Origin of the sequence: Gluconobacter sp. P5B12 (genome assembly GCF_018812035.1) — a bacterium.
GTDB lineage: Bacteria > Pseudomonadota > Alphaproteobacteria > Acetobacterales > Acetobacteraceae > Gluconobacter.
Genome location: NZ_JACRVV010000007.1, coordinates 1 through 54678, shown reverse-complemented (window position 1 = coordinate 54678; position 54678 = coordinate 1). Strand labels below are relative to the sequence as shown.

General features: G+C 57.0%; 61 protein-coding genes and 6 pseudogenes (1 of these 67 only partly in view). 22 read left to right on the top strand and 45 right to left on the bottom strand.

The annotated features are described in order from the left end of the window. A protein-coding gene (locus KP702_RS12285) for a hypothetical protein (protein ID WP_252348709.1) crosses the window boundary here: on the bottom strand, positions 1-7 show its 5' portion. The gene continues 809 nt to the left of window position 1, outside the view; 7 of the gene's 816 nt are visible here — the first part of the coding sequence; its start codon is at positions 5-7; the stop codon falls past the left edge of the window. Here KP702_RS12285 and KP702_RS12280 point away from each other — a divergent pair. Together KP702_RS12280 and KP702_RS12275 are read left to right on the top strand one after the other, a co-directional pair. Then, complete coding sequence (locus KP702_RS12280) at positions 6-320, top strand: hypothetical protein (RefSeq protein WP_215769047.1); 315 nt, start codon at positions 6-8, stop codon at positions 318-320. The genes KP702_RS12285 and KP702_RS12280 overlap by 2 nt on opposite strands. Positions 321-332: 12 nt before the next feature. Continuing rightward, entirely contained in the window at positions 333-1427 is a 1095-nt protein-coding gene (locus KP702_RS12275; protein WP_215769046.1) for a hypothetical protein, read from the top strand. Between the two features lie 55 nt (positions 1428-1482). On the opposite strand, the gene KP702_RS12270 is transcribed toward KP702_RS12275, so the two are convergent. The 19 genes from KP702_RS12270 to KP702_RS12180 all read right to left on the bottom strand — a co-directional run bounded on the left by KP702_RS12270 (position 1483) and on the right by KP702_RS12180 (position 12736). Next, positions 1483-1809, bottom strand: a complete 327-nt coding sequence (locus KP702_RS12270) for a type II toxin-antitoxin system PemK/MazF family toxin (RefSeq protein ID WP_215769045.1) — start codon at positions 1807-1809, stop codon at positions 1483-1485. Further along, positions 1806-2063 carry an AbrB/MazE/SpoVT family DNA-binding domain-containing protein gene (locus KP702_RS12265; RefSeq protein WP_215769044.1) on the bottom strand — a complete coding sequence of 86 codons (258 nt, stop codon included), beginning with the start codon at positions 2061-2063 and terminating at the stop codon, positions 1806-1808. Before KP702_RS12265 ends, KP702_RS12270 begins: the two co-directional genes overlap by 4 nt. Positions 2064-2211: 148 nt before the next feature. Then, positions 2212-2412 carry a hypothetical protein gene (locus KP702_RS12260; protein ID WP_215769043.1) on the bottom strand — a complete coding sequence of 67 codons (201 nt, stop codon included), beginning with the start codon at positions 2410-2412 and terminating at the stop codon, positions 2212-2214. Next, a complete protein-coding gene (locus tag KP702_RS12255) occupies positions 2409-3119 on the bottom strand; it encodes an HD-GYP domain-containing protein (RefSeq protein ID WP_215769042.1) in 711 nt (236 codons plus the stop codon). Before KP702_RS12255 ends, KP702_RS12260 begins: the two co-directional genes overlap by 4 nt. Before the next feature lie 54 nt (positions 3120-3173). Continuing rightward, positions 3174-3596, bottom strand: coding sequence for a hypothetical protein (locus KP702_RS12250; RefSeq protein WP_215769041.1), 423 nt, complete (start codon positions 3594-3596; stop codon positions 3174-3176). A 2-nt stretch (positions 3597-3598) separates the two neighbouring features. After that, on the bottom strand, positions 3599-3895 hold the full coding sequence (locus KP702_RS12245) for a hypothetical protein (protein WP_215769040.1): 297 nt from the start codon (positions 3893-3895) through the stop codon (positions 3599-3601). 4 nt (positions 3896-3899) lie between these two features. Next, the gene (locus KP702_RS12240; RefSeq protein WP_215769039.1) at positions 3900-4187 is read right to left on the bottom strand and encodes a DUF2312 domain-containing protein; all 288 of its coding nucleotides are present in this window, start codon (positions 4185-4187) and stop codon (positions 3900-3902) included. Between the two features lie 11 nt (positions 4188-4198). After that, a complete protein-coding gene (locus tag KP702_RS12235) occupies positions 4199-4675 on the bottom strand; it encodes a transcriptional regulator (RefSeq protein ID WP_215769038.1) in 477 nt (158 codons plus the stop codon). Between the two features lie 78 nt (positions 4676-4753). Next, positions 4754-5314 (bottom strand): hypothetical protein, encoded by a 561-nt coding sequence (locus tag KP702_RS12230; protein ID WP_373687848.1) that lies wholly within the window; start codon positions 5312-5314, stop codon positions 4754-4756. 40 nt (positions 5315-5354) lie between these two features. Next, positions 5355-5618, bottom strand: coding sequence for a hypothetical protein (locus tag KP702_RS12225; protein WP_215769037.1), 264 nt, complete (start codon positions 5616-5618; stop codon positions 5355-5357). A gap of 234 nt (positions 5619-5852) precedes the next feature. After that, entirely contained in the window at positions 5853-6014 is a 162-nt protein-coding gene (locus tag KP702_RS12220; RefSeq protein ID WP_215769036.1) for a hypothetical protein, read from the bottom strand. A gap of 147 nt (positions 6015-6161) precedes the next feature. Next, positions 6162-6584 carry a hypothetical protein gene (locus KP702_RS12215; RefSeq protein ID WP_215769035.1) on the bottom strand — a complete coding sequence of 141 codons (423 nt, stop codon included), beginning with the start codon at positions 6582-6584 and terminating at the stop codon, positions 6162-6164. A 287-nt stretch (positions 6585-6871) separates the two neighbouring features. Beyond that, positions 6872-8920, bottom strand: coding sequence for an ATP-dependent helicase (locus KP702_RS12210; protein WP_215769034.1), 2049 nt, complete (start codon positions 8918-8920; stop codon positions 6872-6874). After that, a complete protein-coding gene (locus KP702_RS12205) occupies positions 8886-9569 on the bottom strand; it encodes a hypothetical protein (protein ID WP_215769033.1) in 684 nt (227 codons plus the stop codon). The genes KP702_RS12210 and KP702_RS12205 overlap by 35 nt, the downstream gene beginning before the upstream one ends. Positions 9570-9579: 10 nt before the next feature. Next, positions 9580-10551, bottom strand: a complete 972-nt coding sequence (locus tag KP702_RS12200) for a DUF3991 and toprim domain-containing protein (protein ID WP_215769032.1) — start codon at positions 10549-10551, stop codon at positions 9580-9582. Between the two features lie 434 nt (positions 10552-10985). After that, a complete protein-coding gene (locus KP702_RS12195) occupies positions 10986-11252 on the bottom strand; it encodes a hypothetical protein (protein WP_194263260.1) in 267 nt (88 codons plus the stop codon). Then, positions 11249-12076, bottom strand: a complete 828-nt coding sequence (locus KP702_RS12190) for a DNA/RNA non-specific endonuclease (protein WP_252348708.1) — start codon at positions 12074-12076, stop codon at positions 11249-11251. The genes KP702_RS12195 and KP702_RS12190 overlap by 4 nt, the downstream gene beginning before the upstream one ends. 80 nt (positions 12077-12156) lie before the next feature. Continuing rightward, positions 12157-12402: a hypothetical protein gene (locus KP702_RS12185; RefSeq protein ID WP_215769030.1), complete on the bottom strand. Its 246-nt coding sequence runs from the start codon at positions 12400-12402 to the stop codon at positions 12157-12159. Between the two features lie 94 nt (positions 12403-12496). Beyond that, entirely contained in the window at positions 12497-12736 is a 240-nt protein-coding gene (locus KP702_RS12180) for a hypothetical protein (protein ID WP_062106941.1), read from the bottom strand. A gap of 283 nt (positions 12737-13019) precedes the next feature. Between KP702_RS12180 and KP702_RS12175 the strand changes: the two genes are divergently transcribed. Then, positions 13020-13538, top strand: coding sequence for a hypothetical protein (locus KP702_RS12175; RefSeq protein WP_215769029.1), 519 nt, complete (start codon positions 13020-13022; stop codon positions 13536-13538). Here the strand turns inward: KP702_RS12175 and KP702_RS12170 are convergent. The 6 genes from KP702_RS12170 to KP702_RS12145 form a co-directional block, all read right to left on the bottom strand. Continuing rightward, a complete protein-coding gene (locus KP702_RS12170) occupies positions 13520-14041 on the bottom strand; it encodes a hypothetical protein (RefSeq protein WP_252348707.1) in 522 nt (173 codons plus the stop codon). The two genes, KP702_RS12175 and KP702_RS12170, sit on opposite strands and share 19 nt — an antisense overlap. Positions 14042-14049: 8 nt before the next feature. Next, a complete protein-coding gene (locus KP702_RS12165) occupies positions 14050-14298 on the bottom strand; it encodes a hypothetical protein (protein ID WP_215769027.1) in 249 nt (82 codons plus the stop codon). 34 nt (positions 14299-14332) lie between these two features. Further along, the gene (locus KP702_RS12160; RefSeq protein WP_252348706.1) at positions 14333-14788 is read right to left on the bottom strand and encodes a DUF3085 domain-containing protein; all 456 of its coding nucleotides are present in this window, start codon (positions 14786-14788) and stop codon (positions 14333-14335) included. 78 nt (positions 14789-14866) lie between these two features. Continuing rightward, positions 14867-15043: a hypothetical protein gene (locus KP702_RS12155; protein WP_157774492.1), complete on the bottom strand. Its 177-nt coding sequence runs from the start codon at positions 15041-15043 to the stop codon at positions 14867-14869. 255 nt (positions 15044-15298) lie between these two features. Next, complete coding sequence (locus KP702_RS12150; RefSeq protein WP_215769026.1) at positions 15299-15721, bottom strand: hypothetical protein; 423 nt, start codon at positions 15719-15721, stop codon at positions 15299-15301. A 22-nt stretch (positions 15722-15743) separates the two neighbouring features. Next, positions 15744-16160 (bottom strand): hypothetical protein, encoded by a 417-nt coding sequence (locus tag KP702_RS12145; RefSeq protein ID WP_252348705.1) that lies wholly within the window; start codon positions 16158-16160, stop codon positions 15744-15746. 21 nt (positions 16161-16181) lie between these two features. Here KP702_RS12145 and KP702_RS16250 point away from each other — a divergent pair, with 21 nt between their 5' ends. After that, complete coding sequence (locus KP702_RS16250) at positions 16182-16376, top strand: hypothetical protein (RefSeq protein WP_252348704.1); 195 nt, start codon at positions 16182-16184, stop codon at positions 16374-16376. A gap of 51 nt (positions 16377-16427) precedes the next feature. On the opposite strand, the gene KP702_RS12140 is transcribed toward KP702_RS16250, so the two are convergent. The 9 genes from KP702_RS12140 to KP702_RS12105 all read right to left on the bottom strand — a co-directional run bounded on the left by KP702_RS12140 (position 16428) and on the right by KP702_RS12105 (position 27067). After that, positions 16428-17096, bottom strand: a complete 669-nt coding sequence (locus tag KP702_RS12140) for an LPD29 domain-containing protein (RefSeq protein ID WP_211506986.1) — start codon at positions 17094-17096, stop codon at positions 16428-16430. Between the two features lie 16 nt (positions 17097-17112). After that, positions 17113-17241, bottom strand: coding sequence for a hypothetical protein (locus KP702_RS16420; protein WP_256445525.1), 129 nt, complete (start codon positions 17239-17241; stop codon positions 17113-17115). Between the two features lie 42 nt (positions 17242-17283). After that, on the bottom strand, positions 17284-17892 hold the full coding sequence (locus KP702_RS12135) for a hypothetical protein (protein ID WP_211514230.1): 609 nt from the start codon (positions 17890-17892) through the stop codon (positions 17284-17286). 89 nt (positions 17893-17981) lie between these two features. Continuing rightward, complete coding sequence (locus KP702_RS12130) at positions 17982-19841, bottom strand: ParB N-terminal domain-containing protein (RefSeq protein WP_215769024.1); 1860 nt, start codon at positions 19839-19841, stop codon at positions 17982-17984. 56 nt (positions 19842-19897) lie between these two features. Continuing rightward, positions 19898-20323 (bottom strand): hypothetical protein, encoded by a 426-nt coding sequence (locus KP702_RS12125; RefSeq protein ID WP_215769023.1) that lies wholly within the window; start codon positions 20321-20323, stop codon positions 19898-19900. A gap of 188 nt (positions 20324-20511) precedes the next feature. Then, a complete protein-coding gene (locus KP702_RS12120; RefSeq protein WP_211506990.1) occupies positions 20512-20820 on the bottom strand; it encodes a hypothetical protein in 309 nt (102 codons plus the stop codon). Next, positions 20817-21158, bottom strand: a complete 342-nt coding sequence (locus tag KP702_RS12115) for a hypothetical protein (RefSeq protein WP_215769022.1) — start codon at positions 21156-21158, stop codon at positions 20817-20819. Before KP702_RS12115 ends, KP702_RS12120 begins: the two co-directional genes overlap by 4 nt. Then, entirely contained in the window at positions 21155-21790 is a 636-nt protein-coding gene (locus KP702_RS12110) for a hypothetical protein (RefSeq protein ID WP_215769021.1), read from the bottom strand. The genes KP702_RS12115 and KP702_RS12110 overlap by 4 nt, the downstream gene beginning before the upstream one ends. Before the next feature lie 135 nt (positions 21791-21925). Next, complete coding sequence (locus KP702_RS12105; protein WP_215769020.1) at positions 21926-27067, bottom strand: DEAD/DEAH box helicase family protein; 5142 nt, start codon at positions 27065-27067, stop codon at positions 21926-21928. Between KP702_RS12105 and KP702_RS12100 the strand changes: the two genes are divergently transcribed. Both KP702_RS12100 and KP702_RS12095 read left to right on the top strand, forming a co-directional pair. Further along, the gene (locus tag KP702_RS12100) at positions 27066-27464 is read left to right on the top strand and encodes a hypothetical protein (protein ID WP_215769019.1); all 399 of its coding nucleotides are present in this window, start codon (positions 27066-27068) and stop codon (positions 27462-27464) included. The genes KP702_RS12105 and KP702_RS12100 overlap by 2 nt on opposite strands. A 340-nt stretch (positions 27465-27804) precedes the next feature. Further along, positions 27805-28317 carry a MucR family transcriptional regulator gene (locus KP702_RS12095; protein ID WP_215769018.1) on the top strand — a complete coding sequence of 171 codons (513 nt, stop codon included), beginning with the start codon at positions 27805-27807 and terminating at the stop codon, positions 28315-28317. Between the two features lie 58 nt (positions 28318-28375). Here the strand turns inward: KP702_RS12095 and KP702_RS12090 are convergent, their stop codons facing one another. After that, positions 28376-29275, bottom strand: coding sequence for a phosphoadenosine phosphosulfate reductase family protein (locus tag KP702_RS12090; protein ID WP_252348703.1), 900 nt, complete (start codon positions 29273-29275; stop codon positions 28376-28378). Further along, entirely contained in the window at positions 29272-29649 is a 378-nt protein-coding gene (locus KP702_RS12085; RefSeq protein ID WP_215769134.1) for a hypothetical protein, read from the bottom strand. The genes KP702_RS12090 and KP702_RS12085 overlap by 4 nt, the downstream gene beginning before the upstream one ends. Between KP702_RS12085 and KP702_RS12080 the strand changes: the two genes are divergently transcribed. The 3 genes from KP702_RS12080 to KP702_RS12070 all read left to right on the top strand — a co-directional run bounded on the left by KP702_RS12080 (position 29648) and on the right by KP702_RS12070 (position 31956). Next, positions 29648-29881, top strand: coding sequence for a hypothetical protein (locus KP702_RS12080; RefSeq protein WP_215769017.1), 234 nt, complete (start codon positions 29648-29650; stop codon positions 29879-29881). The two genes, KP702_RS12085 and KP702_RS12080, sit on opposite strands and share 2 nt — an antisense overlap. Before the next feature lie 168 nt (positions 29882-30049). Continuing rightward, entirely contained in the window at positions 30050-31096 is a 1047-nt protein-coding gene (locus KP702_RS12075; protein WP_215769016.1) for an AAA family ATPase, read from the top strand. Between the two features lie 29 nt (positions 31097-31125). Next, positions 31126-31956 carry a ParB/RepB/Spo0J family partition protein gene (locus KP702_RS12070; protein WP_215769015.1) on the top strand — a complete coding sequence of 277 codons (831 nt, stop codon included), beginning with the start codon at positions 31126-31128 and terminating at the stop codon, positions 31954-31956. Between the two features lie 3 nt (positions 31957-31959). Here KP702_RS12070 and KP702_RS16245 read toward each other — a convergent pair whose 3' ends face one another. From KP702_RS16245 to KP702_RS12050, 4 genes and pseudogenes are all read right to left on the bottom strand, one after another. Further along, a complete protein-coding gene (locus KP702_RS16245) occupies positions 31960-32520 on the bottom strand; it encodes a replication protein RepA (protein ID WP_252348702.1) in 561 nt (186 codons plus the stop codon). Between the two features lie 884 nt (positions 32521-33404). Next, a pseudogene (locus tag KP702_RS12060) lies at positions 33405-34470 on the bottom strand (IS5 family transposase). A gap of 379 nt (positions 34471-34849) precedes the next feature. Then, positions 34850-35779, bottom strand: a complete 930-nt coding sequence (locus KP702_RS12055; protein ID WP_211499754.1) for a replication protein RepA — start codon at positions 35777-35779, stop codon at positions 34850-34852. Positions 35780-36004: 225 nt separating this feature from the next. After that, a complete protein-coding gene (locus KP702_RS12050; RefSeq protein WP_215769014.1) occupies positions 36005-37453 on the bottom strand; it encodes a site-specific integrase in 1449 nt (482 codons plus the stop codon). Positions 37454-37565: 112 nt separating this feature from the next. On the opposite strand from KP702_RS12050, the gene KP702_RS12045 reads away from it, so the two are divergent. Beyond that, positions 37566-38012: a hypothetical protein gene (locus KP702_RS12045; RefSeq protein WP_215769013.1), complete on the top strand. Its 447-nt coding sequence runs from the start codon at positions 37566-37568 to the stop codon at positions 38010-38012. Positions 38013-38053: 41 nt separating this feature from the next. Here KP702_RS12045 and KP702_RS12040 read toward each other — a convergent pair. After that, positions 38054-39186, bottom strand: a pseudogene (locus tag KP702_RS12040) (IS3 family transposase). A gap of 102 nt (positions 39187-39288) precedes the next feature. Next, positions 39289-39677, bottom strand: a pseudogene (locus KP702_RS16570) (transposase); the annotation flags it as partial. 328 nt (positions 39678-40005) lie between these two features. Between KP702_RS16570 and KP702_RS12030 the strand changes: the two are divergent. From KP702_RS12030 to KP702_RS11990, 10 genes and pseudogenes are all read left to right on the top strand, one after another. Beyond that, entirely contained in the window at positions 40006-42675 is a 2670-nt protein-coding gene (locus KP702_RS12030; RefSeq protein ID WP_215769012.1) for a hypothetical protein, read from the top strand. Continuing rightward, positions 42672-43268 carry a hypothetical protein gene (locus tag KP702_RS12025; protein ID WP_215769011.1) on the top strand — a complete coding sequence of 199 codons (597 nt, stop codon included), beginning with the start codon at positions 42672-42674 and terminating at the stop codon, positions 43266-43268. The genes KP702_RS12030 and KP702_RS12025 overlap by 4 nt, the downstream gene beginning before the upstream one ends. Before the next feature lie 1782 nt (positions 43269-45050). Further along, entirely contained in the window at positions 45051-45989 is a 939-nt protein-coding gene (locus KP702_RS16475) for a tetratricopeptide repeat protein (protein WP_215769010.1), read from the top strand. A gap of 88 nt (positions 45990-46077) precedes the next feature. Next, positions 46078-46212: pseudogene (locus KP702_RS16565) on the top strand (transposase); the annotation flags it as partial. 33 nt (positions 46213-46245) lie between these two features. After that, on the top strand, positions 46246-46419 hold the full coding sequence (locus KP702_RS16225; RefSeq protein WP_252348701.1) for a hypothetical protein: 174 nt from the start codon (positions 46246-46248) through the stop codon (positions 46417-46419). 94 nt (positions 46420-46513) lie between these two features. Further along, positions 46514-46765: pseudogene (locus KP702_RS12010) on the top strand (transposase); the annotation flags it as partial. A 290-nt stretch (positions 46766-47055) separates the two neighbouring features. Then, the gene (locus KP702_RS12005) at positions 47056-49149 is read left to right on the top strand and encodes a DUF4214 domain-containing protein (RefSeq protein ID WP_215769009.1); all 2094 of its coding nucleotides are present in this window, start codon (positions 47056-47058) and stop codon (positions 49147-49149) included. Continuing rightward, positions 49149-49739 carry a contact-dependent growth inhibition system immunity protein gene (locus KP702_RS12000; protein ID WP_215769008.1) on the top strand — a complete coding sequence of 197 codons (591 nt, stop codon included), beginning with the start codon at positions 49149-49151 and terminating at the stop codon, positions 49737-49739. The genes KP702_RS12005 and KP702_RS12000 overlap by 1 nt, the downstream gene beginning before the upstream one ends. A gap of 378 nt (positions 49740-50117) precedes the next feature. Beyond that, positions 50118-50510: a type II toxin-antitoxin system RelE/ParE family toxin gene (locus KP702_RS11995; protein WP_252348700.1), complete on the top strand. Its 393-nt coding sequence runs from the start codon at positions 50118-50120 to the stop codon at positions 50508-50510. After that, positions 50500-50829, top strand: coding sequence for a HigA family addiction module antitoxin (locus tag KP702_RS11990; RefSeq protein ID WP_252348699.1), 330 nt, complete (start codon positions 50500-50502; stop codon positions 50827-50829). Before KP702_RS11995 ends, KP702_RS11990 begins: the two co-directional genes overlap by 11 nt. 248 nt (positions 50830-51077) lie before the next feature. Here KP702_RS11990 and KP702_RS11985 read toward each other — a convergent pair whose 3' ends face one another. Then, positions 51078-51503, bottom strand: a complete 426-nt coding sequence (locus KP702_RS11985; protein ID WP_215769007.1) for a hypothetical protein — start codon at positions 51501-51503, stop codon at positions 51078-51080. Continuing rightward, a complete protein-coding gene (locus tag KP702_RS11980) occupies positions 51500-53374 on the bottom strand; it encodes a hypothetical protein (protein ID WP_215769006.1) in 1875 nt (624 codons plus the stop codon). The genes KP702_RS11985 and KP702_RS11980 overlap by 4 nt, the downstream gene beginning before the upstream one ends. A 194-nt stretch (positions 53375-53568) precedes the next feature. Here KP702_RS11980 and KP702_RS11975 point away from each other — a divergent pair. Beyond that, a pseudogene (locus KP702_RS11975) lies at positions 53569-53876 on the top strand (hypothetical protein); the annotation flags it as partial. A 368-nt stretch (positions 53877-54244) separates the two neighbouring features. Further along, positions 54245-54649 carry a VOC family protein gene (locus KP702_RS11970; RefSeq protein WP_211569136.1) on the top strand — a complete coding sequence of 135 codons (405 nt, stop codon included), beginning with the start codon at positions 54245-54247 and terminating at the stop codon, positions 54647-54649. The last annotated feature ends 29 nt before the right edge of the window (positions 54650-54678 follow it).

The following is a 54678-nucleotide window of genomic DNA, read 5'->3' as shown; positions in this document are numbered from 1 at the left end:
TCGCCATGGGGAACATCCTTTTTCATTTTCTGGATGCTTTCCCGCAGGCGCAGACGGCTGGCCGGGACAATGGCGCGCCCTCCAGGGCGCGGGCCGCGTGCGGCCGAACCATTGTGGCGGCCGGACGGCCTGTGGCTGTCGCTGTTTCTCTTCTGACCCGCGTTCTCCTCTTCGCGTCTTGCCCTGCACCCGGCCCTTTTCTTGCCTGCATGCTGCCCGTTGTCAGAAGGCACCCCGCAGCGTTTGCGCAAGGGCGCCGACCGTCCCATGACCCGCTCTCACATCGCGCAATGGCAGAGTGCAGGGATCCATTGTCATGACTCGGTATACCCATGCACCACCGCGTTTCCACGTCAGCCCGTTCTGACTGTCATCCCCACGACGAGCTTCGCCTGGTCGTGTGCCTGCTTTTTGAAGACGGAACCGTCTTTGTTGGACAGAGCCTTGTCCGCACGATGCCAACCTACCTCAAGCGCACGGGGACGCTTTTCCGGTCCGTGGGATCGTTTCAGCGTTATGACCTGCACGCCTTTACGATCGGGGATGCGCCCCCAAATGATCTGGTTTTTCTCTGGGCCTACCACCTGTCCAGACACGGCGTGCGACTTCGCACCCTGAACGCCCCCGGAATCATCGTTGATCCCCTTGCGCCTCTGGCTCTACAGACGCGCGAATGGACCAGTTACAGCGCCCGCACCAGAAAGGTGCTGTTCCCTGTCCTCCTGAAGCAGGCTCTCGCTTCACGGGGAGAATGGCGCGGCACCCGGATTGTTGCCTATTGCTGCATCCTGTCTCAGGGCGCTTTCGTCCTTGGCAGTACACCTCTTCTTGATGGCGAACCTTTCAGACTGGACGACTGGATGCCCGCAGTCGGAACCCATCATCTGTGGAGCCGCGTATATGAGGCGCAGGTCCATAATCAGGAGGCATATCAGCAGGTGGAAGCCGCTCTGAACCTCTGGCGTGAAACACTCGAAAACATGGGAGGCCGGGAGACATGGTACCGTCAGCACATGTTTTATACCGGCTTTCCGGAAACGGGAGACCTTCACCTTCCAGATACCGAGCTGCTTCTGTCCCTGCCGGCCTCTCTTCTGGCGGGGATCTCATTCTGCCTTGAGCACTGGCCCATGGGTCTCAAAGAGACACGACTGCCGCTCGACAACCAGTCTCAGCACCTCTCTCCACCGGGATTCCCTCGCTCCAGAACCGAGGACCCAACTGACTGGGAGAGCTTGGCCCGCTCCCAGGAGGACACTCTGGAAATCATCCAGACATATGTCGAAGATATCGGAGCGATGTTTGCAGAGACGCTGGCCAGACAGGACGTTCTTCATTCACAGATGAAAACGCTGTCCAGAACTGTGCTGGAGGCCACAAACATGATGGTTCGCCTCCAAGCGGCCTCCCGTCCTGATGATATCTGATCCAGCACTCCGTGCGAAGGATTTGACCTCCCCCCAGACCTCCTCCGGCCAAACGCTACTCGAAAAGCGTGACGAGGCGGGCAAGAACTTCGTCCAGCAGAGAGCCGGACAGCTCCTCTACCTTCCGGCCGCCACGGGCTTTGAGGTCAATAACACGAGGCTGGTCACAGCGTACGATGCCTGTGGTCTTCAGTCCTTCGAGCGGCACGGCGAAGCCGAGCCGTCGTGCGAAGCCCCCGCCGCTGGTGATTGGTACGACAACCGGCAGGCCCGTAGCCTGATTGAAACTGTCAGGCGAGACGATCAGCACCGGGCGCGAGCCCTGCTGCTCATGTCCTTTGGTGGGATCGAGAGACACAACCCAGATCTCACCGCGCTTCACAGGATCTCTTTCCCGGTGGCCCCGCCAGCAGCCCAGTCGCGGCTTTCAGCGTCCGGCTCAGCCGGATACTCCGACACGGCCAGCAGCTCTGCCATCGTGTAGCGTGGTCTGCGCCTGGGCCGCACGACGAGGGCGCCATTCTCCACGTCAAGTTCGACCTTCTCACCGGCTTTGAGGTCGAGAAGACCGAGCAGGGCCGGTGGCACCGTCAGAACGATGGAGCCACCGAGCTTTCTGAGACTGGACGTCGTCATGAGTTTCTCCTCGTTATACTTTTATATAACATGGATAGGAGGGGCTCCGCTAATAAAATCGACCGCGGAAAGCAGGCTTTCAGGCTCGCAGGCTGCGCCTTTCTCCTGTCATCAGAGACCGTACGCCCATCTTCTCATGCAGCGCGCCTCAACCCTCCTGTTGATCATCCGGTCTATGGCTACCGGAAAGTACAGCGTCTGCCTGAAGATAAAGAGCTTCAATCACACACAGCCCGTCCTCTGTCCGGTTTTCTGCAAAAAGACGATCTGCGACGTCTGCCAGAAGTTTCAGGGGTGACGGTCCGGACGGCGCGGCGTGAGCTGCGGGCAGAAGTGGGAGAGGCATCATGGCAGGTCGTTCCGAAAGCTGAGGGTACGGGAAGAAACGGGGGACTGGCCGGGGATGGGCTGATACCCCTGAACGGGCTGCGCAATGCTGCGGCGAATGGCGAGCAAGTCATCAAAAGAGGCGAGCGCGAGACTGACCAGGTCAGGATCAAATGCGCCGCCTGCCTGCTCCTGAAGAAAGGCCTTCACCTGACGGGCCGACCATCCACCTTTGTAGGCCCGCGCAGACAGCAGGGCATCGATCACATCCGCAAGGCCGATAATGCGGGCGGCCAGAGGGATGGCTTTGCCCTTCAACCCGAAGGGATAGCCCTCTCCGTCATGGCGTTCGTGGTGCAGGAGCACCGCCTCATGAACGAGGGTCGGGATATCGGCTGACAGATGAAACAGTGCTCCAAGGCCAAGCGAGGGATGCTGCCGCATCACCAGCATCTGCCGGTCGTTAAACATGCCCGGATGATTCAGGAGGCTGTCTGGCAGCAGCAGTTTGCCCGCATCGTGCAGGCGGCCTGCCAGTTCAAGGGCACTTGACGAGAGGCCAGTTTTCGCCAGGTGGCCGAGCAGGCCAGCAAGGCGCCCGACCCTTTGGCCATGCCCGTCGTCCCCTTTGGCAACCTGTGCCAGAAGGGACGCCAGAGGTGCGCCCTGCTGCCGATAGGACGCAGGCAGTTTCACCACTTCTTTCAGGAGCGTCTGCAGTTCAGGCATCTTTCCTCTGCCGGTTGTGTAGGATCACTTTAGGAGAGGGCAATGTGAGTCCGGTCATCCCGGCTGGATCAGGCTGCGGGCGAGGCCGCCGAGTGCCAGGGCCGCGCAGGTGACGAGGAGCCTTATCCTGGCCGCCCGCCCCTGCACGCGCCCAGTCAGGATCCCGGACGTCTTTTCAGCGAGTTTCACAAGAGCCAGTGTGAGGCAGGCCAGAAGCGTCCACTGCCAGAACGACAGCATCAGAACCGGTTGACCCAGTCCGGACAGATGCCAGGGTCCCTGTCCGGCAAACTGATCCAGGCCAAGAAATCCATCCGCGGCGTTCGTCAGAAGAAACAGGCTGACCCCAATCAGACATCTGGGGCCACAGACCCGACGCTGTATCGTCCCGACAGGGTGAGATGGTCCCAGAGTGGAGGTATAGCGGACACTGGTGATGCGCGTTGGAGTCCAGTCCACGAAGAAAGGTGCAGGCACGCTCAATACCCATCCGGTAAAAGACGAGACAGAGAGAGCAGGCAGAGCACCAGGCCGAGACTGGCAAAAACCACACCGCGCCTGCGCTCGAGACCGTAGTCACGCCCGTCCTCGCCGATTTCGGGGACACCCGGCCCCATCATGGTTGCCAGACAGCCACCGAGCATGAAAACGGGCCCCATGACAGCGCCAAGCCTGGGAACGACAAACGCAAACAGAAGCAGTCCCACACTCGGCCAGCAGACCAGGATCTCTCCTGCCGTCTCGGCGATACGTCGGCGCGGTGGAGCATCTTGCATTCGGTCACATTCCCAGGGCACGGCGGTAGATCTGCAAAAGGGTTTCCTGAGCCTCGATCTCCGCGGGCTCCTGCTTGCGCAGCCGGATGATCGTGCGGATGACCTTGACGTCGAACCCGGCCGACCTGGCTTCGGCAAAGATGTCCCTGATGTCACCACTCAGCGCCTTGCGCTCTTCTTCCAGGCGCTCGACCCGCTCAATAATGGACCGCAGCCGGTCGGCGGCGATGCCCCCTGCGATGACACCCTGATTGTCCTGGCCGTCTTCAGGAAATGATACGCGTTGCAACATGGATCAACCTTTCAGAGATCGGGTGAGACGCAGATGGGAGAGAGGGGGCGTGGCAGATCGCGATGCCCGTCTGCCAGCGCTTCGAGCCAGCGGGACTGCCGCTCCGGGAGATGTCCCTGTTCCTCAATGAGACGGCGAAGCGCCGTCCGGTGTTCGCCAAGGCGATCCGCGAGTGTACGTTCGGACCAGCCAATGGTGATGAGGGCACTGGTCATCGCGTAGCCATTCAGCGGAGGTCTGTTCCCCGCTGGAGGCACAGCCCGGGCCAGTGGGTGACTCAGTCGACGGTGCAGCATCCCAAGGGCCGCGAGCCACTTGAGAAAATCCGGGTCAGGAATACCCTGCCCTGATTGCCAGCGCAGAATCCTGTCCTTGGAGACGCCAGATCGGCGGGACGCCTGACGCACACCCCAGCCTATGACGGAGAGCTCGCCTGCGATGGACAGCGCTACACGCCTGTGCCCGGGGCGAACGGACCGTGAATCCACATGTCCTGCCCGCGGTTGCCCACAGCGCTGTCCCCTGGTTTGGGGGATAACCCGCAAGCGCGACGCCTCCCTCATGCCTCAGCCATGCCGGGCGATATCGGTGAACGTCCGATCCTGTGCGCCCTGCCGGATATGTTTGGCCATATTGGGCGAGACGATCCGGTAGCGATTGGGTCGACGGGGATCCAGTCGCTCCTCGATCAGGCCCGCCTGCTCCAGGGCCTCGAGCGCCTCGCGCACAACCGCAACTTTCAGGCCAAGCCAGGGTGCAATTTCACCAGCGGTTTCGTGCTCGGTCAGGGACGCAAAAACGAGGTCGTGAATAGGAGACGTCACAACAGTCCTTGTCGCGGGCATCCACGGCACGCGGGCGTAGACGCTGTGCCCCAGGGCTGCGATTTCTCCAGCTTTTGCGAGCGTGACCAGGGCATCAGGCAGAGCGCCCGCCTGCTCGGGCGTGAGGTTCGCCCGCAGTTCGAGAACGTTGTACGGCCCGCGGTTCAGGCAGGTCCGAACGTGCTGAAGGACAGACTGATAGGCCTCACGTTGTGTCTCTGCATTCAGTTTGCGGAAAACCCGCGCTTTGGGTTGGTTGCCGCCGATCTTCACTGTGTTGCCTCGTCTGCTGTCATCGTGCACACAGCCTGCCACGTCCGGTTGTGAGTGCGGTGAGGCCGCCTCACAGCTGACCTGCCACCCGCATGCACTCATAGGCCTTCTGCAAATCAGCCAGACCAATCGCCACCCAGACGGGGACGAACACCGGGACGTACCACCGCGGCATGAAGGCTTTCGTCTTCCAAAGCCGCAGCAGATCCATTCCGAGGACGCTGAGAGCCAGCGAGAACAGGATGGCCTGTGCAACCATGGTCCAGACCATCTGGATATCGAAAGGAAAGACCATCCAGCCGAACCCGAGGACCAGTGTCCCCGCGAAAACCATGCTGCCGAGCATCCATGGAGAGTTCAGGGAGGGAAAAGAGAATGCCCTGGGTAGGACATCCTGCTTTGAAGATAAGAGTTGCTCGGTCATGCCGGGCAGTATGACGAAGGCGTTTGTGAGTGCGGTTCAGGCAGTCGATTTCGGGAGGTGCCAATAGGAGCAGGTCAGGACGCCAGTCATCAGCACCAGCTTCCATGGCTTACACGACACAACCGTGTGCCATGGCGCTTTGTCCTAACGATCCTGATGTCGTCCTGAGCGTAGAATAGGAATCAAGAGGCCGAAGGCAATACCCATGGACACCCCGAGAACCGGCTTGCCAATCAAGAGGCCAAACACAAGCCCCATAGAAATTCCCAGTGCCAAAGCGCCGAGGCCATTACGCGGCTTCTTCATGAAATGAAACTCCAGGACACAACGTTCTGTGAGGACCACGGGCCGGGATCGCACCCTACGCGCCCATCCGTCCCACCGCACGCAAGGGCGAAGGCAGCACGTCCGTTTCGCCTCCACCCGGAACGTCTGATGATCCGTCGGAGCCGCTCACAAGGCCGGATAGGAAAGATGCGTCTTATCTCCTGATTGGGCTAAACTCGCATTCACGTTATCAACAATGCCATTGCCAACCTTTCGGATGACTTCCGACAAGGGCTGATCGGGATGCCTGTGGCATTCAACCTCCACCCTGATAAAGAAGCTCTGCGTAATCTGCCCCATGAGCATTTCCATCTGACCCAGATGCAGCGAGGCGAACTCCGTCATATACGGCTTCATCATAGTCATTGCCGAGATCACTCTGTTTCGCGCTTCCGGCGTATTAGGAGATGGTGTGTCCCTGCTCGCATAGTCCAGGTAAGTCGAGCACGGGGTCGACGGTACGAAGACCGTCGTATCTGATGCTGCCGCTGCTGTAAGCCCGGATGCGAGTTGTAATGTCACCAAAAACAAACCTCTGAAAATACGCATTCGATATACTCATCCCGAAAATTATACGTGCCTGATCGGCTGCTCTGCGACGATCATGATCAATATCATTTCTTCCATGATCTCAGTATGCGGTTCCTGAGACAAGCAGCATAGGACCCGATGACGGCTTGCAGCAGTCCCTGGCCCGGCTACGAGCTGCTCCTTAAGGACCTGAGAGGCCCGCTCTGCCTACTTCAACAAGGCTTCGCGGGCCGTTTGCCGTCGCTTTAACAGGTGTAATGAACGGCCCTGAGTTCCTGCGTGCGGCACCGCCAGATGCCTGATGGTCAGAACCCCATCGCCTCTCTCTGAGCCTGCCGATTCACGACCGCTCCCCCTTGAAACGCAGGACGGCGCGTGAGATCCCGTCCCCAGCCGTCCCGCCTCGCCTGAAGCGGGATCTCGTCGATGAAGCAGCTCGGGTTGGCCTGCTCGCCCCGACGAAACTCGCACCAGGATACGCTCACGCGCTGGCGGCCGCGGGTCAGTGCGACATAAGCCAGGCGGCGTTCTTCAGCCGGGTCAATGTTCGTGCGCGACGGAAACAGGGTATCTTCCCAGCCGATCAGAAAGACATGCCCGAACTCCAACCCTTTTGAGCCATGGATCGTCATCAGCTTCACCCGGCCGACACTGTCATCATCCCGGCTTTCCGACCCGAGGGCCGCATGGTCGAACAGCTCCTCCACCGAGCTGAACTCGTTGGCAAGCGACAGAAGCTCGTGCAGGTTTTCCAGCGCCGTGCGTCCATCCTCCCCGGCTGCCTGGTGCATCGCGAGATATCCACTCTCTTCGACCAGAACTCTCAGACGTTCACCCAGACTTGGTTCGTCGCTGCGTGCCCCTTTCAGAATGACGTCCAGGAAACCGCGCAGCTTGTCAGCAGCCTTTCCGGTGCGTCCCTGCACCGTGCGCTCCGCTGCATCATAAAGCGAGATTGCCTCCTCGTCGGCGACCTGCTCGAATTTTGCCATGGCTTTGGCCCCGATCCCCCGGGCGGGCTGATTGACGATCCGCCGAAAGGCTTCGTCTGACTGCCGCTCATACGGAAAACATGTCAGACGCAGGAAGGCCAGCGCGTCCTTGACCACCGCGCGCTGCCAGAAGGCGGTATCATTGACCAGCTCATACGGGATCTTTGCGCGCAGCAGAGACTCTTCCAGCAGCCGGGAGAGATGGTTGAAGCGATAGAGCACCGCCATGTCCTCGTAAGGCACACCTTCCAGAGCACGACGTCCAATCTCGGCGGCAATTCCGGAGGCCTCGTCCTGACTGCCGGTATGGCGCAGAATATCCACTGGCTCTCCATCGCCAGACGCGGTATAAAGCGTCTTCTCCAGACGGCTCGTGTCATGAGAGATGACGGCATTGGCTGCTGACAGGATATGACCGGTCGAGCGGAAGTTCTGCTCCAGGGCAATCAGACGTCCGGTCGGAAACTCCTTGAGAAAGCTTCGGATAATCCGAACATTGGCCCCACGCCATCCGTAAATTGACTGCGCATCGTCACCAACAACGAAGAGCTCGTTGTGGTCTTCGGACAGGCATTTCAGCCAGAGAAACTGGAGCCGGTTGACGTCCTGGAACTCATCGGCCAGCACGCAGTCAAACCGGTCCGCCCAGTCCCGTCTGTAGCGCTCGTCGCGCAGCATGGTCACGGTGGGCCACAGCAGAAGATCCGCAAAATCCGCGCGATTGCTTTCGCGCAGCATCGCCTGATAGGCAGGATAGAGAACGGCCGCATCCCGCCAGACCATGATGTCATCACCCTCAGTGATGGTATCCGTCGCAATCCGTCCCTCGACCCAGGTGACGGCGTCCGGGGGAAGCACCATGTTTTCCTTGAGCATGGCAATGCGCGAGCTGACGGACTTCACACGCTTGCGGAATGTCTCTCCATCGTCAGCATTCATGACGCCTGCTGCAATCGCCTTTTCCAGAAGCCTGCGCACGATCTTCGTGCTGTCTTCGCTGTCACAAACGTCGAACCCCGGACGCAGCCCGGCAATGTCGGGATCGGTCCGTAGCTGACGGCGTCCGTGCGCATGGAAGGTGCCCACCCAGTACGGCGCCTGCGCGATGTTCAGCGCCGCCGCGATCCGCGTCTTCATTTCCCCGGCCGCCTTGTTGGTGAACGTCACGGCCAGAATGCGATCCGGGGCCATGCGACGCTTGACGACACGATCGACGATCCCAGCCACCAGCGTCTTGGTCTTGCCAGTCCCGGCACCCGCGAGAACAACAACGGGCCCCGTCTGACGTGCGGCCTCTGCCTGGGAGGAAGTCAGTCCGGAGAGATGATTATCCACGACCACGTCCCTGCTCCCGGGTGCCATGAAGAACTTCCCACCGGCTCGCACGGCGGCCATCGAGGCTCAGGATCATGTCCGGCTCCACCATCAGATCAAACTCACGCCCGAAGTCCCACGTTCCGTCTGCCAGAACCGTTCCCCCGACGATGAGGCCGCGCAACACGTCGCCACCGAATGCGACCTCGGCGTAGGTCTGCGGAAAGGGCGGCTGATTGTGCAGCAGGGCCCAGGTATGCCAGACGCGGGTCGTCTCGGCGTCGGCATGCCAGGCGGCGGTCAGTTCTGCGACATGTCCCAAGAGTGTTACGGCATCCGGACGGTCAGGATGACGCGTGCTTCCGGGAACGGTGCCAATCAGGACAAGCTGCCGCTCCCCCGCCTGGCAGGTCAGGAACCCACTGTCTCCGGTCGGAGACTGAACAAACAGGACGCTGCGTCCGGAGAGATCCCAGCCTGCCGCACTCCAGCGTCCGCCAACCACGAGACCCTGGCTCCGTTCCCCCTCAGGACCGTATTCCACCAGAGCCCAGGGAATGCGACATCCGAGGTCAGGCATCAGGCGCAGATAATGGTCCGCGTCCGGGTGCGCCAGAAAGGCCGCTCTCAGGGCGTCATTTTTTTCGTGGCCGGGAAACAGAGCCTCCATTTCCCGTCGTGCCTTGTCATTCGTCATCAGTCTCTCCTCAGGCAGCGCGGGCGGCGGCCACAACAGTCTTCAGGGCGTCGTTGAAATCTTTGCAGCCCCCGTGGGGAATACGGCGGATCACACGGACACCGGCTTCTCGGCCCAGCTCTGCCAGGCGCGCGGCGTAGCGGTTGCCGGCTTCATCATGATCGGTTGCGGCCACCAGAACGGCTGCCGGATCTTTTGCCATCTCAGTCAGTTCGGCCGTGAGGGCTTCGACCGTCTCCGGTCCCATGCCGCCTGCGGTCGAGCAGTACAGGGTTTCGCGCGTGCGCTCACTGTCGAGGGCGGCATAGGACAGGGCATCAATGGCGGATTCACTCACCACCAGACGACGGACCGTGCGCGCAAGGCCGGGCTGAAACCGGAACAGCGTTTTGACCGTACCCGACAGACACATGCCCTTGGTGTCCGGACCGCGCAGTTCCGCACCACAGATGGTCCCCTTGGCATCCCGGTGGCCGAACCATGCGGCGTGATAGCCGTCCCGGATGCAGCCGGTCATGATGGCCCGACGCAGAACCCACTCCGGAAGGCCGCGCTCCTCTGTAAGGTACGCCCACACCTTTGTGCCGGATGTCAGTTCCTTCTTGCCATGCCAGCGCTCAGCCGGGGCAGCATCTGGCGTTTTGGCCTGACGCTCACGGACATATTCTGCCCCCTTTGGCGCAATGCCCACCAGCTGACCCAGCGCAGTGCAGGCCTCATGAAACTTCAGACCGGGTGTCAGGCGCTGGATCAGGGAGAACACATCCCCTTTTTCGTCCGATCCCGTATCCCACCAGCCGCGGCCTTCATGGTTGACAATGATCGTCTCACCCTTGCCCGCCCGGTACTTCAGAGCGTTGCGCGTGCTTTCGGGCTTGTCGAGAAGATAGCCATGGCGCTCAAGCAGGAGAGCACAGGAGACACCTTTGACGATATCGGTCCGGTCGTTGTCAGACAGTCTGAACGGCTCAAAGCGTGCCATGATCGTCATCCTTTTCGTTTCGGGACGGCGCAACGGTCAGAACCGGCCTCAACGCCCCTGTGATCTGGGTTTAATTTAGGAAAAATCCGCAAATATTGCAAGTGAAAACGGCGGTCTTCTGCGGTTTAATCGGGTTTTATTTGCCGTTACTTTGCTATATACAAACATCATCGCCACAAACTTAACGAATACTTAAACAAGCCTTTCGTTCGACCCGTGCCGGAGGCAAAAGGGGCGAAAGCAAGCGCAGCGACGCCTTTCGTCCCGACACTTTCAGGTCCGTCACAAACGCAGCGCAGGACAGGATGCCTTCTCAGGGGACCCGGCTGCACGGAGCAACCGAAGGGCGCGGAGGAAGCTGGGGTGGAAGGTCGTCTTGTCCGGAGTGAGGCTTGTGGCACTCCAGACCTTTCCCGTCAGAAGCTCCCAAGCCGTCAGGCACAGTTCCGATCCGTGAAGGGACTGGCCATCACGCTCATCTGCTGTGCGCTCCGCACCCGCTCGGGAAGATGGGCCGATCCCTCGAGCTCGCGGGCAATGGCATCAACCTGAGCCTTCAACGCCTGAATATCCTGCAGGCCGATGCGGTCCCTGCGGATTTCGAGGCGCCCGTACACGGCTATGCGTTCCTCCCCGTTCTCGATCGTCAGATCATCAATCTGAACGCTTTCGCCGGCGTCCAGAAAAGGAATGAAGCTCATGGCATGATCTCCAGCACAGGACTGCCAACGGCAGGTCGGATGCGAACAGTATAAGGACTTTTCAGAGGATGAGGCAGCGTCATGGCAGTCTGACGGATCTCATCGGGAAGAGAGGGGAACGGATCCACACCCGTTGCCTGGGTCAACGCGCCGATGCTGATGATCGTACAGGTCGGCTGGCTGCTGTTTTGGCAGTAATACGCGCCCGCTCCGTCTTCGGCAGGATCGTAAATAGCCTTCCAGGTCGCCGACGGAACAAAAACCCGATGCGATCCGATGGTCTTAACCGACGCTTCGAACGCCGGACCAGTCACGACGTAAAGCTCGCCTTCGCGCTGTGCGAGACGACGCACCGCCATTTCCACACCCGTCCAGAGGCCTTCATTCAGCTCCGGGGTCTGAGGGACGACATTGGACAGAGCAAAACTCTGCTCCTGAGCCCTCAGGCTGGGTTCATCACCCGAGCACACCATATGTCCGCGGTCATAATCCGACGCGTGGTAATCGCTCAGCTCGGCCCGGTCCTCAAAGGACAGACGGGGATCTGCATGAAAGAACCGGACAACCCGGCCGATCTGCATGCTGCGTTCCAGGTCTTCCTCGGTCAGATGCTCTGCCGTCCACAGGGGGCCATGACTGATGCCCGAATGCAGGACCGCAAAGGCGTCATTGCACAGAAGCACGGTCTGCTGCCCAAGCGCCTCGTTGGTCAGAACCGGAAGCTGGCCGTCTCCGCCAAACTCGGCACACCCGGCCGGTGCCGCCTGACTTGCGGTGGCCCAGAACAGGGCGCTCAGGGCAAGCCCCGTTCTGTGGTGTCGCATCGCCATTCCCTTTCCTCCCGGATGCCTGTGGTGTGCATGCCAGGATGACACGGCCTGTTGTGAGTGCAGGTTCGCGGCTGTCAATGGGAGACACTCAGAAGCGTGCGCTGTGCCGAACGATGGGCTGCGCTGGCGTCACGGCGCAGTGCGGCGCGTAACGCCGCGCCTAGACGGACGTCATTCGCGTCATCAACCAGGTGATCGGCTTCCGCGTAAAAGCGCCGTGCGCGACCGATGGTCTGGCCTGCCGAGACGGCGCGGTGAAAGACGGGCGCCTCAAGCGCGGGAAGAAAACTGGACGAAGCTGTGAGGGTCTGGACCTGCACGATGCGGTTCCTTTCTTGTATGTTTTTTGCCGGATGCGGGCCGCGCTGCGGCCCTGATGTCAGTGGAGGGCGGCCAGGATCAGGAGGCCTTCTCTCAGTCTTCCGTCCCAGGCAGGGAAGCGCGCTTGACAGCACGACCGTCGCTCGCAAGGCATCGCTTTCCGTCGTGCATGTAGTGGTTGCGGCGAACCTTTCGATACACGGCTCCCAGCTCTGCCCCAGCCATGCGGAAGGCTTCCCCAAGTTCAAGGTCTGCGAAGAGAACCGTATCCGGCCCAAAGACCTCTGCCTTTTTACGGGCTGCTGTCAGATCTGTTTTCCTGCGCTTGGACATGCTCTGCCTCTCTCGGTTTATTTCGTTCCCGATCGGCAGCCTCGTGGGGCGGGCGGCGTGGCAAGGGCGGCGCTGTGCGCCGGGAGCGGAGCGACGCACCCTTGCTGCGACGCCTGCCCCATGAGAGCCCCCTTCCCTCCCTCCTCTTTCTCCTTACCGCGCGTCTCTTTTCAGTCCCCAAGAGGTTTTCGCGAGGGCCTAATAAGGCCGGTATCTCATTGTTTTTGTTGACTTATATTTGTGGCCCGCTTTACGCTTACGCCACAACGACAGGAGGACGCCGATGAGCGCACAGACAGATCAGACTGGCACGGTGATCCGCTTTCCACAGGAGCGGCGTCGTGCGCCAATCCTGGACGCGCTCACCGATGCAATCCTGCCCGAGACGCAGTTGCGGTCGCTTGCAGAAATCCGCGGCGTGACACCGCCCCGACAGGTTGAGCGCCTCCGCGCGTTCGGCCGTGAGAGGGCGCGACAGATTTTCGGAGCCACGCCCTTGCCCGACACGCGGGAGGGGCGTCAGCGCATGGCGTCTGACTGGCTGACGCTTCTGGTCGGTCGGGCACTCGACCGGGTTTCCGACGCACGGTCTCTCACAGAACAGGCGGAGCGGCGCGAGATCGAAGATCCGCAGCGCGACGGCATCTATGACGATCTTGCGCAGGCGCTGCGCGCCGAGATCGTCGCCTGGGAGACGGCCCAGAATATTCTGGGCGGATGGGAGGTCGTTCAGGGACTGATCGACGATCCGGACTCCTGCGCCGTTACGGACAGCGCAACGTGTCAGAGCAGACCCATCTGAACAGGCTGCTGCCGGGACAGGGTCGCAGCCAACGCCGGAGCCAGTGAGATGCGGCCTGCATGATCGGCCGGCACGCCGTGACGGTCGAGCAATCTGCGCAACAGCGCCTGTTCGCCTCGAACAGTCTCCTGGCGCAGTTCGGCGCGGTACAGGTCCGGCACCTGATGCTCGACCAGAAGAGCCGCGATCCGGCTTTCCACGTCTGACCAGGTCCAGGCGGGATCGCCGATCCCGCCACGCGCGATGATCTGATCGAGGAAGGCGAGACGCCCCTGCGTTGTGCTGAAATACCGGCCCGCACAGCCGTTCCGGTTAAAGCAGGCGATAAACCCCCACATCTGGCTGACGCGCTGGTACAGCGCCTTGTTGAACCCCTCCTCCGGCAATCCTTTCGCAACAAAAGCGAGGATTGCATTGGCCAGTTTCGCCTTGTCCTGCGGGGAGCTCCACTGGGTGGCCGTCAGGCCCTCGGCCTCAATGCGGACGCGCCGCAGGTGTGGCAACAGCAGGCTCATGCGTAGGCCTCCTGCGCGAGCGCGGACAGAGCCTCCGCGACAGCGCCGGCAAGATCGGGCCGCCGCGCGATCAGCCAGCCCGTCAGTGCGGTGCGATCCGCCGCGTCCACAAGGGAGACGACGCGGTCGACGTCGCAGCGTCTCAGCTGCTCCACGCTGTCAGCCGCCACAGCCACGGCCGAGGCCCAGATCTGGTCGCGGGACACCGGCCCCTGAGACACCGTGTCAGGCGTCGCTTCGGACATTTTTCTTCTCCTGAAGGATTTCAAGGACGGCCGGTCAGGCCAGAAATTCGAGGGTTTCCGGGGTGATGGTCATGCGCAGTGTGTCGCCTGAGGCCTGCCTGAGGGCCTGCCGCACAAGCGTCGCCTCCAGGAACTCGCATCCGTCATCCCCGCCAAAAGCCTGGCGTTTGACGTCATGAGCCCTGCCCGCGTTCTGTGCCGGGTCCGCTTCGCGTGCATACGCGCACAGATTGGGCTTCTGACCGTCATCGGACGGCAGAAGGGGAAGCCCGTTCGACATCATGTAGATCCCGTGATCTCCAACCAGCCACAGACCCGCAGGGATCTTTGCAGGATCGACGTCGTCCTGACGGCCCCATTCGCGCGCGCCGTGCCCGGGCTTGCGCAGGCTCTTGTCAAAGAGCTGCGTCAGCGTGGCACGGCGCTCGGACGCGGCCTCGGCATGGGCGAGAAGGTGCTCGATCAGCGCGCGGTCGAAAGTGACGATCATGGGATACTTTCCTCGGATCAGAAATGAAAAAACCCCGCACGATGGCGGGGCGTGGGGGCATTCGGAGACGTGGAGGCTTCAGCCCCGACCGTGGGTCGTGTGGGAGGCGGAGGCGAGATAATGATGGGGCACCGGGCCCGCCAGAAAGCTCGGCAGGCACGTAAAGGCGAAGACCAGGGCGAGAAAGCCGAAGACCCCACCGGCCAGTCCGGCAACGTCCTTGATGTCCTGAAGGGTCTGCTGGGAAATCTGCATGAAAGGTCACTCCTGTTGCCGTCATCTCTTTTCTCTGATGACTTCTCCGGCACAGGCACAGGATGGCTGCGATGGCACAGGCGCCGCGCAGCGGCGGGATCTCCACGACCCGGAGCCCGTCAGGGCGAGGACGCGTGGAGACCCACCCTTTGCCAGCGCAGACAGCCTGTGCTGCCCCTCTCTCCTTCTGCTTTTTTCCCTCTCTCTTCTTCCTGCTCTTCCTTCGCCCGGATCTCGAGGATGACGATACGGAGTTCAGATGTGTCCACTTTGGCGCGCGGACTGCGTCTGCTCCGCCTCATCCACCAGCTGATAGGCCGTTAGGGTCAGGTGGCCCGTCCAGCGATGTCTCAGGACGATCATGGGAACACCCTCGACCGTGCCATGCTCCCCGCGGCGGCTCGCCTCGGCGATCTGGGCGCGCGTGACGCGTGGCGGCTGCGTCCGGGTTCGGAAATCCGTCTCCGCCGCCTGTCGGTCCGAATAGGGGCCGTGCCAGTGCCGGGCGGCCTCTTTCGGCCAGAACGACGTCACGCGCAGATAGACACGCCCATCCGGTGCAACGCCAAGATGAACCTTGCGACGATCCAGAAGGCAGGTCTCGATCTGGAGAAGGTTTTCATCGACCATGGAAAACTCGCTCGTCTTTTGAACTGTTGGATCTGGCAGGGGAGACATCAACCGCTCCCCTGCATTGGCCTCAGGCCGCCAGCGGATCCGCTAGCGAAGCTGCGATCAGGACGGCGGCGGCCAGGGCAGGATGCTGGTGGGCGCGATAGCGCGACACCAGAGCGTCCCGGGTCTCGCTGCCCAAAGCAGCCGCAGGCGCGCCAATGGTCTCGAGACAGGCTGCAACTTCCGCGGCCCATCCCTTGAAGCCGAGATGGCCGCCGTCAGACAGGCGTTCGGCCTCGGTGAGCGAAGCCTCGCGCGGCTCTGCACCGTCCATGCGGAACGGCGTGTAGCGTGTTCCCCATGAGGCCACACCTGGCGTGCCCTCGTGGGGTACCGGATCTGCAATCGTGGTCTCGAGCCATTCGGAGGTGCCAAGCTCCTCTGAATCATAAGCCGCGTCGAAGCCGCGCGGCTTGCGGCTGCCACGATTGACCGTAACCATGACCTTGAATGACCGACCAGGATGCTGAAGCGCGGTGTCGCGGCCGAAGCTCAGGATGAGCGGTTTGAGGCCATCCACCGACTTCGCCTCGACGATGCGGCGCTCACCAAGATGGGACATGAGCGCCATCGTGGTGCTGGTGAAGTAGCCCTCACGTTTTGCGGTGGCGGGCGTAGCGCTGAGCGTAAAGAAAGCCATGTCGATCTCCAGATATGACAAAGGCCGCCTCGCGGCAGCCTGGAAGAACTGTGACGGGGTAAGACGGGGTCAGAAGACGTATTCGGCGCTGCCGAACACCTCCTGCCAGGGGCTCCGGCTCTTGGAGTGACAATCCGTCACTTGGTCATAGAACCCGGATCTGAAGCGCTTTCTGATGTCGGAAACGGTCTCCTGCGCCGCATCGTCCAGCGGGTCGTTGCAGCTGATCGACACGGACCCGTAGGAGGATTTGCGCACCCGGAACGTGTGGTGTGGCAGGGCGGCTTTCAGCAGGCGGCGGATGTTCTTTCCTGCCAGTACGCCGCTCTGGTCCGAACCCTGCTCCAGATGGGCGTACTCGGGATCGGTGCGCAGGCGCTCGATTTCGGCCGCGTGCGCTGCCTCGGCCTGCTCTTTCTGCGCCTGCTTTTCAGCACGGCACGCTTCGGCATGAGCGCGCAGCTGCGCAATTTCCTCCGGGCCTGCCTTGGGCTCGTCGTGGAAGATCGTCCACTGCACGCCGTGCAGAATGCTCTCGGGCAGCTTCTTGCTGATACTCCCGCAGGCAAAGACGATATCAAAGCTGGCATTGCCTCCCGCGGCGATGAAGCCACCCGCAAGCCGTCTGATTGTCTCGGGGCGGGGCGTGCCATGAACCGCAGACACGACGCCCCGGCCTCTGTTGTACAGGATGGTGCTGACGCGGGTGCCTACGGTGACAGTCGGCTCTTCGGACATGCTGATCTCCTTCTCTTCATGTCTCTTCAACTGTCCCCTCCGGGGTCAGGGCCTGACTGGCGGGGCAAGGGCGACGCGTCAGCGTCGGTCCCGCAGGCGTCAGCCGAGGACACCACCCCTTGCGGCGGCAGACAGGCTCTGGCACCCCGCCCCTCTCTCCTCTTTCAATCTCTTCTTTTCCTGTTGTTCAGTCCGGTCCGAAGCCGCTCAGGGTTATGGTCTTCCGCTCCGACACAGCCTTGAGGGCTTGCACGATCGGTGTCAGCGTTTTGAGATCTTCGGCAAGGTCATCATTTCGCTTGGCCGCCGCCATTTCCAGACAGAGCACGTCATGCGCCGTCGCGGCCATCCCGACATCGATACGCACGGTCTCACGATTTCCGTTGGCAATCGCGTCCGCCATCTCGGCGAGATCAAGCGAGGCGATGCGCTCCCCGGTTTCAAGATCAATGACACAGGCACCGCCGCCGTAAGCATCCAGCCGGGGACGGCTGCAGTCATAGCTCCAAATAAAGGACCACCGGCTCCCGGCACACAGCTTCTGGCGGACGCATTCCTGAACAAAGGCGATCACGCTCTCCTCATTACCGCAGCCCTGATCGCTCACCCAGAGAGGCGCCGTTCCATCAGGCTCGGCAGGCTTCTCTTCTGCACCAAAGTAGAAAGGCTCGGTGGTGCATGGCTGGGTCTTTCCCCATTGTGCGTTGTGCGCGTCCTGGAGCGCGAGCGCGCAGGCGCGCGCCTCAACGCTCCGGAACGGAATCAACACTGAGAACCTCGAAAAGTAGTCTGCCATAGGGGCTCTTTCTTCTGTCTGCTTACAAAAAAGGCGGCGCTCTTCTGAGTGCCGCCTGATGTCAGGTCTATACGTGGCCGCGTGCTGCCTCAGATCCTAAGGATCTCCAGCCGCCCTCCCATGGCAGCCTGCATGGCCACCAGTTCCTGCGGCACCACGAGGTCCGGTGCTTCTGTCGGCCCATCCTCCGTGACGTCCGGATCGCCAGCGTCTTCTCCGCCCTCGTCCATCACGTCTTCCAGATCCTCCGGATCAGCGCACTCCAGACCGTCTTCATCCTCGTCTTCCAGATCGTCTTTCAGGGCGGCCCATTTCGCGCGGCGGGCCTGCCTGTTTCGAACCTCCTCGGTCCAGACGCCAGTCGCCTGCGCAAAACCTGCGGCCTCCGGGACCCAGTGTCCGTCTCCCACGGCATTCAGTAGGGCAGCGCGCATCTCCTTGCCCGTGTTGAGTGGCGCGAGACCATGCGCCTGAACCGCCTTGGTGATGCCGGGCTTGCTATAAGTCTTCAAGAACGCCTCATCAGCCATGGTCGGCATGTGGGCGTCCGCGTCGAACAGACAGCCCAGCAGTTCCGCTGCCATGCCGGAGCCGGAGTGCATACTGACCTCGCAGTTCATGAAGCCCGCGAGGCTATCCAGCGCGTGCCGACGGATCAGCGCTTCATCACGCACCAGCTCGCCCTCCGGAAACAGCGCTTCCATGGCGGTCTTCACCGCGTTCTCCTGAGGCGAGCTGCTTTCGCAGCCGTAAAGATGGACGTTGTTGGCATTCAGCGCGAGCAACAGCCCGGCCACCAGATCCCACGGATCCGCGTCTTCGCTTTTCGCCGTCAGCGCCTTCTTCAGCGCGAGGGTCCGTACAGAGCCGATCATCTTCAGACCCGTACCGGAGATGTCAGCGCGCTCCTTCTTCGGAGGCGGCGTCTGCTCCACCACGCGCGGTTCGGAGCGGACGGTTTCTTCACCCGTGTAGCGGAACGTCCGCTCTTCGATCTTCAACGTGTTCGGATTGAGCCAGTAACCGACGACATCCGTGTCCTGCTCGCCCATCCATCGCGTGACGAAGTTGTAGCCTTCTGGTCGAAGCGGAGAGCCGTACTCGCCCGTCTCAACAACGAGCGTTCCTTCGGGGCGGTGCTCGGCGATCCAGTCTTCCTGCGCCGCCCGAAACGCCGAGGCATCCGTGACATAGCGATTGTCGTCAGCGCCCTGCCCGAACAGATCTTCGGTCCAGACAACGCCATGTTTTTGCGCCAGCGCATCATCAAACCGTGCATCCCGCGCGTACCACTCGTCCTGCTGCAGGTGCCAGGTGAAGTCGCGCCAGTTCACGGTATCATCCGGATCTTTGGCATTGAGACGATACCCGGCCGGGTCCTCCCCCTCTTCGACGCTCTCGGAGAACATCTCGCCCCAGGCGGCCGCCTGATCTTCCAGCGACGACAGGGCCAGTGTCCGACGCTCCTTCAGGTCCGGGCCACGGCCAATCTCGATGGCGTGCAGGATCGGCGGATGCAGTCTGGCCAGAAGAGACAGGCCCTTGAGATAGGCAGGCGTGATCATCAGCGCCATGCACAGCTGCTGATCCGTATAGCCAAGCTCTTCGCGCATCCGGGTCACGGCACGCCACTGGTCCGGCTCGGTCATGCCCTCGCGGATCATGTTTTCACTGGTTGCCGCAAGATCATCAAGACCGTTATCGACTTTCGTGACATGAACCTGAATTTCCGTCAGACCCGCATAGATCGCCGCTTCCGTCCGTCGGTGGCCCGCGATGATCATCAGGCTGCCGTCCCCCAGCTCACGCACGCGCGGCGGATGGACAAGCCCGACTGCGCGGATATTCAGCGCCAGCTGACGAATGCTCGCCTGACCGGGCTTCGTCTGACGGGGATTGTTCGGGTTCGCGATCAGGGTGTTGGGATCGACAAGGCGCAGTTCGTCCATGATGGGCTCCAGTGATGTCGTAAGGGTGTGGAAAAGGTGTCGTGGGGGGGGAGACGTCAGGCGGTCAGGCTGTGCGCGAGGTGGGAGACCACACGCTCGATGTGCTCAACCTCGAGCTGTCGCGTCTCCAGCGTCAGCGTGGCCGTGCCGTAAGATCCGTCTTCATCGGTGTCGTAATCGGCCTGCACGCGCCGGATAACCGTTTCGACGCAGTGCCAGATCACAAGGTCAAAGGTGTTCGGAAACAGAGGGGCAATCGTCTGGTCAGGTCCAAGCGCTGCAACGGCCTTCTCAAGGGACAGGTCTTCGAACAGTTCCGGGCTGTCGTCCGCTGTCACATGAAGTGTTGTCCACCAGCCTTCTTTGGCCTCGTACTCAACTTTCACAGTCTTCACGCCATGCGTCCGCATCGCGTCAAAGATCAGTGTCAGGTTTGCTCTTAGAGCCACTTCGGCCGTGGGTTGTTCTGCCGGGTCTGACACGCCGCTCTCCTTTTTTCTGTCGTGATGATCTCGGCGCGGGCACGGGGCGTGGCTTCGCGCAAGGCCGCGCGTCAGCGCGCCAGGCCCGAGCCTTGCGCGGAGCCGCGACCTGTGGCGGCTCCCTCTCTCATTTCCGTTTCTCTTCCCGTCGCCTTCTCTCTGTCCTGAGACAGGCACGGCGGTAGCGGCTACTCGTAAAAAGGCAGCGCCTCGTCGATCGACCCATCCCGATCGAAGTGGATGTAATGGCAGTCCTGCTCCCGGGCCTGAGCCATCAGGGCGGCCAGTTCCGGAGACACGTCCTGCGGCACGTCCTCCGCCTCGGTGGGAACATAAATCATCCAGCCATAAGGGCCGCCGAGGCAGCTTCGCCCTGCTGTGCCTCCGCTTCTGAGATAAAGCTCGCACGCATCGCGCTCAGCGACTGGAAGATGCCCGGTACTGAGATCCAGGTGCCGGCAGACGACGCCTGCGGGTGACGGTTTGGCCTTGCTCATGCCTGCCCCTCGGGTCTGACAATGAACGACGTCAGACAACTGCCCCCGGTCCAGCGATCCATGGTCAGCATCATCTCGACGCCCTCAAGAGTCTGGGCAATAGTCCCATTCAGGCGGCCCCGTTGCAGATCCTCTGGGGTAATTACGGGCTGCGCGTTGCGGTCCACGAAATCGGCTTCTGCGCAGGTCGCATCTTTATATGGCCCGTGCCAGTCATTCCCGTTGACGGGATAGCTGTCCACGGTGCGCAGAAGCACCTCACCATTCGGATAGGTGAAAATCTCCACGTTCACACCGCACAGAACCTTGGAAATGATGGCCTTGTCCATCTGGCTCATGCCGCGCACTCCACGAATGGGGTCAGGCCTCTCATGATGGAGTGGCGCTCGTGACACGGTCCATGGACTGTCGCCCGATTATAGACAGGCGCATCGTCCAGATTGGAGTATGCCAGAAAAATGGCTGCATCCTTCGGGTCACGCAGCAGGTTCAGCCAGGACCACACCGGAGTTTCGCCTGTCCTCTCCGGAGACTTAATCGTCGAGAGCTCGTCCACACGTTTCTGGAGCCAAGCCGAAACCGGCCCCTGGCGGAGCGCGAATTTTCCTGTGCAGGTCATGCCCCGATCCAGAAGCGCCTGCGCGCCCACAGCGTCCCGCAACACAGTCCGACACTTGCGGATATAGGTTTCTGCCTGCGTCTCGCTGGCACCGGAGAAGCGCATTCCGCCACCTTCACAGGAGGCGGCATACTGCACGACTTCGCGCATGATCTCCCAGCTCTGTCCCGCGCCAATCAGGGACCAGCTTCTCGCGCGGAGCGACCCGCGGCCCTCATAGACATTATTGTCGCCACCCAACTCCATCAACAGATACTGATCGGCATAAAAGCTGCTATCGGCAACATGAGGGCGCAGGGTTTCTGCGGGAAGTCGCACGGCGGCGAGGTCATAGACGATACGATAGGACATGCTCTCTTCCTTTGATGTCTCTTTCAACCTCTTCGCGGATGCAGGGGCTGCCCGGTGCGGCAAGGCCGCGCGTCAGCGCGCCCGGCCTGAGCCTTGCCGCACCGGGCGGGCCATGCCCGCCCCTTCCCCCTCTCCTTATGCTGCCGCTTCTTCCTCCTCTCCTTCTCCCCCATTGTCGTTGACGCTCAGGCTTTCCATCGCGGCCAGCGCTTCGGCGGCCTCCGCCTCCCGACGCGCTGTATCTTCGGCCAGATCCGCCTCCAGAGACGCCATCTCTTCTTCCTTCTCCTCCAGAAGAGCGGCCTCGCGGAACGGCATCCCGTCGCGGGCACGGTAGCCGGGCAGCTTGCGCTCCGTCTCGGCAAGCAGCCGCTGCGCATCCGCAAGCTCGCTGTCGAAGCGCAGCAGGGTGTTCTCGATGCGGGCGATAAAGCCAAGCGGGGCCGTGTCGTGATCAAAGTCGATCCCGATCATCCGCTCTTCGGCCACGATCGCGATGGTCGCCTCCCATTCGGTCTGGTCCATGAAGGTCGAACTCCAGGTCTCGCACACCAGCTCAAAACCGCCGATCTCGCCAAGTGTCCACCGACCCTTCGTCTCTGCGCGTTTGGCCGTGCGCGCCTGACCCATCAGCCACTTGCCGGCATCCTGACGTTCGGTCATCACATCCGACTTGCGCACAAGCTGGAACGCTTCGCCCCGTGTCGACTGGCGTTTCGCGATATCCGCCCGGATCTTCGGGATAAACGCCTCCGCCGTTCTCTGATCGCGCTCGGCCCGCTCGATCGCACGACGCACGTTGAACTGGTCGTCATAATGGGCGGCCTTGAGGCGACGCAGGCGGGCCAGTTCTGCTTCCAGTCCTGCCTTCTTCATCAGACGCTCGTCACCCGAAGCGAGTGCCTTCGCCATGGCAAACTGGTTCGCACTCTCGCCGATATCCTCCAGACGGCGGATCGACCGGTCTCCCGACATGGCCAGACACAGGAAGCGCTGCTTGCGCTCCAGAAGCTGCCAGTTTGTGGCATCCACCGAACCCTTCAGGGCATAGGCGTAAATCTGGATCACGGGGTTCTGGTTGCCCTGGCGTTCGATCCGTCCCTCACGCTGGATGATATCGGCCACCAGCCAGGGCACATCGAGATGGTGCAGGGCAATCAGACGCTGCTGTGCGTTGACGCCCGTGCCCATTGTCGCACTCGAGCCGATCAGGATGCGTTTGCGCCCTGAATTGAGATCCCGGAACAGCCCCTGCTTGGCCGCACTCTTTTTGTAGTGCTGCATGAACGCGATCTCGTCGCGCGGCACGCCCATCCGCATCAGCTCGTCGCGGATCCACAGATAGGCCGAGAAGCCCCGTTTCTCCAGCGCCGCTTCCGTGCCCAGATCCGAGAAGATCATCTGCACGGCCCCGGGCAGGTCATACGGCTTGCCAGTGTCGGGATCGGTGTAGCGGTTGTCGCGCGTCGCCTTCCAGATGTCGAAGACCCTCGCGATCATGACGTTCAGCTTGTTGCTGGTGTCGTTGTCTTCCGAAGGTCGGACAAAGCGCAGATCAATCGCTGCGTGACGCGCATCGTTGATCACGGACAGGATGATATCCTCACCCTTCTGCGGCTTGCCCTTGCGCTCCTCGATCACCTTGATCCGCGCTTCCAGGTCCTTCTGGTAATCGCGGAAGGCGGGTCCGCTGTCAGCGACGATGATCTGGCGGCTGCCCGTGGCGATTTCAGGCAGCTTTACGTACTGGCGCAGATCGTCCTGCTGCACCACATCCGCGAAATGCCGGTACATGGCCATCAGATCGGCCACGTTCACGAACTCCGCAAACCGCGTCACAGGCTTGTACAGCCCGCTTGGCTGAAGCTCGAGCTCTGTGCGGGTCTCCCCGAAATTGGCGGCCCAGGCGTCGAACTCGTGCAGGCCGCGCTCGATCAGGGCGTCGATCTGCTGGAAGCGCTGCACATTGTACATCTCGCCCAGAGTGTTCGTAATCGGCGAACCCGAGGCCATGACAAGCTCGCGACCGGGATTGAGACGGCTGAGATAGCGGGCCTTGACGTACAGATCCCAGGCCCGCCCGCTGCCATTCGGATCGACCCCCTTGAGGCTGGACTGGTTCGTGCCGAAGCTCAGTTTCCGGAACTGCTGCGCCTCATCCACGAGGATCTGGTCGATACCGATCTCGCCGAGATGCACCAGATCGTCCTTGCGGCTGGCCAGCCCGTCCAGCTTGGCTTTCATTCCCTCCTTCATGCGCTCGATGCGCTTGCGGGAGATGCGGTCGTCGGCGTCGATCTCGCACAGCAGGCTTTCGTAAGACGCGATCTGCGCCTCGATCATCGCCTGCTCAAACGCGGTTTCGACCGGGATGAACTTGAAGGCGTCATGCGTGATGATGATCGCATCCCACTGTCCCGTGGCCGCACGGGCGAGGAAGCGCTGGCGCTTGGCCTTCACGAAGTTCGTCTCATCCGCGACCAGGATTTTCGCGGTCGGATAGAGCATCAGGAACTCGCGGGCCATCTGCGCCAGACAGTGTCCCGGCACCACAACCATGGCCTTCGAGATCAGGCCGAGACGGCGCTGCTCCATGATGGCCGCGCACATCGAGAAGGTCTTTCCCGATCCCACGGCGTGCGCCATGTAGGTGTTGCCCGTGGCGATGATGCGCCAGACCACCCGCTTCTGGTGGGCGCGCAGCTGGATCGTGGTGCTGGCCCCGGGCAACTGCAGATGCGCGCCGTCGAATGCGCGGGGGACGAGGTTGTTGTAGGTGTCGTTATACAGCCGTACCAGACGTTCGGCGCGCTCCGGGTCCTGCCACACCCAGGTCTGGAAGGCCGTCTTGATGGCGGCGAGCTTTTCCTTCGCGGCCTCGGTCTCCTGCGCATTCAGCTGCCGGTGCTCACCGTTCTCATCGCGCCAGGTGTCCCAGATCTGCGGAATGGCCTGATTGAGCGCATCCTCGATCAGCTCTCCTGCGGGACGCCGTTCGGTGCCCCAGACGGACGTCGCCTCCGCCTTGCCCCGGAACGGTCCCTTGTCCAGGGTCCAGGACGCCACCTCCTTCGTATGCCACACCCCGGCTTCGACCCCGATGACCTCGGCAATGAAGCCCTCGATATCGGTGGTCGGGATCCACGGTGCCCCGAGACGGGCCGTAATGTCGCTCGGTCGCAGATCCTCGGGCTGGGCCTCTTCCAGCGCGGCCACGGTCCGGGCAAAGCGGGGATCGGTCTCGGCCGCCTTGCGGGCCTCCGCCAGTTTGGTGCGCACCGCGCCTGACAGCGCCTCGTCGGCTGGCACCCACACATCGCGCCCGGGCTGGCTGCGTCCGGCATCAAGATAGATGGCACTCCCCAGCTCGGCGATGACCTCGTCCTCGGACCGCCCCAGCAGCTCGGCAATGCGCGGGATCTCCACCACACCCGTCTCATGCAGGCAGACCGCAAGCGCGTCATGGGCGCTGTGGACCTCCGGCTCCAGCGTCGCCTGGATCACGCGCTCGGAGAACAGCGGCCCCTGTGTGCCGATCTTCCGGTCCTCGTCGTACTCCTCGATCGAGCTGACCAGCCAGACATCCGGATCGTCGTAGAAGGGCTGGAGGTTCGGACGCCGCTGCGTCGTGCTCTCGTCCCCGGTTTTGGGATCAACACGCGTGCTGGTGATCGTCAGGTTGATCGGGCCGAACTGGCGCACGAACGTCTGGTAGGCGCGCTTGAGGTCCGCCTGGAGCGCACTGTAAGGCAGGTTCTCCACCTGCGCGCGCAGGACCGCACGGGCGGCATCGCGGACGGGGATCAGGCCTTCGATGATGCGCGCGTGCTTCTGGAAGATGCCGTCCTTCTGCTCGCCTTTCTTGACCTTCACCGGCACCGACTGGCCGTCGATGATCTGGTGCAGCGCGCCCTTCTCGATCAGGTAGCTGCCTTCCTTGAGGCTTGCCCCCTCCCCTGCCGTGCCGACATCCGCACGGCGGCTTTCGCGCAGCGCCTCAACATCGAACGTCTGCGGCACCGGGAAGCGTGCCAGTCTGGCCAGACGGGAAAGCGCGCTCGGCAGGGCATCGTCGAGCATCAGCATCGGGTTCGCCGCACAGGTGTATTCCGGCCCGAACTGTCCGCTCGTCCAGCCGTGCCGACCCAGCACCTGCTGACCGTTCTCTACGAAATAGCGGTTGATGCTGAGCGGTCCCTCCCCCTCGTCCGTGTCGCGCAGATCCGCAACGTCCAGCCAGACGCTTTCGCCTGGGCTGTCTCCGATCTCACGACGGCGCAGGACCAGCACGTCCACCACCACGTCGGTCCCGGCATCGTCGCGCATCGCGCCAGCCGGCAAGCGGACCGCCCCGACCAGGTCCGCCGTTTCGAACAGGTGGCGCCGTGCTGTGGCGTCGCGCTTGTCCATTGTCCAGCGTGACGTCACAAACAGACCCATGGCACCGGGACGCAGGCGGGAGACGGAGCGTGCGATGAAGTAGTCATGCAGGGACAGGCCAAGCCGCCCCAGCTCGTCCGTGCCGCGCACCGTGCGGTTGCTGAACGGCGGGTTGCCAATCGTGAGGTCGAACTGCTCGGCAATCTTCGCCGTCGTGAAGTCCTCAGACCGCACCCACTGGTTCGGAAACAGCTTGCGGGCGATGCGGGCCGTGAGCGGGTCGTTCTCGATCGCCGTCCAGGCCGTCTTCGGGGCAAGTTTCTCCGGGATCGCGCCCATGAACAGACCCGTCCCGCAACCCGGCTCCAGCGCACGTCCGCCGCGGAACCCCATCTGCGCGACCAGATCCCAGAGCGCATGCACGATCAGTTCCGGCGTGTAATGGGCGTACTGCGTGGCCCGCGCCAGTCCGGCCCGCTCCTGCTGGCTCGTCAGCGTCTCAAGCTGAACCCCGATCTCTTCCCAGCCCTGACGGAAGGCTTCGCCAGGACGGGGGAACAGACTGTTGGCCAGCTCCCCGGCTCCAAATCCCGTAAACTTCGCCAGCAAAGCCTGTTCGGAGGGCGTTGCATTGCGGCCCTCGGTCTCCAGTTCGGTCAGGAGACGGATGGCGGCGAGATTGTCCCGCGCCCGCGCCTTCCAGCCCTGGGCCAGATCGCGTGTGCCGCACAGGCGAAAATCGATCTTCGGGGCGACAACCGGAGCGGCGGCGGCTTCTTTTGCGAGGGATGCGGCCTCGTCGAGCGCACGGTCTCCCGGCAGGTCGCCCCATAACAGGGTATTGCTGCCGCCCCCAAGGGCTGAGGTATCGAAAAAGCTGAGCTGGGTCTTGCTCATGGGAGGAACTCCGGACAAGCGGCAGCGCCCGGTCTGCGAGGGGGCAGACCGGGGGGCCGGAAAACAAACAGGATGGGTTTGGGAGAAAGGCGCTCGGGCCTTCCGGATCAGGTCACAGCGGACCGAAGCGCAGGGAGATCTGCTCGCGCTCACTGGACGACAGACGCGACAGGGCCTCACGGTGATAGGGGGATCCCTGACGGGCCTGTCGCGCGACCTGCCACCAGGCATTCTGGTCCGAGCAGGTCACGCCGCGCAGCTGGGTGTCGGCGTGCTCGGGGCCGCAGCCTTCGAGAATGGTCCAGCCCTCGCGGTGGGCCTGAACCAGACTGAACTGCTGTGTGGGGGTTGGGCGTGTAAGGGCCATGACGGGCATCGTCTGCTGTCTCCTTTCTGACCCTTTCCGGCGAGCGCGGCGTCGTTCTGGGCCGCAAGGGCGACGCGTCAGCGTCGGGACCGCCCGGCCCGCAGCGCCAGCGAGGACACGGACGGACCCACCCCTTGCGGCACAGGGCGATCCCGTGGTGCCTGCCCATCTTTCCTTCCTTTTCTTTCCTCTTCTTCTTTTACTGTCCGCGTCTTGTGCGACCTGTGCTGTAACGATCGAAGACGGGCGACTATTTCCCAGGCAAACTCAGGAACCTGTTAACCCCTCGTGCAGTACTCTCTGCAGCAACTTGAAATCATGACCTGTGCGCCCCATGTACAAGGCATTTCCAGGACCCTGAGGGACATTTATGACTGACCTGATTGACACCCCGGCACACCCTCATGCCGATCTTCTGCCACTCACCGCCGATATCGTGGCCGCCTATCTGTCGCAGAACGAGCTTTCCGCCGACCATCTGCCCGCGCTGATCCACAGCGTGCACGACGCCCTCGCAGCCCCGACCACGCCGGAGCCTGTCGCGGAAGAAGCCCCGACCCCCGCCGTGAACCCGAAGCGCTCCGTATTTCCGGACTACATCATTTGTCTGGAAGACGGGAAAAAGCTGAAGATGCTCCGCCGTCATCTCAAAACGGCCTACAACATGACCCCGGAGGAGTACCGGGCCCGCTGGGGCCTGCCGCGCGAGTATCCAATGGTGGCGCCCAGCTATTCCGAGAAGCGCTCGTCCCTCGCCCGCGACATTGGCCTGGGCTCTACGACCCGCGCCTCTTCACCGCAGGAGCCCTCCCCTGAGGAAGACACCCTTCCTGCGGTAAAGAAGCTTCCCGAGAAACGTCGCGGCCGTCCGGCCCGCGCCTGAAACTAAACCGGCCCTTCCCCGGTGCCGGAGGCTCCGGCCGGGAGGATCCAGTCCTCTGTCAGAACCGTCTGCAACTGACGGTCTGACAGGCAGGCGGCGACCAGGCTTCCTGATAGACCGTCCCCTCGGACGACAGCTGTTCGAGCCCCTTGTCACGTTTGATCGTGCAGCCGAAATCCTTTTCATATCTGGCCAGTTTCGCAAACCGGTTCGCATCCATCCATTTTAGGGTGGCGAACTGGTCTGCATTGCCGAAGATGCAGAACGCGTAGGATAAGCGCGAAAATCCGGCCTGATAGGGATAGGCTGGCATGACGCGCCAGCGCTCGAGGATGGCCAAGACTTCGGCCTCGGACCAGGCGTGCACGGGCCGGAAGTGATCGACATGTCGACGCCGCCGCGTCCCGTTTCTCGTGTCAGTCCGATGGCGTTCGAAGGCCGCATAGCGGGCCCGTGCGGGACTCTCCTCAGCACGCTCGCCTGTGACCATGAGGGTACGTCGGTTCAGGAACCGCTCCTGTCCCCGCAAGGCGCGATCGGCCACATCAACCTTGAGGCTCGCCGAGCACCAGCGCACGGACAGACTGGCCGAGACCTGGGGAAAGCGCAGGCGTGTACCCTCTGGCCCCTGCCCGCCTGCTGTGATGACCCCGTCAGGGGTTTCGAAGACAACCGGAGCTGTGGGCGCATTGTCCCGCAGCATTTCGTGCTCGAAGCCACCCTCGCGCCAGGAGCGGTAGAGCGGCAGGCTGAAATCCCGCGCCAGGGCTGCGACATACGGGCCTGTGGAGGGCCAGTCCATGAAGGACCGCCCTGCCCCATCCACCTCGTGATGCCAGAGCTCGATACGTTCGGCCCGAGCACCGGCTTCAAGCAGGGCGAGCAGACAGGCCGTGCCGTCCTTGCCTCCCGACACGGCGACAATGATGCGGTCATAAGACGCGAGATCCGGGCTCATGAGGTCCACCGACTGACCGGGGCGCCTGTCCGCACCGAGCGGCACATCAGAGCGTGGGCGATCGGGTGTTCCCGCAATAGCAGCGGCTTTTCATGGCGACCGTCCCAGGTCAGTCCCTCACAACGCGTCAGCAGCCCCATCTGGACGGCGGCTTCGTCGCGACAGGCGCACACACGCTCATTGCCACCCGAGCTGCGGCGGCATGGCTCATTCGCAGGTGCGCCGCAGCCCGTGCAGGCAATCGTCAACGCCGGATCACCATCTTCCCAATGCGTGTTGCAACGGCGGCAGGTTGTGGGCTCCTGCGTGTCGGTCCAGCGCATGGGAGGCCGGCCACGGGGGGTTGGAACATAGGGAAACTGGTAGCGTCGCATGATGCTCGATCCATCTCTGGTTCTTCAAACATCCTTGCGACGGCGTGTCGGGCGACCGGGGTGCAACAGTGCCGCGCAGCGGCAGGATCGGCGTCATCCGGACCCACGCGCAGGCGGCGCAGCCGGCGAGCATGGGGAGGACGGACGGCGACCCACCTGTTGCAGCACGGGCGACCGACAGGCAGCGGTTCTCTCTTCTTCCCACATCTTTCCTCTCCTGTTTCTCATGTGAAGTTTTTTAGTGTTCTGAAATCAGAACACTAAAAAACGCCGCCTTGAAGGGGCGTCTATTTCTTTCACACACTCGTTAGTCAACTTATAGCGTCAACCTGTTTGTGGTGTGTTGACGCTACCACAGTCGGGTGATAGGAATTGTGCATACGGATTAAGGAAGCAGGAAATGGTTGGCGACTTTATGCGCGACGCGCGCGAGCAGCTCCGCATGACCCAGAATGAATTGAAAGAAGCACTGAATGCGAGGCTCGGAAGAGCTTATGACAAGTCACGCGTAAGCCGGTGGGAAAATGGAAGGGAGGCAATCCCTAATGATGTTGGATGTGAGATTGAGGCACTTCTTCAGCAACGTAATGCGAAAGCCAAAATTATTGCGCTTGCTAATCAGAAGGGCGGCGTCGGTAAGACCACCAGCGCACTCAACCTTGCGGCATGCTTTAGAAAATCTGGACATCGGACATTATTAATTGACCTAGACCCGCAAGCGTCAGCGACTGATTGGCTAGTAGGGCAGGAGGGCTTGCAAGCGCACCGGGAAGGCCGCTCGATATATCATTGTTTGTTAAAAGACCGTCCACTCAGCGAATGTATCATACCTGCAACAGACGAAATTGCCGGTGGCACCCGCCCATTCGATCTTGTTTCCAGCCACATTGATCTTTCAGAGGCGGACGGTCGTCGTGAGCCTGGCTTCGAGCAAGCCTTAGCTGAAGGTATTGAAGAGCTGGCGAGCTCTTATGACTTCATAATTATTGACGCACCGCCAAATTTAGGACTGATGACCTATATGGCTCTTGTAGCCGCAGATGTTGTAATTGTTCCTGTCCAGACTGAGCCACCTGATGCAATGGGCGTGGCCCTACTGCTGACCACGATTCAAAAGATACAGCGTCGCCTCAATCCCCGACTTCGGGTCGGCGGAATCCTGCCTACTCGCTATAACAATCGACAAGCGGTCGACCGCGAGGTTCTTCACCACTTAATTCAATACACAGCGGGACGCGCAGCAGTCTTGGAACCCGTACCCGAGAGTAATGTATACGGGAACGCTGCATGGAATGGCGCCATTGCGAGTGACGTGTCGTCTAGGTCCAAAGCAGTTGCACCGTACTTGAGGATCGCCGCTGCAATCGCCACTGGGAAAGAGCCTCCTCTAGCCGAACTCAACCTCGACTGGGCTGAAACTGACAACGAAGGAGCTGATAAGGAATGACTCCAAAGCGAAAAGGACCTTCTCGGCTGATGGCCTCAATGGAGGGGCGGGTAAACGATCTTGGAGGAGCATTCATCGCGAGTAGTAGCGAGATCAATCATTCTTTCGAAGTCCCTCTTGAAAAGATCCAGCCGGATTCCGCGCAGGCAAGAAAGAGATTTGACGAAAATGCTCTCCGTGATCTCGCATCAAGCCTATCGGAACATGGCCAACTTATGCCTGTGCTTGTCAGACCGAACCCTGAAAAGCGAGGGCATTGGATCCTTGTTGCTGGAGAGAGAAGGTGGCGTGCAGCATCCCAAGCAGGTATAAAAACACTATTAGCGATTGAGCGGACGTCGGAACATCAAGTCGCATCGCTAATCGAGAATATTCAGCGCGAAGATTTAAGTTTACTAGAAGAAGCTCGCGGCATTAAGGAGCTGATTGCTCTCAACGGTTGGAGCCAGCGGGAAGCAGCAAAACACCTCAGTAAGAGTGTTTCGGACCTAAACGGAATGCTAGCCGTTCTTAAATTACCCAATAGCTTCGTCGAGAATGTTCTGAATTCAGAACACCCGTTGCCACGTAATCTTCTGATTGAACTTGCCCGTGTGCAAGATAAAGAAAAGCAAAAGCAATTTTTTTCGCTAGCACTAGCCGGCGAGCTTACGATCCAAAAAATTCGGAGTGGCCTTCGATTGGCTGCAGAGATGCAGGAGAAAGAGCCTCATCAGCAAAAGCCTCCGCGTGTAGCGTCGCTTACTAAAGCTTTTGCAAAATGGGAGAACATCTCACCAGGGATGCTGGAAGAGGAAGATCGTGTCGAATTGAGACGGATTGCGCTCTCTATTCTAAAACGTCTTGGAGATGAAGATTAACTCCTAAAGCGATACTCCCGCGACATAGTCACGATGAAAAGGCAGGGGAGAAGGCTTAAGTATTGCCCCTGCCTTTTCATCTACCTCTACGCGAGCTTCCGGATAGGCCGCACAAGCAGCCCTCAGCGCGCGTTTGAAAGGAAATGTAAAGTGCTTCCTTTGCTTAACACCACCTCCGAATTGGTCATATAGTGCTGTCCGAGATATAAAAGTATCCTTAGTAATCCTGCGCATCCGATAAGCAAGCCAGACATATATATCTAGAGCGAGAGAACGCTCTTTAATCTGTTTGATAGCTTCTTCGCGAAGTTTGACATGATGGGCCTCAAAGGCCTTAAAAAAATTCGGGTCGAGAACTACTCTATCGTCAGAAAGGCTATCTAGCTTCTCGTCCGCCTTGGCGACTTGATCTCGAAACATCAAACCAGAAGAGACGATTCCGCCCTGCGCAAATCCGTCGGCACCTTCTTCTGTGGACCAAAAGAACTTCAGGCTACACGCACTGATATGTTTAGACTGGTCTCGAATAGCGTTTGCGGTCTCGCCCCCGAATGAAATGCCCATCTTTTTGAATCAACGTCGTTGGTTTCCACCAAGCCGGATTTCTCGGCTTTTAGTCCTCTAAGCCTCGGACATAAGATAGATAAGAATCATGCGAGCGCGTTCTCCATACGGAACACCAAATTTCTTATGAGGAAGGCTAGTTAAGCACATACCTGAGTACGCGACCCCCACCTCGAAACGTTCATCTGCTAGCAATGCCTTGGAGATATCCAGGAATGGTATGTCGTCACTCCTGCCAAATTGCTTCAGACGGCTCGCACTTTCTTCATAGCCGAGATCCATTAGCATTCGGGAAAACTCACCTGCGTATGGAAAATCGGTCATTTGGTACCTCTAGGTCCTCATGAAATTACTTTCTTATCCCCTTATGGCTATGTCAACTGAGGGGTTAAGCGGCCTACCATAATCGCACGTTTTTAGTCTTCCCTTAGGGAACATGCGTCGGAATGTGTTCTGATATCAGAACACATTGATCAAAACCGACTGCGCCCTGGATGTTTGGTCATAGCATCTTCGACCTCGATATATTTCTCCACCACACCGAAGGTCTGGTGGCGGGAGAAACGTTTGAGCGAGACCAGATCCGTTCCATCCCGTGCGCCTGTGGTGATCGCTCCGCGTCGCAGGCTGTGCCCGCTGAAATCGCCTGTCAGTCACGCATCGAGGCAGCGCCTCTGAATGATGCGGGCGACAGACCGGTCAGATAGCACCTCTGTACCCATGGCAGACAGGGCAGGGGGTTGACCGACCTCGGCGGCGGGCGGGAGCCACACGCGCCGGAAAACAGGTGGAGGGTTCGAAAAACCCTTGATTGATTAGCCTTGCGCCTGATTTCTGGTTCCTGGTCCTGATTTTCACTCTGCGTTTTGAGCAGAGAGAGGGTTTCATGCTCTGGATTGCCACGCGGCGACGTTAATCCGCTCCAGGAGGAGAAAGCGGCGCATATTATAGACGATATTGGCCAGCCCGATCCTCATGGTGGCCCGCGTTAAGCCTACGGTTCGGACGAACAGTCCCGTCTGTGATTTCTGATCGGCAAAGACATGCTCGACGCGAGATCTGATCATCGACTTCCCTGCGTTGGATCTCTGGATATGGCGGGGCATAGGCCTGAGATGCGGCTTTTTCCTGTGAACCCTTGAGACAAAGCCCTGCTTTTCCATGAAGTCCTCATTGGCTTTTGAGCGGTAGGCTGTGTCTGCCCAGACCGTTGAGGCTGTATTGCTTTTATCAAGCAAGCCCTCTCTCAATCGCGCGCCGTCACTGGCGGCGGCATCTGTCGTCTTCCATCTGCGGATCAGTCGAAATTTCCGATCGATGGAGATGTGCGACTTGTAACCAAAAAACGGGATGGCCAGATCCGTTGCGGGCATACTCCCGTCTTCCTGTCGCTTCGCTTTCGTGAATTTCAGGGTTCAGCGCGCATGCCTATCCTTGTGGGACAGCTTTGCCGGTTTATCCTGCCAATCCTGTGGGATCCGTCCTTTCCGCAGATCAGTCTTTTCATCGTTGGTATTGCGCTGCTTCGGAGCCGCTACCAGCCTGGCATCCAGGATTTGGCCTGACATCGGCAGATAACCAGCGTTACGCAGGGTCGCATTAAAACGGTTAAACAAAATATCAATTGCTCCCGCCTGTGTGAGACGCTCCCTGAATAGCCAGATGGTTTTGGCATCAGGCACACGCTCCGACAGCCCTAGGCCTAAAAAGCGCATGAAGGAGAGACGGTCATTGATCAGGTATTCCGTCCGTTCATCGGACAGATTGTTCAGCGTCTGGATCAAACGGCGGACGACCGCCTTTACTGCCGTCTGCATAGGCCAGCGCTGTATCCAGATCAGGACGAAATGCTTCGAAATTCACAGTCCGGAAAAAGGCTTCGAGCTGATCACCAAGCCCGCTTAAACGAGAAAGCCGCTCTTCAACATCAAAGAAACCGGGCTGTTTCATGTCGCCACTCCTCCAATAAAAACCGGAAAAATGGAATTACAGAGAGGGCCTCAAAACCAAGGGGTTTTTCGAACCCTCCAGGTCGGATTATAGCTTAACTCCCTGTCCGAAGAACCGGGGCCACCTCTGTTAGATGTGTAGTGATGGCTACTTTCAGCTTCAAAAGTGCACATCTATCGTCCCTTCGACCTACCATAGCTCCAAAAGTGCACGAAAGGAAAATCCACGGTAGCAATGTGAGATTAAAGAGCCCCTAAGCTTCAAAAGTGCACGTTCTTATAGCTCCCAAGATTTTCATCGGCTTCAAAAGTGCACGCCGATAGCCCAAGAACTCTCTTTCAGTGGATGTGCTTCAAAAGTGCACACCGTGAAAGGTCCCTTATGATTTCAGGCTTATCGTTCTTTTACCCACTGGCGGGTGGCCAGGATAAAGTACAATCCCCTTTCCGTCATCTTGCTCCACCACTTTGGCAGCTGGATAAACAGCAAGTGCAAGATGAAGGTTAGGTAGAAACCGAGCCTTGAAGTTCTTTAATTGCCCGAAGTTAAGTCCGAACTGCGCTTTGAGTCCATGCCACGTTATTGATGTAGGCTTGTTTAAAGAGTGTAGTCTATATGCTAGCCAAGAATATATATCTAAAGCCATGCTATTATTACTCAATGCCCTAATCGCCGCTTCATCAAGTGGGACGGGATGACGACGAAGGCCGTCAAAGAATCCCTCTGATAGCCGGGCCATGTGCATATATGTTTCCCCTTCACCTTCAGTTGAAGGATCCATAAAAACTGCAGAATCCATAATATTTTGGTTTGTGAGCCCTAATGTATTTCCCCTTTTAACTTCAAAAGAAAGTCGAGAGCGAGAGATTCTCTCCATTTGATCACGAACAATTTGAAGGTTTTTCCCACCAATTGGGATATTCATCTTTCCCATCCACGAGCGTAAGCTTTTTCCAAGCTCTATGTCTCTGGAGTTGGTTCTTATTGCTTCTGATTGTAAGTAAATTAGTATTAGCCTCGCGCGACTACCATACGGTACCCCCACAGGTACTGGTTCTCCTGTTGAACCACGTCTCATTCCTGGCTCAATAATAAGGCAAACTTGGTCGCTTTCGAGCTGCCATCCTTTGTGATCAGCTAATCGTCTGTGAGGAAGAGCTGCCTGACACCATCCTGAGTAGAGAAACCCGATCCCGTTTTGCTCATCAGACATGTAGGCTGCAGCGGCTTCTACAACCTCTCGATCCACGTCGAGTTGAAGCGCTGCTTGGCGCCCGCTGTTTTGCAGGATCTTATGTAGGGTTTGCATCACTGTTTCTCCACCCACAGGACTATGCGGAACATAGGCGGCTTTGTCAGCGTGCACTTTTGAAGCGAAAGCTATTAGATTTATTAGTTATTATTAGTATAGGCTTCAAAAGTGCACGGGATAAGGTCTTTTAAGCGCGGTTTCCTCGCATAGGTCAAATGTGGCTCAGCTTCAAAAGTGCATACTCTGGCTACAAGAGTGCACAAGAATATGTGGGCGAATCAGTTAAAACCGACTGCGCCCTGGATGTTTGGTCATAGCATCCTCGACTTCGATATATTTCTCCACGACGCCAAAGGTCTGATGGCGGGAGAAGCGCTTGAGCGAGACCAGATCGGTGCCATCCCGCGCGCCAGTCGTGATCGCGCCACGGCGCAGACTGTGCCCGCTGAAATCGCCTGTCAGATCAGCATCAAGGCAGCGCTTCTGAATGATGCGGGCCACAGACCGGTCAGACAGCGCCTCTGAACCCATGGCGGGCAGGGCAGGGGGCTGACCGGCCTCGGCAGTAGGCGGGAGCCATACGCGTCGAAAAACCGGTCCTTTGGCGTTTTTCAGTCTGGCCGCGCGTAGCCAGGCCTCGTAAGCCCGGACCGGGCAGAGGCCGGTAATCCCCCTCGGGATCGCCACCTCGACACCCTGACTGGTGCGATCGCCCTTGGAGCGGTCCAGCCGGATCCGCATTCCGTCATCATCGAGCGCCACGTTCTCCAGGCACAGCGCCGCCACTTCGGACCGTCTGAGGGCCCCGGCAAAGCCGAGCAGAAGAATGGCCTTGTCCCGAACGCCCACGAGCTCGGTGGTATCGATCTGCTCAATAACTTCGCCCAAGAGATCCCAGGTCAGCCCCTTGACCTGACGGGATGCGCTTCCCGTTGACGTCCTGCGAATACCCGCAACAGTTTCGGACACCAGGGCATGGGAGGTCGGGACGGGGACCTGAGCGATATGGTGCAGATAGCGCAGTGCGGCGCGGTGCAGGTCGACCGTGGCGGGTCGCTTCTTCTGCAGCGCAAGATCAGCCAGATAGGCGGCCACATCCTCGCTGCGGGCGGGGAGGGCAGGGAGCCCATGTCCTGCCGCCCATGCGCACCAGGAGCGCACGGCCGAACGGTAGGTCCGCCGTGTGTTCACCGCCTTCGCGGCGCGGGAATAGGTCTTCGAGGCGCGCTCCGCAGTCACCAGCGTCCCATCATAGTCGGGCAGAGCCTCATCGGTCAGGGCGTCGAACCACTGCAGGACCGCGCCAGACTGCTGACCCAGAGGAGAGGCCAGAGGAGCCAGCGTGACGGCCTGCGATCCTGCCTTGCGCCGTCTGGCGGCCTTCGGCTTGAACCAGGCGACGAAGACGGGATCGGGTTCGAGGTCCAGAGCGATCGCCAGATCGTGCCCGGAGGGCAGGGTGGTCACATGGGCACTGGCGATCGCCAGTGCGTCTTCAGCCGTCTCCACTGTGGTGGACAGGACCGTGTCCTCGGCAAATTCGTTATGCCGGTATTCGATGCCGCGAATGACCAGAGAGAGACGGGGGGAGAAGCGACCGGTCGACAGGAGCGCGACAGAGTTTTCCAGACTACCGACAGGGAACTGTTGCCGGGTCTTCTGGTCCAACCGGTCCAGGAGGGCCTCACGAGCTACGTCTGCCGAGCCTGCAATGTGAATATGGCTGAGCATGAAAGCCTCCGTGAAACCTGAACCCGGCTCCTGATAGCACGAAGCTGCGGCAGGGCAGAGAGGAGAACAAACACTGTCCAACGACGTCTGAAAATGTGTTAACGAAGACTGAATGCCAATCCGACCGGAACTGAAGCCGCTTTATCCCTCAAACTGGTCCGAACTGAGCCGACAGGTGAGGTTCGAGCGGGCAGGGGGTGTCTGTCAGCGTTGCGGTCGGCCGCATGGGCATTACCTTCAGGTGCTACCGGGTGGCCGATGGAAGCATCCGGACACGGGACACTGGTTCAATGGTCGGGGCAGGCGGGTCTCACCTCCGGACCTGATCGAGCTTCTGCAGGTGCGTCAGACGAAAGTGTCTCTGGCGGCGGCGCATCTGAATCATGATCCCACCAGCAACCGGCTGCGCAATCTGCGCGCGCTGTGTCAGCGCTGCCATCTGCTGCACGACCGGATGTATCATCTGACCCAACGACGTCTGACGCTGCGACGGCGTCTGGCACTCGGGGATCTGTTCGAAGGTCTGTATCGGGCCGGGGTCACACGCCTGGGGCTATAGAAACTGGACATGCTACGGTTATGTGCCGGTATGTGATCCTGTTAGGCGGCTTTAGCCTCGAAAGCGAGAGGGCTGATGTTGCCCAGATATGAATGGCGCCGTCGCGGGTTGTAGAAGCCGTTGACGTACTGGAAGATGGCGGTGGTTGCCTGCTGCCGAGTGGGCCATGTCTGTCGCCAGAGTATTTCGGCCTTCAGGCTCTTGAAGAAGGTCTCTACGGCTGCATTGTCGAAGCAGTTTCCCCTGCCGGACATGGATGGCATCATTCTGTATTCCGTCAGTTTCTTCTGGAAATCGTGTGAGCAATATTGGCTGCCACGATCAGAGTGGAAAATACAGCCAGGCGATGGATCGCGCAGTCGCACCGCCATATCGAGCGCCCGGATAGCGAGATCCTTTTTCATCCGGTCGCTTGCCGCCCAGCCGATGACGCGTCGACTGAACAGGTCGATGACCACGGCGAGGTAGAGCCATCCTTCGGTGGTCCATATAGAGCTGATATCGCCTGCCCATTTTCGGTTGGGTGCGTTGGTCAGAAAGTCGCCGTCCAGAACATTGGCTGCAACACCAAGGGAATGACGGCTGTCAGTTGTGACCCTGTGGCGACGGGTGCGCACTGGGCGGATCCCGTTGAGTTTCATCAGCCGCCCCACACGACGTTCGCCGACATCGAGCCCCGCCTCCTTGAGTTCCATGGTCATCCGAGGACGACCATAGGTGGAGTTGCTCAGGACAAAATGCTCACGGATATGCGCCAGAACCTTCAAATCGGTGCGCTGGCGTTGGCAAACGGGTCTGGAAATCCAGGCGCGATAACCACGTGTCGATACACGCAGCACACGACACAGGCTCTCGATCGACCAACGGCTACGATGCTCACGGATGAAGGCGAACCTCATATCTTTTGGCTCGCGAAAAACTGTGTGGCTTTTTTTAAGATTTCCCTCTCCTCCCGCAGAACGCGGTTCTCCAGGCGTAGGCGCTCGTTCTCCCGGACCAGATCGGCCTGCGGTTCAGGCACTGACAGATCAGCGGTCCGATACTGCGAAACTCAGTGTCCCAATGTCGATTTTCCAATCCCCAGATCCGCCGCCACGCGGGTCCGTGACAAACCGCTGCTCAAGGCAATCCTTACCGCCTCACGGCGAAATTCTTCTGTGTGCGTCACTGCCATGGTCTCGTATGTCCCCCGATGTGAGCTTAAAACGCTCAGTCAACCGGCACATAACCGTAGCAAGTCCAAACCCTGATCGGCGTATGATCAGGCGGCGGCGCATAGGATCATATCGAAGCGGTTGAATAGGACGTCGATGGCACCAGCCTGCGTCAGACGCTCACGAAATAGCCAGATTGTTTTGGCGTCCGGGAAGCGGTCTGACAAACTCAATCCCAAAAAGCGCATGAAGGACAGGCGGTCATTGAGCGGGTACTCCGTCCGCTCGTCGGACAAATTGTTCGGCGTCTGGATCACCAGAGTTTTGAACATCAGTACCGGATCGAAAGGCGGTCGACCGCTTTTGCCCCCGTCTGAATACGCCAAAGCCTTGTTCAGACGGGACGGAAGCCGTCAAAATCCACAGTTTGGGAAAACGCTTCGAGTTGATCGCCAAGCCCACTTAACCGAGCAAGTGTCTCTTCAACATCAAAGAACCCCAGCTGCTTCATCTTCCACCATCCCCAATCAACGCAGGCGAGATGGAATCACATAGAAAGCCTCAAAACCAGAGAGTTTTTCGAAGCCTCAAAAGGTCGCAACGTCGCGGAAAGAGGCCAGTCCCGTAAGACCGAACAGGCGATAGGAGAGGCTGTGTTAAAATGCGATCAGAATTATCCATCAAACCCGATTTTTCTTTCAGTCAGTCACAGATTCCCGAAAAATATCATATACTGTGTAGAAACATGACCGCACGTATCCTAACGTTTCTTATAATGTATCCAACTTCATCTTTGTTTTTTCTGAATCCGCATTATCCTTTGTGAAAGAAAGTTTGGAATGACTGACTTTTTAAATGGACTGTTCGCAGCGCCGCAAACTCACGACAGCCTGTATGAAGTATCTGCAGGTCACAGTTCTTCAGCTCTACTCGATCATCAAACTTATGGGGGAGCACCGATAGGATTAACTGAAAACAGTTTGTTCGGTTCCATTCAAAACATAGACTATCAGGCATATGGCAGTCATTATCAGAGTATCATCGCGAACTTCGATAAAATATCGGGCAAAAGCGATACTGTCATGGCAAATATCCCCACGACTACGCAGGCTGATGACCAGTCTTCGCTCAATACCTTGCAGTCGATTTCCGCAACGGCGGATATCATACCCGGCACAGAAGTAGATCAAAATACAACGGATGCTCTTGCATCCCCTGTTGCTTTATTCTTGGCTCCTTCCCAGATTACGCCTTCCGAATTCTCCTGGCCAGATTTTGGGCAACAACAATCGCCCGCGTTTCCCAATTTTGACGATGCGGTCAAATATATATACTCAAATATCCTTCAGCGCGATCCATCTTCTGCGGAAATTACTCATTATTCGAGCGTAATCGCCGCTAACTACCTATATACCGTAAATTATGTAAACTATTATAATTATGATCCCGCTTTCTCTGATGTGGCTCAATCAGAAGAATCCACGAACAAGATTCAGGCAGCTTTTCAGGCGACACTCGGTGCGCCCGCCTCATCGGATCTGATCAAGACCGCTGAAGATGATGAAAGTAGCGGCGTACCCTATACAAGTCTGGTAAACGCGCTCGCAACCTCCAGTATGGCTACCCAGTCCATCAACACGATCTTTCAAGACGAGCTTGGGCGCGCAGCGTCCTCTATGGATATCGCGAATGAGGCGAACGCTCTGCAGAATGGAGAAACACTCAGTCAGATCCAACATGATGTCGCGTATTCACCTGAATCCGTCAGCCAGATTTCTACGATATTCTCAACTGTCGACGGTGTAATTGCTGATCAAAACCAGATCAGCAATTACCAAGGGTCACTTGCAACTGGCAGTAGTCTTGGTGAGATCCGACAGTGGGAAGCGTATGGCAGCAACGCTCAGACCCAGATCAATGGCATTTTCCAGGATGTGGACGGAACATCGCCATCATCTTCGGATCTCGGCCGTTATCAGGCCTACCTTGCTGGAACCGGGGGCAATCTCGCCCAGATCCGTCAGTGGGAAGCGTATGGCAGCAATGCTCAGACCCAGATCAATGGCATTTTCCAGGATGTGGASGGAACATCGCCATCATCTTCGGATCTCGGCCGTTATCAGGCCTACCTTGCTGGAAMCGGGGGCAATCTCGCCCAGATCCGWCAGTGGGAAGCCTATGGCAGTAATGCTCAGACCCAGATCAATGACATTTTCCAGGATGTGGATGGAACAACGCCATCATCTTCGGATCTCGGCCATTATCAGGCCTACCTTGCTGGAAACGGGGGCAATCTCGCCCAGATCCGACAGTGGGAAGCCTATGGCAGTAATGCCCAGTCCGTCATCGATCGAACATACCAGTTTCTTTACGGCCGCACTCCCCAGTCCGATGAACTGGGCCAGAGACAGAGCGATCTCGTAAACGGCGCTAGCCAGAATCAGATTACACTCAATCTGACGGGAACATCCGAAGCCTTTGCTGAGTATCAGAACATCTATGCCGACTGGGGACAGGTTCCGCCGACAGACGACCAGTTGAAGATGGCCGGCCAGGCTATGTACAATCTTCATTCAGCCTGGATCATGGTCAGCAGTCAGACAGGAGATCAACTGCAGGCCGAAGCAAATGAATATCAGGCTCTCCCAGCCAATAGTTCCTTTCAGGATTATATCGATAATGTCGCAGGATCAGCCGACCAGGCGAGAGATCTGGAAGCGAGCATGCTGGTAGACCCTCTGATGGAAGAGGCAGATAACGTTCAGGATGCTCGAAACCTTCTGAGTCAGGGAGGCGGTCCTGTGGAGGGCGCCATGGTTGATCAGAGCGTAATGAAAACGGTTATTCAGAAAGATAAAGAAAATCCCCTGACACCGTGTGACGACGTGTCGGCCTTTCGCGATGCACACACAAAAGTTGTCTACAATACCCCCCAGATTACGTCCGCCAATGCGCAATGGCAGACAGTGAATCAAAGAGACTGGTCGGCATCCTATGTAGCCAACGGGGTGGTCTGGAATGAGAATAGAGGTGGGGCTGGAGCATCTGCGCAAGGCCTGCCTTATGAAGCCTATGTTCAGGAAAAGCTGAATGGCGGCAATCCAACAGGGGATTACGTCTGGCTTCAGGATCATCGTAGTAACTGGATGACATTTGATCACTGGAACGAAGACACGGGAGATGCGGTGAGCGATAAGGCTTTGAACACCAATCGCGATATGTACAAGATTGATCCTGCAAACATCAAATATCGGATCTGGGCTGATATGAAAGAAATGGCTATGAAATATACGTCAAATGGAAGCCGACAAGGAACTGCCACTCCCGTCAGTTTTACCCAGGCTGTTATTGATACTTATACATTTGAGCTCGGTGTTAGAACCGCGACGACAACGGATGCACAGTGGAAACAGATCTGTGAAGCCTATCGGGGAGCAGGCGCAAAAATGGCCAGCTATGAACGCAATGGCTATAAACCGCTCGATTTTGAAATTGATGCCATCTCATGAATGAATCTCGCTATACGCCGGAACGTATCCGCAGTTTGCATTATAAAAGCGCGACAGTCACTCTCTCGCCCAAGTATATTGCGATTGTGTCTGAAGAGATCTGGCGCGGGACCTACTTTTCGCGGACAGGTTGGTGCGCGCACGCGCCCTGCGACGCTTCCGCTCTGTGGGTTGGCGAAAATTTTCGTAAGGCTCTGGAAAGCAGCGAATATTTTAACAAGCCTGGCATCCCCTCTCTGGGTCGTGACGAAATCAATGCGATGAAAGAGGTTTCCAATACGCGGAGGCTGGCGTTTTGGGGCGAAATTGCACAGACCTATGGTTACAAGGACATTGATCAGGCCGGGCGAAGATGTGATCTCGTATTCACGTCCTGGCACGATCTGATCGAGGACTTCGTGACCCTGATGGCGACACTCCGTCTTCCGGGGAGCCATCGGGCTTGGGGGCCCATGGAAAAGAAGAAATACGCGGAGAAGCGGATTACCGTTCCCTTGTCCGTATCAGACGAAGCGTTGGGGCTTGCCATCCGTGATGCCCTCTCGCGTTGTGAAGCCTCGGGACGACAGAAAATCAATACTCTATCAGAGTAGTTTTATTACTGGGACGAAAGCGAAAAACAGTTTTCATGCAGATTTCAGGCCGCGCTTCCTTGCTGATCTACGACCGACAATAGGCGGACACTCTTTAAGTCACCGCTCAGGCAGCCTCGTCTGCCCGGACATAGACGTAAGAGTGTTGGCTTTCAGATGCCGAGCATTTCACAGATCTCGGCGATGGGCAGATCATTGTCATGATAGAGTTTCACGGCCAGCTTGGACTTGCTACGGTTTTGTGCCGCTTGACTGAGTGTTTTAAGCTCAAATTGGGGGACATATGAGACCATCGCAGTGACACACACAGAAGAATTTCGTCGAGAGCGGTCAGAATTGCCTTGAGAAGCAGTTTGTCACGGATCCGCGTGGTGGCGGATCTGAGGATTGGGAAATTGACGCTTGGACACTGGAGTTAGCAATATCGGATGGCCGATCTGAAGTTGCCGGAAGTCCAGACAGAGCTTGCTCTGGATAACAAGCGTCTTCGCCTGGAAAACCGCATTCTTCGGGAGGAAAGGGAGATCCTAAAAAGGCGACGCAGTTCTTCGCGAGCCAAAAGACGGGAGGTTCGCGAAGAACTGCGAGCACCGCTATGACTCGTCCATCGAAAGATTGTGCCGGGTTCTGCAGGTCCCGACGCGCGACTCTTGGGCGTGGAGGGTAAGGCAGGTGTGCCTGCGCCAACGCATCGATTTGGAGGCACTGGCGCATATCCGGAAGCATTTTGTCCAGAGCAATCACACCTATGGTCGCCTTTGGATGACCATGGAACTCAACGGAGGGAAGGGGAAGCGGCCGGTCGACAGCAACACAGCGAATTTTGTCACATTACCGGCAGGAAGCCGTCGCCGGGTCTTCTGGCTCAGCCGGTCCAGTGCGGCTTTATGGGCTGCATTTGGCTAGACTGCAGTGTGAATATGGCTGAGCATTGAGCCTCCGTGAAACCAGAACTTGGTTCAAGATAGCACGAAGCCGGGGCAGGGCAGAGAGGAGAACAAACACTATCCAACGAAGTCTAGAAATGTGTTAGCGAAGACTGAATGCCATTTCGACCGGCATTGAAAGCGCTTTATCTTCTTAACTGGCCTGACCTGAGCCAGGAGGTGAGGTTCGAGCGGGCAGAGGTCCACCATAAAGAACTCTGGTCATGCCTGTTCTCCAGTCAGAAACCTTGATGATGCAGCGGAGGACGCCCGCTGCCAAATGGTTTGCTCCGGACGGCGTGTTCGTCGGGATGGGGGAACTTCCTCTGTAGTTCTAACAGCAGAAACATCAGCATCTTCTGAACCTGCTGGATAAGAGCCTGTTTCTGTCCGTCATCACCGTGATGGAACTGGATATGGGCATCCTGCGGATCAGATCCGGGCTGAAATCTCCTACACCGTCGCCGCCCTGTGATTCGGGCCAAGCGCGGTGGGCGAAGCCCCGCCAGTCACGATCGCTATGCTTGCAAGCTGCGAAACTGGATACGTGTCGCCAAGCGATAGTGACAAAACCGCACAATCTTACTTCGGCTTCGTCACTATCGCTTCTGACTTGCTTCAGATTAATTTTTTCCACAAGAAGTAAGCACTTATATCTGATTTTGAAAAGAGGAAGATCTATCTGTATCTTGCCTTCTGAACGAGATAATTTTATCTTTAAACAAGATTTGGTATTATATTTTTAATGTTATTGTTTAATATCGTTAATAAACATAAATATTAATATATATAACCTGGAACAGAAACAATAATTTCAAGAAAAAATAAAATATTAACTTATATATACTATGATTACGTGTTATCTTTTATTGATATTTCTTTTGTTTATATTTCAAGGTTTCTCAGAAAACATCCAACCTGGAGAAGGATGTTATTTTTACGCGTCATGAAATTCGGGGCATATCTTGGTGTAGATTCCTGCAATATAGAAATCGGTAGTATATATCTCAATAACTGTGCCTTTTCATGGTCTAGATATGATGCTGCTTTCTGGTTTTATAAGTCTTCGTTACGAGGGAATAAGGGTTCCCAATATATATTGGGAACATTACTTTGTTCAGGACTTCCTGTCGGAAGTTTATCTTTAGAATATAATCCTAATTTTTTTTCGCGTGATAATACGCCTAATCTACCCGAAGGAATAAAATGGCTTAGATATGCCGCCGAACAAGGGCATGCTGCCGCTGCAGGGAAACTGGGAGACCTGCTTTTAAATGGCCCTCCCGAAATTCGAAGCCCGGTTGAAGGCGTTCAATTTTTGCTGGCGGCAGCAAAACAAAATATACCTGCGGCACAACTTTCTTTGGGGCAGTGGTGGGTCACAAATGCCGTTGATGACGCAATGCGGCGCGTCGCAGCTTCATACGTTTCACTAGCAGCTGACAACGGGCACCCTCCGGCTATCTATATTAAGGGTATAATGCTCGAAAGAGGGTTTGGGCTTTTGCAGGATAAAGCAGAATCCGTTCGTTGTTTCCAAATATCATCCGCAAGCAACATTCCTGCTTCGCAACGAAAATATGCAATTGAGCTCCTTAAAGGGAAGATCGTGAAAAGAAATGCATTCAAAGCAGAGACGCTTCTCAGAAAATCCGCTCGGGCAGGCGACTACGAATCTGCAGAGCTCTTGGCTTATCTCTACGAGACAGGTTTAGCATTTCACAGGAGTTCCACAGAAGCGTCTATTTGGAGAACAGTTGCTTTGTCCAATCGGCAAGCTTTGTCCTTCACCTGAATGACCAGACTAGGCGGCGTGGACGAATTGGCTGACGCAGCGCGAAAGGCTTGCTGCCGATTGATGCGGCGAACCGGGGACGCGTCCGGATCATAATCGCTCAATTATTAACGGCATACTTTGGCGCCTCCGCTGCGGCACGCCATGGCGTGATGTTCCGCCAAAATATGGAAACTGGAACACAATTTACCGCCGGTTTCGACACTGGAGGGAAGCCGGGGTCTGGGAAGCTGTCGCGATCATGCTGGCAGAGATCATGGCCGACAGTGGCCACTACGGCATCGATAGCACCACCGTTCGCGCCCACGTTTCGGCTGCGGGCGGAAAAGGGGGGCTTATCGACGAACTCTTGGCCGCTCGCGGGGCGGGTTCACCAGTAAGCGTCACTGCCTGGCTGATGCCCGGGGAAGACCACCTGCCTTCCACTTAACGGTCGGTGAGGCGGCGGACTGCAAGGCCTATGATGCGCTGATCGCATTGCCGGAACGAGCCCCAAAGGCGCTGCTGGCTGACAGGGCTATGATGCCGACGCCATCAGGACGGACCTTGCGAAACGCAACATCCAGGTTGTCATTCCGGGCCGATCAAATCGCCGGATGACGATCGGGTATGACCGGACGCTCTATAAGCAGCGCAACCGTATCGAGCTCATGTTCGGCCGGATGAAAATCAACCGCGCCATCGCAGCCCAATACGATCAGCTCGCTCCCAGTTTCATGAGCATGGTCCATATCGCCACAGCCAGATACTGGCTCAAATTTGCCCAAGACGCCTAACGCACGAATACCGATTTCTCTATCCCTTATCAATTAATGTCTATATTAAAACAAAATGTTTCTTAGCTCACGTTATTTATCAAACAAATACGAAGGTGGCCTACTTCATGATAGATTCAGGTTCGTTCGTTCTGCCCAGCTTACAGCCTTCAGAGTTGCCATCCTTTTCCGGAGCAACAGTTCAACAACTAAATTCCCAAGCGGTAACTTACATTTTCCAAAGTGAGCTGCAGAGAACTCCAAGCGATTCTGAAATATCCCAATACGGATCCGTAATACAAAATAATTTCTTGGGTTACGATGCGGCTGGTGGTGCGCATTACAATTATGGTCCGGCAATGGTGGATATTTCTACGTTGCAGGAGACTACAAACAAAATCCAATCCCTGTTTGTCTCAGATCTAGAGGACACCGCCAGTCAGGATATCGTTTCCGCAACAGAAAATGACTTAGGCATCGGGGTAACGCTCGCCACAATACAATCCGCTATTACGAGCTCCCATGCTGAAGAAAATGCGATCAACTCAATCTATCTTAGCGTGGATAATCGGTCCGCAGACAGCAGCGGCCTTTCGTCATTCGAACAGAGTATTGAGAGCGGGAATTCGCTCCATAATGTACGCAACGCGATTGCCTATTCACAAGAAACACAAAATAATATCAATGATATTTATGAGGCTCTTTATGGGCGACCGGCCGACTCATCAGGCTTGAGCAGCGTGCAAAACTATCTGGCCAATGGTGGCTCTCTTCAGGGCGAACGATCCATCATGGCCACCTCTACGGAAGCGGCGAACGATATCAAGGGTCTGTATAATGCCCTGTTTGACCGGGAAGCCGATGCAAGTGGACTGAGTGCTGCGCAGAGCTATCTGGCTAATGGTGGTTTCCTTCAGGGCGAACGGTCGATCATGGCCTCCTCCACGGAAGAGGCGAGCCATATCAATGGCCTGTACAATACTCTGTTCAACCGGGAAGCTGATGCAAGTGGACTAAGTGCTGCGCAGAACTATCTGGCTAACGGTGGTTCCCTTCAGGGCGAACGGTCGATCATGGTCACCTCCACGGAGGAGAGGAATGATATCAATGGCCTGTATAACTCTGTGTTTAACCGGGAAGCCGATGCAAGCGGACTGAGCGGCGCACAGAGCTATCTGGCCGGCGGCGGTTCCCTTCAGGGCGAACGATCGATCATGGCGTATTCATCGGAAAGTAGTACCGATCTTTCTTCGGCGAACCAGTTTATTCTGGGACGATCAGCATCAACTTCAGAAATCTCTGGATACCAGAAGCAGCTTGCCAATGGGACAGCACAGTCCCAGATTATGCTGACGATTGTCAATAGCTCCGAGTTTCAGAATATCGCTCGGAATGTTTATGGCGAATGGGGACAGGTTCCGCCGACAGACGACCAGTTGAAGATGGCCGGCCAGGCTATGTACAATCTTCATTCAGCCTGGATCACTACCATTGAGAACCAAAGCACTGACCAGCTTTCTGCTGAAGCCGCAGCCTATAATTCGCCTGCATCTTCTTCTTTCCAGGACATGGTCTTCGACCTTGCGTCTTCTGCCACCCAGGCCGTTGGACTGGAAGCCAATCTGTTGGTTAATACGTATCTCGAGACGACAGCCGATTCTGGCGATGCCAGAAATCTCCTTGTGGCAGGCGGTGAAAATGCCATGGCGGCAGCCTTTGACGAAGGGTCAGTTCTAACGGCGCTCAAGAAGATCAAAAAAGAAGACGACAATGACTGTGATCCGGTTGCTTTCCGAAAAAACGAAGCCATCGTGAAGAACATTTCTAACGATACCGTCAAGTCTGCCAACCAGACGTTTGGAAATTTCAACGGCACGGACTGGAATCAGAGTTACAAGGATCAGGGCATCCAGTGGAAAACAGCTACGAGCGGGACGAATACGAACCAGCAGGGGCTGCCTTACGAGGCCTGGGTACAGAACCAACTCAATCCATCCCAGGATCCGAACGGCGTGATCTGGCTACAGCCTCTGAAGGCGAACTGGAAGGTCTTCGATCATTGGGATAAGGATAATTCCATTGCTACAAGCGACAAGACGATCAACCTTGCAGCTCCGAGCTACACCAGCAGTCCTTATGCTGTCGCGGCCCGGGTCGAGGCAAGTGTCGAAAAGATGCTTGGCTATACAACTGACGGAACCAAAGATGATACTGTTAGTTTCAATTCAGAGAATATTGGCTCTTACGTGCTGAATCTGGCTGTTCCCTATATTGCAGACCCTGAGGCGATGGATCCGCAGACCGCTGCGGAATGGAAGGCCCTTTGCCGCGCCTATCATGATGCCCTAGCCGAAATGTCAGCCGAAGGTAAAATCTTCACGTTCAATATTAATGCGGTGATCTGATGAAAAAACCGAAGCCTCGGGGCCCCTTTCGTCCTCCGCGCACAAAGCACAAAACGTGTTTTGTCGGCCGAACTGATAAATTTATTGCCATTGTCTCCGACGAAATCTGGGCCGGGATGTATTTCTCCCGCCATGGGCTCGCGATCCACGCAGACAGAGAGGTCACGCCTGAGTGGATTGGCGCTCACGTGCGGCAGGCTCTTGAAACAAGCGAGTACTGTGCGCCTCCTCTGGGCGTCCCAATAGATCGAGAACAGCGCATTGCCATGGAGAAAGCCTCAACCGAGAGACGACTGGCGTTCTGGGACGAGATTGCGAGCACATATGGCTACAAGGACAGGGAGGCGGCCTGGAAGAAGCGCGATCAGCTTTTTATTTCTTGGTTTTACGAGAGCGAGCCTGACATCATCATTAGGGCCTCGAAAAGTTCACGAAGCGGAAGTCACAGCGCCTGGCCACGGGGCATGAACGAGGGGCGGGTGTTTCATATTCCTTTTGTCGCATCCGATGAGGAAATCGGTGAGACTGTGTTGAAGGCGCTAGCCAAATGCGAAGGGCCGGGCAAGTCCACACAGCCGGTGTTTCCATAAACCGAGACTCCGGACATCTTTCATAGCCGAGGGCCAACGAAGCTCGATGTTGGAGGGGCGGATAAAATCCCTCCATCACGATCTGAAGGGTTCTAAAAGCCGTTTGGTTTTGATGTGCTCTCTGTGATTCCGTTCCTCACTCCAATGGAAAAGCCCTCTGCATCACGAGTGCAACGCCGCTTCAGAGAACCCACGGTCACGGTACCAGACCGTGACACGTTCAGGGTTTCTAGAAGTCGCCTTTGTGCGTAGACGATCTGTGGAACACGCCTCGAAAAGACCTTTGCAGGTATTTTTGTGCCCCGTACCCTATGTCCGATAATAAGGATTAACGGATGTAAATTTACCTTGTCAGGCTTGCTGAGAACGGTCAGTCCAATGAGACAGGGAAGGGCGCTCTTAGGTAAGTTCAAGGCAATAGAAATTCTACCATGTAAAGCATCCGTTTACATTGAGAACGTAAAGCTGTACCTTACATTTATGGAGATTGAAAGCATCAGTCACAAAGGCCTGCGCCGGTTTTTTGAAACAGGTAATGCTAAAGGTCTGGTTGGCGATGTGACCCGGCTTCGGAAGATGTTGGCATTCATTGATGCAGCAGCGTCGTTGGACGAACTCGCTGTTCCTCCAAATTATGGATGGCATCCATTGATAGGGGATCGTGCCGGAACCTGGTCTATGGCGGTTACCAAAAACTGGCGTCTGACGTTTCGCCTGAACGAGCAGGGTTCACTCTGCGATATAACACTGGAGGATTATCATGGCGCTTAAAATGCATACCTCACTGGCCGTTCATGTGGGTGACTGGCTCAAAACGGAGATCCTGGAACCTTATAATATCAAGGTGAACACCGTTGCAGAACATTTTGGCGTCTCGCGCCAGTCGATCAGTGCTCTTCTGAATGGACGGTCCAACCTGTCCGCAGACATGGCCATTCGGTTTGAAAAGGCCTTTGGAGTACGCGCCGATACCCTGATGCGTATGCAGAGTGCTTTCGAGTTGGCTCAGGCACGAGCGCATGAAGCCAATTTGAACGTCCAGCATTTCAATCTCGTCGCACCTTCCAAGACTGAACAACGGACAATTTAAGGTCTGCTTAGGGAGGGCGGCAAGCCGCTCTTCAACATCAAAGAAACCTAGCGGCTTCATGATCCATGCCCCCAATCAATGCAAGAGTGATGGAATCACACAGAGAGGCCCAAAACTGGAGGGTTTTTCAAACCCTTCAGGTTGGAGGCCGCGTTTATCAGCGAACCATGTCAGGCTCGGCCCATCACACAGGCGGTGTCGGCCAGACAGCGAATCGTTCCTGCACGCGGTCGATCATGTGGCCCTGCTCAATAAGTCCGGTCCTTCAAAGGTCTTAATTTTCCGGAGGAATCGATAATACCCCCAATAAAAAAAGACCAGAATAGTGAGAGAATTATTTCAGGAAAATAATCCGCAAATTCTATTATGTAGTCACCATGGAAATAAATATTTTCTATCATCTGGTAGATGATAAACGCAGGAAAAACCAAACAAAAATAAAATTTTACAGTATTATTTTTTATAAATCTAGACAATATTGCTATTGTCGTACAGGGAATTGCTCTTCTAAAGAATTCTAAGACCATTATTTCAACGGAATTTTCAAAAAAACCTCCAATACCTTTTATATTGGAGAAGGATCTACCATCGCTATGAAATAGCGAAAGGACGATTCCCCCGAGAACGCCCAAAGAAATAACGTAAATGATAAAATAAAATACGTATTTCATCATTTTACAGATCCATTTTTGTAATCATCATAACCTTGCTCCCATAACGGAACGTCTCTATTGTATGTATCAGAATAATTAAACGATGCATTATAAGTCTGGGTTCCGGCTATGTATACTCCTCCCAGAACAATCATTTCTATTCTTCCAAGTCCGGCAGCGGCCGCCCATAAACCAACGTTGTAGTTTGCATTATCAATGAGGTTTGTATACAGGATATGAGAATTCTTATCTCGCTGTACATCAAATTTTCCTTCGTGTCCTACGGCATTATTTAGAGATTCTATTTGTGAGATAATATTTTCATTCTCATGTAGTTTGGCGTCGCTTATGACATCTGAGAATTTGATAGTAGACTTTATCATAAATGTTCGTCCGCTACCGTCTTTGTATTGTATCGCGTCCGCAGGCATACCAGATGCAGAATTGTAACTGTTTGGGGCCTTATTATGATCTATCGTAGATAAACGGGTTCCTGCATTTATGAGTTCTTTAACTCTACCCATTTTTAGAGAACCGTCATCCAAGTCTCCTTGGATATTATTAATGAATGTGTGAGCATCATTACTTATCGTTTTTCCTGTTCGATTTTGAAATTCATTTGCAATTTCGTCAAATGTTTTTTCAGAATGCGCGAGTTGGTGGCGCATGTCTGTCAATGTCGAATTATCTGCAAGTTTATCTTCGACGGCATTACGTTCGTCAGTGGTTGGAGATCGCCCAAGGATATCATTCCAGTAAGGATCAATGACCCACGCCTCTCCTTCGAAATGGGCAAGATCGTGTCTGACCTGCTTATAAGTGCCGGTGCCAGAAACCTGATCTTCTTGCGCGTTCACCCAGTTCTTGTCCTGATCGTTTGGTGTTCTGCCCTGAACTTCAGGAATTAAGTCAGTATAAAGTCTGGTTGCTTCTTTTGAATGAGCAATCTTATGGCGCATGCTATCAAGTGTTTGATCGCGACCCAATTCATCCAGCTGATTTTGCAACCCGCCAGGATCAGATGGCCTGTTAAGGATCTCCTGATAATCCTGCTCCACCTTAGCCTTGATTGCATCGCTATGTGCATACTGGGAGCGAACGTCATTAATGCTATGATTGTCTGAGGCAAAATATTCGTAAATGTTCTGTATTGTTTGCTCGCTGGGTGTGTGATCACCAATATCCTGCGCTGCTTTGCTAATTTCGTTATCAAGATCACCAACCTTGAGGGATTTCCATTCCCCTGAAGGCGTCTGATAAGTCACCAAACCACCTTTATTTGCCTCAAGATATGCTACTCCCTTGATAATTTTTACTCTATGTCCATGTGTATTGATTTCTTCAGGTATGTCCGGTGGAAGATTATGGTCTGAGTTGCTTGATCCAGGTGCGACGCCAGAGCCGGGTGTAAATGTTCCTCCTGGGTTGTGTCCTGTAACCGGAACGTCTTCTCCACCGGGTGGGGCTTCTACGCCTCCTGCGCCATCTCCTCCAATGCCAGCGGAAGGGGACGGGCGGTCAGGATTATCAGTGTCGTCGGAAACACTCATGAGCGAGATAGGTGCAGGAAGAGCACTCAAGGTCTGTAAGGACCCTCCGTTTTTCTCGTCTGCGGTTGTCACACCCAGAATTTTCTGATGAACGCTCTCTATTTCAGGAGAATTTTTCCAGTAATCATGACCTTTTTGAAAGGTCTCCGCAGAAAGATCGTACGATAGAAAGCTTCCGGTTTGTTCAGAGCCTGTGGCACCAAATTGAGGGGAAAGCGCAGGGAGGGAGTGACCGTAAGCAGAAAAATCATGTTTTAACGGGCCCGATTTTCCTGTTGCGAGAGATGTCAGATGATGCTGCTCATTTGAAGTGGCTGCAAAAATGGAAATGGGGTCTGACATCTGAGGCTCCTGAGCATCGCTCTAACAGATTGTTTCTTAGTAGTAATATAGAGTATCATTTTGTTACGAACCAGATTTGTCAATACCAATCTCAGCCAACCTCCGTTTCGGAGATGAGAAACAAAGAATAGTGAGTTAGAGGCTCTATGAGGAGAATGGGAATGAGCGACCTGCACTGACTGACGGATGACCAAATGGAGCGTCTGCGGTCATTTTTCCCGATGGGCCACGACAGGCCCCGCGTTGATGAGTGCCGTGCGTTGAGTGGCACCATCTTTGTGAACCGGAACGGCCTGAGCTGGCGTGATGCGCCCCGCGACTACAGTTCACATAAGACATTGTATAACCGCAGGAAGAGAAAGAGATAAAGCCCTGCATTCCAGGACGGAAATCTCGCGGATAACCTGTCAAATACAATAGGCGAAAATACAAACGTCGCAACTGCATCGAGATCATGTTCGGAAGGCTCAAAGACCGGCGGCGGGTCGCAGTCCGCTACGAAGATGATGTCTGCTTACGAGCAGTAATTTTTATGCCTGTTTTGTCTGGGATGAGGGCGGAAGTGGACCTGCTGCTTACGCCTCTTGTCGGTCATTTTTGTTGCCCAATGAGTGTCTACTAAGCGGACATTACTGACGAAGCTGCTTGACCGCTGCTGCTGGTGTCAGCAAAGTCGTTTTTGCCTAAAAAGACAGCGATGCAGGTATGGTGACAACCTGTGGTCTCTCTGGAGAGACAGTCACGCTTGAGGGAATAAACCCGCTCTTGGCCATGGCCGGACACGACGAGGATAGGCCTCGCCCGTGGTCGGTCGTCCTTGTCCAGATTGCGATCGGCTCGTGTCCGTCTCACTAACGGAAAGACACAGTCATGAAGCTAAACCATATCAACCTCTACAGCCACGATACTGAGGCTGATCGCGTAATGTTCGAACAGTATTTCGGCCTGCGCACTCTCGTTGTGCGTGGGATCAAAATGGCCATCATGCAGGACAATGATGGGCTGGTTCTGATCGTCAATCATTTCGATAACAAGCTCGAAGGCTTTGATTACCCCAGGCAATTCGACGTCCTGCACATTGGTTTCATCCAGAAGTCTCGCGAGGACGTCGATGCTCTCTATGAGCGCCTAAGCGCCGATGGCTGGGAGGTGAAGGCTCCATGCAACGCACATGGCGCGTGGTCCTTCTACTTTCGAACGAAGGGTGGTTATTTCATCGAAGTGACGACATTAACGCCGGTTCGCCCCGAAGAACCATATCAGAAAAACTCATAATAATGCCCGCCATGAGCAGCTGAGTAATT

What these genes read in the sequence shown, in the direction of transcription:
- KP702_RS12280 (WP_215769047.1), top strand. Translation starts at nt 6, where the DNA reads ATGGGGAACATCCTTTTTCATTTTCTGGATGCTTTCCCGCAGGCGCAG.
- KP702_RS12275 (WP_215769046.1), top strand. Translation starts at nt 333, where the DNA reads ATGCACCACCGCGTTTCCACGTCAGCCCGTTCTGACTGTCATCCCCAC.
- KP702_RS12265 (WP_215769044.1), bottom strand. Translation starts at nt 2,063, where the DNA reads ATGACGACGTCCAGTCTCAGAAAGCTCGGTGGCTCCATCGTTCTGACG.
- KP702_RS12260 (WP_215769043.1), bottom strand. Translation starts at nt 2,412, where the DNA reads ATGATGCCTCTCCCACTTCTGCCCGCAGCTCACGCCGCGCCGTCCGGA.
- KP702_RS12255 (WP_215769042.1), bottom strand. Translation starts at nt 3,119, where the DNA reads ATGCCTGAACTGCAGACGCTCCTGAAAGAAGTGGTGAAACTGCCTGCG.
- KP702_RS12245 (WP_215769040.1), bottom strand. Translation starts at nt 3,895, where the DNA reads ATGCAAGATGCTCCACCGCGCCGACGTATCGCCGAGACGGCAGGAGAG.
- KP702_RS12240 (WP_215769039.1), bottom strand. Translation starts at nt 4,187, where the DNA reads ATGTTGCAACGCGTATCATTTCCTGAAGACGGCCAGGACAATCAGGGT.
- KP702_RS12225 (WP_215769037.1), bottom strand. Translation starts at nt 5,618, where the DNA reads ATGGTTTTCGCGGGGACACTGGTCCTCGGGTTCGGCTGGATGGTCTTT.
- KP702_RS12220 (WP_215769036.1), bottom strand. Translation starts at nt 6,014, where the DNA reads ATGAAGAAGCCGCGTAATGGCCTCGGCGCTTTGGCACTGGGAATTTCT.
- KP702_RS12215 (WP_215769035.1), bottom strand. Translation starts at nt 6,584, where the DNA reads ATGCGTATTTTCAGAGGTTTGTTTTTGGTGACATTACAACTCGCATCC.
- KP702_RS12210 (WP_215769034.1), bottom strand. Translation starts at nt 8,920, where the DNA reads ATGGCACCCGGGAGCAGGGACGTGGTCGTGGATAATCATCTCTCCGGA.
- KP702_RS12205 (WP_215769033.1), bottom strand. Translation starts at nt 9,569, where the DNA reads ATGACGAATGACAAGGCACGACGGGAAATGGAGGCTCTGTTTCCCGGC.
- KP702_RS12200 (WP_215769032.1), bottom strand. Translation starts at nt 10,551, where the DNA reads ATGGCACGCTTTGAGCCGTTCAGACTGTCTGACAACGACCGGACCGAT.
- KP702_RS12195 (WP_194263260.1), bottom strand. Translation starts at nt 11,252, where the DNA reads ATGAGCTTCATTCCTTTTCTGGACGCCGGCGAAAGCGTTCAGATTGAT.
- KP702_RS12190 (WP_252348708.1), bottom strand. Translation starts at nt 12,076, where the DNA reads ATGCGACACCACAGAACGGGGCTTGCCCTGAGCGCCCTGTTCTGGGCC.
- KP702_RS12180 (WP_062106941.1), bottom strand. Translation starts at nt 12,736, where the DNA reads ATGTCCAAGCGCAGGAAAACAGATCTGACAGCAGCCCGTAAAAAGGCA.
- KP702_RS12175 (WP_215769029.1), top strand. Translation starts at nt 13,020, where the DNA reads ATGAGCGCACAGACAGATCAGACTGGCACGGTGATCCGCTTTCCACAG.
- KP702_RS12165 (WP_215769027.1), bottom strand. Translation starts at nt 14,298, where the DNA reads ATGTCCGAAGCGACGCCTGACACGGTGTCTCAGGGGCCGGTGTCCCGC.
- KP702_RS12160 (WP_252348706.1), bottom strand. Translation starts at nt 14,788, where the DNA reads ATGATCGTCACTTTCGACCGCGCGCTGATCGAGCACCTTCTCGCCCAT.
- KP702_RS12155 (WP_157774492.1), bottom strand. Translation starts at nt 15,043, where the DNA reads ATGCAGATTTCCCAGCAGACCCTTCAGGACATCAAGGACGTTGCCGGA.
- KP702_RS12150 (WP_215769026.1), bottom strand. Translation starts at nt 15,721, where the DNA reads ATGTCTCCCCTGCCAGATCCAACAGTTCAAAAGACGAGCGAGTTTTCC.
- KP702_RS12145 (WP_252348705.1), bottom strand. Translation starts at nt 16,160, where the DNA reads ATGGTTACGGTCAATCGTGGCAGCCGCAAGCCGCGCGGCTTCGACGCG.
- KP702_RS16250 (WP_252348704.1), top strand. Translation starts at nt 16,182, where the DNA reads ATGCTGAAGCGCGGTGTCGCGGCCGAAGCTCAGGATGAGCGGTTTGAG.
- KP702_RS12140 (WP_211506986.1), bottom strand. Translation starts at nt 17,096, where the DNA reads ATGTCCGAAGAGCCGACTGTCACCGTAGGCACCCGCGTCAGCACCATC.
- KP702_RS12135 (WP_211514230.1), bottom strand. Translation starts at nt 17,892, where the DNA reads ATGGCAGACTACTTTTCGAGGTTCTCAGTGTTGATTCCGTTCCGGAGC.
- KP702_RS12130 (WP_215769024.1), bottom strand. Translation starts at nt 19,841, where the DNA reads ATGGACGAACTGCGCCTTGTCGATCCCAACACCCTGATCGCGAACCCG.
- KP702_RS12120 (WP_211506990.1), bottom strand. Translation starts at nt 20,820, where the DNA reads ATGAGCAAGGCCAAACCGTCACCCGCAGGCGTCGTCTGCCGGCACCTG.
- KP702_RS12115 (WP_215769022.1), bottom strand. Translation starts at nt 21,158, where the DNA reads ATGAGCCAGATGGACAAGGCCATCATTTCCAAGGTTCTGTGCGGTGTG.
- KP702_RS12110 (WP_215769021.1), bottom strand. Translation starts at nt 21,790, where the DNA reads ATGTCCTATCGTATCGTCTATGACCTCGCCGCCGTGCGACTTCCCGCA.
- KP702_RS12100 (WP_215769019.1), top strand. Translation starts at nt 27,066, where the DNA reads ATGGGAGGAACTCCGGACAAGCGGCAGCGCCCGGTCTGCGAGGGGGCA.
- KP702_RS12105 (WP_215769020.1), bottom strand. Translation starts at nt 27,067, where the DNA reads ATGAGCAAGACCCAGCTCAGCTTTTTCGATACCTCAGCCCTTGGGGGC.
- KP702_RS12095 (WP_215769018.1), top strand. Translation starts at nt 27,805, where the DNA reads ATGACTGACCTGATTGACACCCCGGCACACCCTCATGCCGATCTTCTG.
- KP702_RS12090 (WP_252348703.1), bottom strand. Translation starts at nt 29,275, where the DNA reads ATGAGCCCGGATCTCGCGTCTTATGACCGCATCATTGTCGCCGTGTCG.
- KP702_RS12080 (WP_215769017.1), top strand. Translation starts at nt 29,648, where the DNA reads ATGATGCTCGATCCATCTCTGGTTCTTCAAACATCCTTGCGACGGCGT.
- KP702_RS12085 (WP_215769134.1), bottom strand. Translation starts at nt 29,649, where the DNA reads ATGCGACGCTACCAGTTTCCCTATGTTCCAACCCCCCGTGGCCGGCCT.
- KP702_RS12075 (WP_215769016.1), top strand. Translation starts at nt 30,050, where the DNA reads ATGGTTGGCGACTTTATGCGCGACGCGCGCGAGCAGCTCCGCATGACC.
- KP702_RS12070 (WP_215769015.1), top strand. Translation starts at nt 31,126, where the DNA reads ATGGCCTCAATGGAGGGGCGGGTAAACGATCTTGGAGGAGCATTCATC.
- KP702_RS16245 (WP_252348702.1), bottom strand. Translation starts at nt 32,520, where the DNA reads ATGGGCATTTCATTCGGGGGCGAGACCGCAAACGCTATTCGAGACCAG.
- KP702_RS12055 (WP_211499754.1), bottom strand. Translation starts at nt 35,779, where the DNA reads ATGCAAACCCTACATAAGATCCTGCAAAACAGCGGGCGCCAAGCAGCG.
- KP702_RS12050 (WP_215769014.1), bottom strand. Translation starts at nt 37,453, where the DNA reads ATGCTCAGCCATATTCACATTGCAGGCTCGGCAGACGTAGCTCGTGAG.
- KP702_RS12045 (WP_215769013.1), top strand. Translation starts at nt 37,566, where the DNA reads ATGCCAATCCGACCGGAACTGAAGCCGCTTTATCCCTCAAACTGGTCC.
- KP702_RS12025 (WP_215769011.1), top strand. Translation starts at nt 42,672, where the DNA reads ATGAATGAATCTCGCTATACGCCGGAACGTATCCGCAGTTTGCATTAT.
- KP702_RS16225 (WP_252348701.1), top strand. Translation starts at nt 46,246, where the DNA reads ATGGCCGACAGTGGCCACTACGGCATCGATAGCACCACCGTTCGCGCC.
- KP702_RS12000 (WP_215769008.1), top strand. Translation starts at nt 49,149, where the DNA reads ATGAAAAAACCGAAGCCTCGGGGCCCCTTTCGTCCTCCGCGCACAAAG.
- KP702_RS11995 (WP_252348700.1), top strand. Translation starts at nt 50,118, where the DNA reads ATGAGACAGGGAAGGGCGCTCTTAGGTAAGTTCAAGGCAATAGAAATT.
- KP702_RS11990 (WP_252348699.1), top strand. Translation starts at nt 50,500, where the DNA reads ATGGCGCTTAAAATGCATACCTCACTGGCCGTTCATGTGGGTGACTGG.
- KP702_RS11985 (WP_215769007.1), bottom strand. Translation starts at nt 51,503, where the DNA reads ATGATGAAATACGTATTTTATTTTATCATTTACGTTATTTCTTTGGGC.
- KP702_RS11980 (WP_215769006.1), bottom strand. Translation starts at nt 53,374, where the DNA reads ATGTCAGACCCCATTTCCATTTTTGCAGCCACTTCAAATGAGCAGCAT.
- KP702_RS11970 (WP_211569136.1), top strand. Translation starts at nt 54,245, where the DNA reads ATGAAGCTAAACCATATCAACCTCTACAGCCACGATACTGAGGCTGAT.